Consider the following 57671-nt stretch of genomic DNA (forward strand, 5'->3'; position numbering starts at 1 on the left):
CGCGCGGGCCTCGGGGTCGGTCAGCAGTATGTGCCTCACCGGCGGGATGTCGCGCCGGACGAAGAAAGCGAGTCGGTCGTCGAACTCATTGACGGCCAGCAGGGCCGGCACGTCGACGCGCAGCTGGCGGTCTTTAGAGGCGAAGACCTGGAAGCAGTCGCCACCGGCCAACCGCTTCATGGTCTGCGCCAACCCCTTCGGCGCGTGCGTCACCTTGACGGTGAGCGCCTTCGGCTGCGGCGGGGCGATGTCGAACTGGTCGCCCCGCAGCGGTATCGGGGTCGAGTTGTTCTGGCACAGCTCGCACACGCCGGGGTTGTCGTATGTAGTGCGCTCGGTCTTTAGTCCGGCCGGATTGAGGTCAGGGTCGCTCCGCAGGTCGACCGCGAAGTTCACACCGGGGGCGATCTTGCCGAGGTAAAGGGTGTGGACGATCCGCGATGCGTCGAGCCCGCGCGCCTCCACCCGCTTCGCGAGCGTGCCGCTGGACGATGCCGAAATGATCGCCGTGGCCGTGGCCACCCCGGTAAAGTCGTAGGTGTCGACCTCCTCGTAGGACCGGAAACTGTCGGCGACGAGCTGCGGTAGCTTGGGATCAAGCGCCAACCGGTGCTCATTCATGGTGCTGACGACGGCGAACAGTGACGGCGTGTCCACGTAGACGTAATGCGCATCCTTGGAGATCGAGCCGAGCATCGCCAGCGCAATGAACGAAATCTCGCTATGGCAGACCAGCAGATTCGACAGCCTGATGAACCGGCTGGTGTGGCGGCCGGACGGATTCAGGAAATGGAAGCTGGCGGTCGACTCGACGAAGCCACCCCGTTCGCGGAAGATCGCCGTGACCCCCCGCCGCACGATCTCGTCGAGCGCGATGCCGCTGCGGACGTCGCCCTTCGTGACCTCGACGCGCACCGTCTCCTTGCCGCGGACGTCGAAGCCGAGCACCGTGACCGCCGCGCGGGGGCCGACCCGCTCGCGCATCCGGCGGAAATCGCGCGACGTCGCGATCTCGGCGGCGAGCCGCTTCGCCTCCGGGGCGCGTGCGACGAAGATCAACTCGTCTGGGCTGAGCCTGGCCTCCACCTCGCGCTCCACGGGCTCGCCGATCGTGAACCCCTCCAGCCCGTCCATGCCGACGAACGCCACCAAGGCGTCGACCGGCACGTCGTCCACGACCTTCTCGAAGCGGTTGAGAAAAATCGGCTTCATGCTTCGGGAGCGAGCGGAAGCAGCAGCGTGACGAGCGTGCCCGCGACACGCGCCGGATCGCCCGCACCGGTGGTCCACGCGCGCAGGTCGGGAGGGTCGCCATAGGCGCGGTCACGCTCGCGCGAGAGGTCGGCGTAGAGCGAGCGCCGTCCGGTGCGCAGCCGCAGGAAGCCCCCCTTCGCGCGCAGCAGGTCGACCAGGTTGCACAGTCCCAGGCCGGCCGCCGACCGGGCCTTGCTGCTGCCGCGCTTCGAGAAGCAGTTCACGATCGCGTCGAGCTCTTCCGGCGGTTCGATGAGGTCGAGCGGGCGCCCGCTCCAGCGCGCGGCGAACCCAGGGCCGGAATCGAAAACGGAAAGCTCTAGCATCTGCGCGTCGCGCGAATCCGCGCGAGGCCGCGGCAGCCGTCGCGCCCACTCCGCCAGCGGCTCGAAGCTCCCGACGATATCAGCCAGCGTGGCCGGTTCGATCGCATGCCGCCGCGCGTGGATGCCCCTCAGCGACCTGCGCAGCTGGTTTCCCCGGTCGTCTAGCCGGGCGTGCTCCTCGGTGTTGCGGAACAGTTCGTAGAGCGCCGACGCCAGCGTGCTCCTGATGTCCCGCGGCAGCATCGCCTCCAGCGTGCCGGGCACGGTGGCCGCCATGATCTGGACCGCGAGATCGCGGAACGCCCGAGCGTCGCGCAGCCGGGCGACGCCATCGAGATCGAGCGCGTAGAGCAGGCTCGGCGCGGATAGCCCCAGATGGTCCGCGCACATCAGCTCGAACTGCGGGCCCCGCGAAGCAATGGAGGGTCGCGCACCCTGGACGATCCTCAGGCGGTCGATGGCCAGTTCGAACAACCGATCGCGGATCGGCTGGCCGTCGACGCCGCGAACCTCGTCGGCCACCAGCGCTACCGCAAGGCCGTGTAGCTGCCCCGCCAGATCGGCGACCTGCCGGTCGGCGGCGCCGCGCGCGAAGGTCGAGACGGTCGGCACGCGCTGCCGCTGCGCCCACGTCGCGAGGAATTGCACCATCGCGGACTCGCCGCCAGCGAGATGGTGCCGCCCATGGGTCGGAACCGTAAGGATCATGTCCGTCGCCTGACCCGCTAGGTCGGCGAGCAGTCGCTCGGTGGCGACGATGGTCATGGTTCCGGGGACGCGCATTGGGCCGATACTAGGGCCATCCGAGCGGGTGGCGCAACGGCGCTCGCCGCCGGCCTACAGCTTCAGCGTGTTCCTGAGGGTGGCGACCGCGTCGGTGGGCCGGCCGGTTAGGGACTCGCCGATGATCCCTGGGACCTGGCACGTGCGATTGAACCACGTCTTCTTGGAATTCCGGACATGAGGGTTGGCGCGCAGCGCCATACCGATCATCACGGTCTCCAGTTCGTCGATCTCGCGGCCGGACCGCTTCGAGGCCTTGCAGTAGTTGCCCCTCACCGGCTCGACCTTGGCGATGAGGTGGATCGCCGGGTAGCCGCGCTTGCGCTCGCTGGCGCTGACGTAGTGGTTGAGCTTGTGGTCCTGGAAAATCTCGCCGCGGAACCCCGTCTTGGCGTTGGTCTTGCCGACATACCACGGCGTGAACGTCTCGCCGTGGCACGTCGAGAAAACGTAGATCCCGATGGCGCGCGGGAGGCCGGGCACCATCTCCTGTATCTTGTCCCAGAACGCGCGGAGCGCGTCGCCGTCGGCCTCGGTCTGCGCCCGCGGCGACCAGAACGGTCCGTGCACCTCGTATTGCATCGCCTAAATCCCCCAAATACCCGATTCAGCTCCGCCAACCTCGTCGGACCCGACACCTCACACCCGCTGCGTCTCCTCGTGGAGGATCGAATTTTCGAGTTCCCGGATACCCAACAACGCCACGATGGCGTCGCGCAGCTTGCCGTCGGCGTGGCTGGTAAGGCGGTCGCCTGCCGCCGCCTCCGATATCGTCTCCGCCTTAATTTCCGCCGCCAGGCCATCGGCCAAGCCCATGATGTCGCGGGCAAGTCCAACCTCGACGCCGGCCACCAGCGACGCGAGCGAGCCAGCAGCGGTGTTCACCCTCTCGGGCGTCCAGGTATCGTCCACCGGCACGATTGCGCCCTCGACCACCTTCAGCTGCTCGACGCCGACGAGCGCGTTCGGGCTGACATTCTTCGCCGGAAGGTCGAGTATGCGCGCCGCCACCTCGGAACATGTGCGGCCGTCCGGATTCGGCTCGGCACCTTGCCAGGCAAGCAGCTTGACGAGCTGGTCCCGCGCGCGGGGGACGAGGTCGGGTAGGTCGAGAGCCCTGTGCAGATCGTATGCGCGGCCCGCCTCCCACAGGGCCCTCCCGTCGAGCGTGCCGAGGTCGAGCCGCTCCCGGCGCCTGAGCACCAGCGCGTCGGCACTCTCCAACGGCAGGCCTACCACGCGCTCGCCGTTGCGGTTGTAGGCGGCCAAGTCGAACGGCGCGATGACGACGCCGTCGTCCTTACCGGCCTCGATCCTGACGAGCTTGCCGAGCGCCATCGACGCGTGGCCGTAGATGCCGCCGGTCGCCTTCGCCACCCTATCGATCCCCGGCTCGAGGATGACGTCGCCGGGTTCGAGCGTGTTGAGTTTCAGTATCCACATCATCGCGGCACTTGGCGCGGATAGCGTGGCAATTTCAACCCAAGGCTGCACGCGGCGTCATACTGTCCAAGGATCGAGCGTGTGACCGCTTTTTGAACTAGCGCTTCCCGCTAGGAACGTCCGGAATCGGGCGCACTGCTGTCCGGCGGCTCGTTGGCAGGCGAACGGCCGGTTGCGGCAGAAGCGGTCTTTCAGGCGCTGTCTGAAGAAGGGCCTGAGTTGGTCGAGAGCTGCCGCCAACTTCGCAGTGGCGCTGACCCATTAGCGGTCGTTGACTCAGCGCTCGCCACCGCCCGGAACCAGCAGCCCGTTCAGCTTCCAGATTTTGAACCACTGTACTGCCTTAGGCTCAGAGTGCTTCGGTCGCATCGTCGTCGTTTGCACTGCCTGAACGTCGGATCAAATTGACAGATCACTTGCAACCCGCCTACTACGCTATTGCGAGTTGATATCAACGTTCCGGCAATGCACCCTGATGACGAGTTCCTCGATCCGCGTATGGTATCTCGTGCACAAATGGACCAGCCTGATCTGCACGGTGTTCTTGCTGATGCTATGCCTGACGGGCGTGCCGCTCATCTTTAGTGACGAGATCGATCGCGCGAGTGGCAGCGCCCTGAAATTCGGAATGCCGGGGGTTGGATCCTCTACCAACGTTAGAGGACTACTACCTCTCGACACAATGATGACCAAGGCACTCGCCACACGCCCAGGTGAAGTGCCGTTGTTCATGGCTTTCGACAACGACCAGCCATCGATGACCATAACCACTGGACCGACACCCCACGCACTCGGGTCGGAAATGACCACTCAGGTCTTCGATCGGTCGACCGGCAAGTTGTTGAGTAAGGAGGATCGCGGCGGCATCATGCATGTCCTGCTGAAGCTCCATACGGACATGTTCCTGGGGCTGCAGGGCATGTTGTTCCTGGGTGCGATGGGCTTGCTGTTCACCGCCGCGCTCGTTTCCGGCGTGGCGCTCTACGCGCCTTTCATGCGCAAGCTCGCCTTCGGCACGCTGCGAACGTCCCGCAGCACGCGGCTCAAGTGGCTCGACTATCATAATCTGCTCGGCATCGTCGCACTGGCCTGGATGACGGTCGTGGGGTTCACCGGAGTAATCAACACGCTGGAAAAGCCGATCAACGCGCTCTGGCAGCGGAACGAGCTCGCCGCGATGACACGCGAATATGGCGGCAAGAACGCGCTGCCGCCTTCGCGCTACGGGTCGTTGGACAAGGCGATGACCGCGGCGCGCAAGGCACTTCCCGGCAACAGTCCACAGTTCATCGGATTTCCGGGCGGTAACTTCAGCTCGAAGCATCATTATGCCGTGTTTTTTCAGGGCGATACCCCGCTCACCGAACGTCTTCTCACACCTGCGTTAATCGATGCCGAAACCGGTACCTTCACCACCGCGCGGTCGATGCCGTGGTACAATAAGGCACTCTCGATATCCCGCCCGCTGCATTTCGGCGATTATGGTGGGTTGCCGCTCAAGGTCCTTTGGGCCGTGCTCGACCTCTTCACGATCATCGTGCTCGCGACTGGGCTATATCTATGGCTCGGTAAGCGACGCGCATCTCCTGCGGCGCACGTCCGCGAGGTCGAGACCGGCGGCATCGTCATGCCCGCAGCATGACGCAACGCCGACCATCGCGGCAAAGTGTTGCAACGATCTTCGCTGCTCCGATCGCAATAGCGGCGCTGAGCGTCATCGCGTTGATCGCGGCGCTGACCGGTGACGGTTGGCGCGACGCGCTTTCGTGGACCGGGCTCGCCGTGCCGATCCTGACCGTCGCCTGGGCCATGCATGCCCGCCGCATCTGACTGACATCTGCGTCTCGCAATGCGCGCAATCGAGGACATACCCTGTGATCAAGACCCACTCTCTTGTACGCCTAACGGTTGGCGCATCCGCCTTGGCCTTCGCGTGTCCCGTCTATGCACAGGATGCGGCGTCTGAAGATCGCACTGAGGAGATCGTCGTCACCGCGCAGAAGGCGAACCAGACCGGCGTGACGCACGGCGGGCGGATCGGCGTGCTCGGTGACAAACCGGCGGAGGACGTTCCCTTCGCGATCAAGAGCTATAATTCCGCACTGATCCTCAACCAGCAGCCGCAGACGCTTGGTCAGGTGCTCGACAACGACCCGTCGGTGCGGACGAGCTACGGCTTTGGCAACGCGGCCGAACAGTTCGTCATCCGCGGCTTCGCACTCGCGGGCGACGATATCGGCTTTGATGGGCTGTACGGCATCACGCCGCGCCAGTTGATCGCGCCCGAACTGTATGACGCAGTCCAGGTCCTGAACGGGTCGAGCGCATTCCTCAACGGTGCAGCACCCGGCGGCACTGCGATCGGCGGCAGCGTCAATCTTGTTCCCAAACGCGCCGGAAAGACGCCCCTGACCCGGCTGACGACGAACTACACGTCTAGCGGGCATGTCGGTGGAAGCTTCGACGTCAGCCGTCGCTTCGGCACCGGTGGCGAGTGGGGCGTGCGTATCAACGGCGCAGCCCGGCGCGGCGTCGTCGCGATCAACGACGAGTTCCGTAGCGCCTACCTGCTTGGCGGCGCGATCGACTATGACAACGGACCGCTGCGACTGTCGCTCGATCTCGCCTACCAGAAGGTACGCGTCAACCAGATCCGCCCCAAGCTGACGCTTCCGGCCGCGGTCACCGTCATCCCGAGGGTGCCCAAGGCCAACACCAATTATGGCCAGCCCTATTACTTCACCAACCTGCGCGACATCTACGGCCAGTTCCGCGCTGAATACGATCTGTCGGACAATGCAATGGTCTACGCCGCGTTCGGTGCGCGCGATGGCGCCGAAGACGGGTTCTACAGCACGCTTTCTCTGCTCAACGCGACGACGGGGGCAGCGTCAGTATCCGGCTCGCGCATCCCCCGCACCGACAACAACGAGGCGGCACAGGCCGGGGTACGCGTGAAGTTGGCAGCGGGCGGCGTGACCAACGAATTCAACGTTGGTGGCTCGATGAGCTGGCTGACCAACCGCAACGCGTTCGAGTTCTACGCGATCTCGTCGGGCACCACCAATATCTATGCACCCGTCGTTGTGCCCCAGCCCAGCCGCGTCACGTCGCGTGGCGGTAATCTGGACGATCCCTTTCCGATCTCGCGGACCCGCCTGACCAGCGCATTCGCCTCCGACACGATCGGTGTGTGGGACGACCGCATCCTGCTGACGGGCGGCCTGCGTCTGCAGCAGATCGCCGTTAAAGCCTATTCGAACGTAACCGCGCTGCAGACCGGCGAGTATCGCAAGGACGCGGTGACACCGGTGGTTGGCTTGGTCGTAAAGCCCGTCGAACATGTCTCGCTCTATGCCAATCGCATCGAGGCATTGGTTCAGGGCGCGACAGCCCCCGCAATCAGCGGCGGGCTTAACATCATCAACGTCGGGGAGGTGCTGCCGCCATTCCGGTCGACGCAGTACGAGGTCGGCGGCAAGCTCACCCTCGACGCGGTGAGTGCCAGTCTTTCACTCTTCACCACCGAACGGGCAACAGCAATTGCGACGGCCCTGCTGGCACCGCCCGCGAACGCAGCAAGGTTCGAAGCCTCCGGGCTTCAGCGCAACAAGGGTATCGAACTGAGCATCCAGGCGGAGCCGGTCGAGGGCCTGCGGCTCATCACCGGCGGGTCGGTGATCGATGCCAGGCTGCGGCGTCAAACGAACGGTTTGAACGAGGGCCGCAAGGTCGCCGGCGTGCCGGACTACCTGGTCAACGGAAACGTCGAATGGGATCTGCCGTTCATCCGGGCGCTCACGCTTACCGGTCGGGTCGTGCACACCGGCGAGCAACCCGCCAACGCCGCGAACACATTATCGCTGCCGAGCTGGACGCGCTTCGATCTCGGTGCCCGCTATGTTGCGGTAGTAAGCGATCGGGCGCTGACGCTGCGCTTCGCTGTCGATAACGTTGCGAACAAGCGATATTGGGCGACGGCCTTCGACAGCTCGCGCCCGGATCTGCTTCAAGGCGCCCCGCAAACCTTCAAGCTGTCCGCTTCGATCGACCTGTAATTTTCGGGCATCTGCCATGCCGTAGCGGAAGGCTTCAGGATAAGTTTAGCATGTCAGCCGACGACTGCGCCCCCCCCGAACACGACCCACTTTCAGCCGTTCGGGCCCGCCTTCCCTTTTCCCAACTTCAGACACTCATTCATACCCGTGAGCCTTCGAAGGTTGACGGCGACGTCCCCCAATCGAAGTGCCCCTTGTTCATGCTGATCATCAACTGCCCTCAATCTTGTCGAAGCACGCTTTCGATCACACGCGCATTGCCGTCACGAAGGCCTGGAAGGCGGCAGTCGGTTGACGTCGGCTGGGATAGTAGAGGTGGTTCGGGGCCAGCCTGGGTGCCCAGCCGGCCAGCACTTCGACAAGCGTCCCGGTGGCCAGTTGCAGCGCGGCATGTGGCAGCGGCAGGCAAGTAACCCCCAGCCCTGCCGCTGCAGCGTCGCGCATCACGTCGATATCGTTCGTGATGAAGTCACCGCGGACTGACCGTTCGACCGTCCGGCCATCCCGCTCGAATTCCCAGCGGTGGACGACGCCGGACGACGTGTACCGGTAACACAGGCACCGATGCGCGACGAGATCGTCGGGATCGACGGGAGCGGGATGATCGGCGAGGTAAGCCGGGGCGGCGACGAAGACGAGCGGCACTGGCGCGCTGATACGAACCGATATCATGTCGGCTTGCAGGGTTTGGGCATGCCGGATCCCGCAATCGAAGCGGTCCGCGACGATGTCGACGAACCCGTCGTCGACCACCAGTTCGACGGCGATGTCGGGATAGGCGCGCGCGAAGTCGGCCAGCCGCGGCAGGATGGCGTAGATCGCCGCGACCCGGTGCGCGCTGACCCGGATCCGCCCCGCCGGCCGTTCGCGGGCATTGTCGAGATCGGCCAGCGCGCCCGCGACCGAGGCGATCGCCGGCCTCAACCGCGCCAGCAGTTCCTCGCCTGCAGGCGTCGGCGCCAGCGACCGGGTGGTACGGTCGAGCAATCGAACGCCCAGTTTCGTCTCAAGCGACCGCATCGCATGGCTGAGCGCAGAGGCGGACAATCCAAGCCGCGTCGCCGCTCGTGCGAAGCTGCCGGCCTCGACGATCGTCTCGAACACCGCGAGGCCGGACCAGAGATCACGATCCATTCCTGAACATCCTTCAGCAACCCATGCGCCGCAGATGATCTAATCCTCGCGCCGTCCAGCGTCCATCTGGGGGTGACACACTGCAGGATGCCACCATGAACCTCGACACCTATCGCCCGCTCGGCCGCTCCGGCCTGCTCGTCAGCCCGCTGGCACTCGGCACGATGACCTTCGGCACACCGCGCTGGGGACTGGACGAAAGCGGCAGTCGCGCGGTGTTCGATCGCTACACCGATCTCGGCGGGAATTTCATCGACACCGCCGACGTCTATGCGGGCGGGCGATCGGAAGAGATGGTCGGCAGTTTCGTTGCCGCACAATCGTCACGCGACCGGATCGTCATCGCGACGAAATCGGGATTTGCGACCGGCCGCGGCTATCATGCAGGCGGCAATGGCGCGCGCCACATATTGGCGTCCGTCGAAGGCTCGCTCCGCCGTCTCCGGACGGACTTCATCGACCTGTACTGGGTGCACGTCTGGGACGGCGTCACCCCCGCCGAGGAACTGCTGCGGACGATGACCGCGCTCGTCGCAGCGGGCAAGATCCGCTACTGGGGCATATCCAACACCCCGGCTTGGTACGTCGCCGAACTCGCGACGCTGGCGCGGGTCCAGGGTGATCCGGCGCCGATCGGCCTGCAATATTTCTACTCGCTGGTCGAACGCGGGGTCGAGGCCGAGCAACTGCCGCTCGCCCGATCGGCAGGCATGGGCCTCGTGCCCTGGAGCCCCCTCGCCTATGGCCTGCTCACCGGCAAATACGACCGCGCGACCGTCGAGGCGGGTCCGAAGCGCGCGGGCGGCGTCCCCAACCAGGCCGGGCAGGACGACGCGGCGCGGCCCGCCAACGACAAGCGGCTCGATGGCGACAATCCGTTCGGCGACACGCTGTTCACCGAGCGCAACTGGCAAATCCTCAACGAACTGAAGCGCGTCGCAGCAGAGATTAACGAGACGCCGGCGCGCGTCGCGCTGTCCTGGGTGGTCGGGCAGCCCGGCGTCGCATCAACGCTGCTGGGCGTGAGCCGGGCGGAGCAGGTAACCGACAATGTCGCCGCGCTCAGCCTCAACCTTTCGGCGGAGCACCGTGCTGCGCTCGATGCGGTGAGCGGTGGCAACCTGCCGTTTCTCTACGGCCTGTTCGCCCCTGCCGTGCGCAACCAGGTTGTCTTCGGCGGCGGCGATGTCCGAAGCTGAAACGTCATCCTGGAGCCGCCCGCCCGAGACGAAATCTACGCGTGGTCGGCTCCAATCGACAAACTCCGCGTTTGAATCTGACCGGCCGGCAGCAAGTTCGTTTGCTGTACGCCGGCGCGGGGGTAGTCATGCGGATTGGAATCATCGGGGCGGGTTGGCTGACCAGACCCGTCGGCGATACCGGATTGTATTAGAAAGCGGACTCTTGACAGCCATCTTGATTGAGTCGGCATGGTTGATCTTAAGAAAACCTAAGATATCCTGCCGCAAACAGGGGGCAGCATGTCAGTTTTCGTTTGGATTATCATACTCGGCGGTTTGGGGTGGATGGTCACCGCAGGTATCAAGCTCAAGAAACAGCACGATGCCGAGGACAACACATTCGTAGGTGAGCACCTGGGATGGGACATCTACAAATCGGCCCATGATCGCGGTGTGTTAGCACTCGACCATGAGCACAAACGGATTGCCATTGGCACCATCACAAACCACGTCGAGCGTTCGTGGAGTGATATATCCGCCGTGGAAGTCGAGAAGAACGGCCAGTCAATCACGCAGACCAATCGAGGCTCACAGGTGATGGGCGCGGCCGTAGGTGCCGTGCTGCTCGGTCCTCTGGGTTTGCTCATGGGCGGAATGTCCGGCTCCAAGCGACAAAAAGAACGAGTGAACGAACTGAGTCTGAAGATACTGATCGATGACAGGACCGCTCCGGTTCATCGGATCACGTTTTTTAGAATGAAAGGCAACGGTACAGATGCTCAAAACCGCCTACTGAAAGGCCCAGCGAGTCAGATGGAGCATTTTCATGCTTTAGTCGCCAACACTATCCGTCAGGACAATCGCAGCTTTGCCCGGCAAGCCTCAGCGCCGGTTCTGGATAACAGGTCCAACACCGATCGGATCGCAAAACTGTGGGAGTTGAAACAAGCTGGGGCGCTCACGGCTGACGAGTTCGAGAGCGAGAAGCAAGCGGTACTGTCCGAGGCGGCCACAAAAGGCCGCCTCGACGCGATCAAAAGCCGTCATGGGGAAGACTGATGACAGTCATCCAGCCGCGAGCCAACGCTAAGCCTATTTCCGAACTGAATGCCCAGCAGCTTAAAGTGGCGATCAAAAACTATGAGGCGAAAGGCTTAACGGATGGCGGCCCTTACCCGCTCGGGGATTGTCGTGCGGAACTCCTGAGCCGCCGCCGCCATTCCCAAGTCGGGACGCCGCGCCCGACATCAAACAGTACTGGTTTCGCTCACGCCGTGCGTTCAGTACCAGATGAGCACATCGAAGTTCTGCGTAGCCACGCCAGCCGCATGGCAACGCGGATTCGTATTATGAACGTCACGCGGTGAACGATTGCGTGTCGGCGTGCCGCATGGGCACTGGAAAACCACCACGTTCGTCGCTGGCCTGAGCCGTACGGGCATGATCGCATCCTGGGTTCTCGACGGGCCGATGAACGGTGATGCCTTCACCACCTACGTGACCCGCGTGCTGGTGCCCGAACTCTCACCCGGCAACGTCGTCATCATGGACAACCTATCCAGCCACAAGGCGCCAGCCGTGCGCGCGGCCATCGAAGCCGCAGGTGCCCGGCTCCTGTTCCTTCCGCCCTACAGCCCGGACTTCAACCCTATCGAGATGGCCTTCTCAAAACTGAAGGCACACCTGCGAAAGGCGGCTGAGCGGACCATCCACGGCCTCTGGAATGCCATCGGCCGAATCGTCGACCTCTACTCGCCCCAGGAATGCTCGAACTACTTCGCAGCCGCTGGCTACGATGCAGACTGATCAGAAACCGCTCTAGATGTTCAGACGCTTTACACACGAGTAGATGAGCAGCGTTGTCCACATAGGGTTCAGTAGCCATTTCGCCTTTATATTGTAGCAGAGGGCCGAGCTGCGCGTCATCCGTCTAGTTGCAGCGCCTGGACGTAATGCATCAGATCCGTCTGAGGCGAGGGCCAGTTTTTCCTCTTTCTCTCTTTTTGATTAGGCAAGGCTTTGATCCACTGGATCAACTCACTCTCCACTGACACCCTGTTTGTGAAGTCGTAGTTATAAACCGACTTGAAAAAGTGTCTCACCGCTTTTGACGTATCATCCGTCGGAGACCGCCTGGAGATTACCGACACAGGTTTGGAAGGAAACCACTCACGATTTGCGAGAACAACTATCAACTCGGAAGCGGTTTCAGGGGGCGCTAGGCGACAGATATCCACTGCGACAAATTTGACCAGGATCGTATAAAGAAGGTGGTCAGGAAACGTTAGCTCGCCATAACGACCTGGTGGCTGGAACTTGTAGTTGGCCTTAAGGATATCGGTGTATTTGAGAACCTTACCATGCTCGGCGTAATTACGCGCCATGTCATCTGCAGGGTGAGCGGCAGAATTACGAATGAGACGGAAATATTCTATTAGGTCATACCGCTCGACGCCGATTCTCTTTCTGTTGAGCTCAAATCCGCCTTGGAGAGCCGAAAGCGTCCACTTCAGATCGGATACACCATCGGGCCGCTGCGGCCACCTTCGCCCCATTGCATATTGCTCTTTGCGAAAGCGCTCCAGGAAGTCCTCGAAGTGTTTGGAGGTCGCGACTATAAGCAAGCTTATTAGGTGGTCTAGCAGAAGGTCTAGGTCTGTGTTTCCCGTGTACGCAATATATTTTTTGTTGAGTCTTTTGGTTAGCGCTTGCGGATCCTTGCCCCTCTTCGAGATGTCGATGAAATGACTCGCCGCCAAAAAAAGGCCAGCGCCTAAAGCGTCTTTACTGCCAAGTACGCGCGCAAGGTTCCTATAGCTCTGATAGACAAACGGCATCTGAATGGTTGGGTTGGTGATCAACGGAAGACGATTGCTGTCTTGCATAATACTTACGTAAGCTCCCAACGTCTAAGCTGCCGGCGACGCCACCCGTGGCGTCATGGTGCCGATATACTGTGCCCCGTGAAACGAGCAGCCCCCACCGGGTGGTCCGGGTTGATAGTTAGTGCATTGTCGTCTCCGCCGCCATTGCCGGTCGGAGGTGGAGCGAAGCGTCAATCCCATGGATCGATGATGTCTGCGCTTCCGAATGTCTGCAAGTGGGCGAACACGCCCTGCCCTACGGCTTCCGGCCAGACCCAATTTCCGACGCTCAGAGCAGCCTGAGCTATCCCCAGAACTAGTCATCCGTCGTCTAATCGCGTTGGTTACAAGAGGTTTCTGAGATGTCGTTGCCGAGAGCATGGTCGTCTTCGCGGTCGACATATGCCGCCGCATGATGGGGCTTCGCGGGTAACCCTTCCAAGGTTCATCACGCACTTCATTGCCATGAAGGCATAAGGTGCAACGAATGTCGCGGAATGGATCAGCCTACGTCCCGGCAGGACGTCTCGTGGCGCCTTGCGACGCGGACGAGCTCGGGCATTTAAGCTGCGGCGGATTTCTCCCTGAACGGTTCACCGGTGATCAGCATGCTATGCATGATGACGGCAAGCTTGCGGGCAACTGCGACCGTGGCGCGTTTGAAGCCAAGCCTTTCTCGCAGCTGTAGCCCCCATTTGCGTAGATCGCATTCGGATCGGCTGCGCGTGAGGAGGACTGTTGCTGCCTCGTAAAGGAGTCCGCGCAGGTGGCTATCACCGCGCCTGGAGATGTGACCGTCATAGTCGATCTCGCCAGACTGATAGCGCCGCGTCGTCAGCCCGACGAACGCTCCCACCGATCTCGAATGCTTAAAGTTGGCGGGCTCCTCGATCGCGCTAACGAACGACGTGGCGGTCACAACACCGACACCGGGGATCGACATCAGCAGCTGGCAGGCGGCGTTGCGCCGCGCATCCGCGAGAAGCTTGCGTCCGAGCTCTGCGGAGCGGAGGCGAACTGCGTGCCAGGCTTCAAGCGGCGGACGGATGATCTGCCCCAGGTCTGTATTGTCGGCCAGCAGCGCATGAACATGATGCTCGAACTTGCTGCCCGTCACAGCGGGAACGACGAGACCGAACGTCTTCATCAGGCCCCGGATCTGGTTCGACAACTCGGTACCAATCCGCACGAGGCGAGTCCGTGCTGCTACCAGCGTGCGCGTGAGCATGCTGTCGAAGCTCTTGACCCGCACTTCCTTGTAGAACCCGACCTCAGCCAGATGCGCCAGTCCGTCGGCATCGTTGGCGTCGGTCTTGTTCGCTGCCATGTCGAGAGCAGCTTTGGCATGGCGTGCGTCGATACAGATCGCTGGCACCCCTTCGGCCGCCAGCGCGTGAAAGAACCAGACCGAGAGCGGGCCAGTCTCGAATACTACCCGCTTGGGTGCCGGCGCATGCTTGCGGATCAATGCCGCCAGAAGCTGTGGATCCGAGGGACACTTACCACGCCAAACACGCTTGCCGTCACGCCGAATGGATACGGCAGTCTCTTTCAAGGAAACGTCTAGCCCGATATACTCGTCCATGGCTGTTCTCCATCAGATGCTTGGGCCCGGCTTCGGATCGTGAGCCCGCACTTCCATCTTATCGGGAAACAGCCACTAGCTTCCATCGTGAACGCTAGGGCTTCGCTCCCGCGATTACCCCATTTTCATCAAGCCAGATAACCCCTTTTGTCAGCGCAGAAGGGGGCTTGGACGTTCGGGCATTGAAAACGGCCAGTCGGCTCGTTCGCTCCGGCTTGAGCTCCCGGCTGTTCATTTGGCCTGGCGACGGGGAAGCGGATGGGCGTGCGCCAAGCTGCAATACTTGGTAGACACCTCCTCACCTGCGCACGATAAAATGAAGGCAGTAATGGAAGAACGTGAAGTCCGCCAATTGCAGGCTGCTGGTCTAGTGATTGTTCGTGTTGATCGCGAGACGTGGGAAGCTTTAGCGGATACCCGACGGCACGGCGCACGGTTCACGCTTAATTTTCGGCATTCAGTGGCAAGACCGGCCAAGGCTCGCTCGCTTGCGCTGATTGCGGTCGGTAGGTCACGCCTGCGCGTGGGGATAGTTCGCTCGCGGCAGGCCATTTCATCGCTTGATACCCGTGTGGCGTTCGACTTCGTCGATGACCTCGAACCAAGCTCACTTGCCCGCCTGCTGCGCGACGTTGAGACCCCCGCTCTGCGACAGGCTGTCGCACGATTGCGTGCTGCTTCCGACGAGATAACGACGGTCTCGAGCCAAGTCGGCCAGTTGATAATCGCGACGTTAGCCGCCGATGACGCCAACGCACCTGTCCTGCGGCGCATCCTCGCTTGGATAGCCGGACGCGGGCGAGTCGAGAATGCGGTCGTCATGCAGCACGACGCTATCAAGCTCGCTGTCAACGCCTTTGGCGGTGATGGCGAAGCATATGAGCTGGCCGTTCTCGGCCCAAGCGCGATTGCCTCCGTCCGCGTGCTTGAGGACGCGGCGATTGAACATGACGCCCGGTGGTTGCCGGGCTGGACCATGGACGACAGCGATCTAACAGGACGAGCACGTTTTAGAAAACATGATGGCGAGCTCGAGATCTACACAGCTAATCGCCGACCGCTTGAGCAGCTTCTCGGGGTCGATCTTATCTACCTAAATGAACGACGCGGTGCGCTGGTGATGATCCAGTACAAGATGCTCGAGCGCGACCGCGATACGGGCGATGGATGGCAGGTCCGTGTCGACTGGCAGTTCGAGGATGAGCTCGACCGGATGCGGCAATTTGACCGCGATCTTGATCCGGAAGGGCCGTATCGTCTCCATCCCGGCGCCTTCTTTGTAAAAATGATGAAACGCCACTCGGCAGCGAGTGCGGCGGGCATCGTGATCAGTCTAGGCCATCTCGAGCATATGCTCGGCCGTGGCGGCCTACGCGGAAGCCGGGGCGGCCTTCGCATAGATCATGCCGAACTAGATGGTCACTATCTGCGGAGCGAGGCATTCGTCGAGTTGGTTCGATCAGGCTACGTCGGCACGCGCGGCGCAACCACGCAGCATCTTCAATCATTGATCGAGGCCACAATGATTGAAGGGCGTGCAGTCGTTGCCGCAATTCAACGCAGTTTTCGTTGACTTGCACTATGGACCCAATTTCTGCCGTTCACTTGTGCTGGGGCGCTCCGTGAGACCAGGCGCTTGTTCAGCTGAAGCCATTGCATTGTCCTTCGATAGAACAACGTGCGCCTACGGATTATCGTCGGTGAGCACGCCACCCTTTCAGAGCAGCCGCCTGAGGAGCTATGTATTCCGCGATCCCCATACAGGGGAGCGCGTGTTTCCGGAATCGTGATGGGAAAGCCGTCGACAGTGGTGTTCTGGGGAGCCGGTGCAACGGCCAATCTGGGCATGCGCATGACCGCGGAGCAGAGCGACTTTATCCTGACACTGGCGGGGGTGGCGGATCTTTCACCGGCCAGCCTAGCTAAGCGGGTGGAAGGTGCGCTCGGCCCAGGTGCTAACGCATTGCAACGCAAGCTCCTGGTCGATCTGCTCACCATTCTAGGTGACGGCGCCGCTTTTGCGGTCCTTCATGACCCGACGGGCAAGCAGCTTGCCGCGATGAAGAGGAACTGGCGGACGGCCGCGAACGACGACGAGTTGCGCGCGCGCGTGCGCGAACTACGGCTCGTCTACGACTGGCCGGCGCTGCAGGACGTGCTCCGGGTCTGCCCAGGTGCTGCAGCCGGCGTTCTGAAGATCAACGACCTTTTCAACATGCTCGACATGCATGTCCCGCTCGGTCACGGCTTCCGTACCGAGCAGGGCGCGTTCCTGGACACTCGTCGTCTCATGGGGGCGAAGGCCGCGCTGAGGATGCTCCTGCACGCGATGTTCTACATCGACTGGCAGAACTGCGTGCGCGACCGCGGTCGCCCGCTAGAGACCTACGAACAATTCGCCGAATGGCTGGGTCGGAGAATGTATCGATCGGAGCCGTCTTTCTCTGGGCGTCTTGACCGTCCCGAGTTCATCCGTAGCGACATCGCCTTCGTTAGCCTAAACTACGACCCCATCGGCCTCTGGACCCAATTTTTCGCAAACCGGAGATTGAATAAAGCCCCGGACGTCGAAAAAGTCGATGGTGCGTCACGATGTATCCAGCTTTATCACGACATGGGCCATTTTATCCCCTCGCGGCGGATCGAACCGGCAGGGCGGCCGGACCTTTGGTATCCGATGAACGAGGCGTCTGCGCAGCGGATCAATGAAATTGACGCCGCCGGGTCGGAGCGGATTAGGTTGAGCAAGTTTCTTTTCCCTCACGGGTGCCTCTGCTGGCGCGAGTGCCCGGACTGCGGCAAGCTGTCGGCATACCACGGAGACGAATGGACCCTGCGATCGCCGTCTCTCCTGCCGCCCCCGCCCCTTCGTCGCTTCGACCGGCGATCGGCTTACCCGGACTTGGCGGCTCTCGACCCTGCAGATCGTGACAAACGTGAGAAGGAGAGCAATCTCTGGAGCGAGGGGGTGGTCGACGCGAGGGCCTGCCTGCACTGCCACACCATTACGACCACGGAACACGCCCAGACCGTGATGCAGAGTTCCTTCAAGCAAACACCGCCGTCATTCATCGACGAGATCCAGCGTGACCTGCGTGCCATCGTCATGCAGGCGGACCACGTCATCCTAATGGGCTACTCCCTCCCGCCGGATGACGTTGCCTACCGCGCCTTCTTCGCCGCGCGCCGTCGTCGAACCGCCGGAGGAACGCCGGTGAGATGCACTGTCGTGGGCTTCGACCGCACGCTGCCGCCGCTCGCTGGCCCCGGTGGCATCGACCCGGACGTGCTTGCCCGGCAGCCCGCGGTCGCCAGTGCGCGCGAGATTTTCGGTGAGGATAACGTGCGTTTCTGCGGAGAGGGCGTGCCGGGATCCTTCTGCGACGCGTCAGGCGTGCTTTCTGGACCCAAGCTCGATGCACTCTTCGAATGGAAGCTGGTGTGATCGGACGCGTTTGGACGCATCCGTCGACAAGATTATCCACAATTCCGACCGGAAGCGTTGCCGTGTGCTCGACACCGTGTCCGTTTTAAGGGCCGACCATCTCGACCCACATCTGGATATGCAGGTCGTCTTCCTCGCTTCGCAACTTCCGACGTTCAATCATCGCGCTTGACCAACCACCGCGATGGCGGAAATCGAGGCTCAGCTGCCGTTCGTGAGGACGAACGCAAACGATGAATCTCGGCAACGCCCGACGTTAGCACCGCAGCGTCCTCCACCATGAATGTGCAAGTCTGGCGGTTAACTGCCCGGCAGTTCCCAATTGAACATTCAGAAGGACCGAACCTTCTCTCTGGCTTGCCGCAGCCTATGAGGCGTAGATAACGCCTAATACAAGGCGAGCATTGGTCATCACGGGTAGGTCTGGTGCCCCTTCCACCTGTTCGGTTGCCAGAACAACGGAAGCTCCAAGTCCGCCAATCGTTTCGAACTGCCGAAGATACGGCAGACTCCTCGACAGCGGTGCGCCGATTCGCTTCAGAATGCTGTCACCTTCTTCCAGCGTGACAGCGACCATCTCGCCTTCCATGCTTTCCAGCTGATCTGGAGTTAGAACCGCTCCCCCGAGGATGATCTGCCCCGGCATGACGCGGGGGACGGCGCTTTCCTCGCGGACGCGATATGCGACCTCCACACGCCCAAGAGCGGGATGTCCTTCGAGGAGAACTGCCTCTTCCCGCCCCGCCGGCGGAGGGACCTGAACGAACAGAGCGCCGACGACGCGATGCAAGTCGAGTTCATGATTCTCGAAAGCCAGCGTTGGGCGACCGCCGCGAGGGTCGATCGCTTCCGCTGCCAGAGAGTATCCCTCGCCGTTGCGCGGACGCAGCAGCCTGCGAGCAAATGCTTGCGTCCCGCGGCGGCCAATAACCAACTCATGATCGGCCGGCGAAGAAGGCGTGGCCTCAACGATCGCGATGGATCCGGCTGGGATTGTGAAGCCCATGGTGTCCCTACGGACGTAAAACAGCGACTTGTCATCAAACCACTCGCTGGAGAGCATCTCCAAGCTGCCATCCTGGCTGCCACCGCTCGGAACGTGCCGGCTAAACGCAGCAATGTCCTGAACGATTGGGACGTTGAACGCTGGTGCGGTAACGACAGTCAGAGGTACGACATTGTCCGGGAGAGCCTCCTGAAGCGGCTCACGCCAACGATAGCGCCGGAATTCCTCGTGGACGCGTTCAACTGCCGAACGCAATCGCTTGAGGTCCGCATCAACGTTTTGCACGTCGATGTAGCTCAAGGCGTTGGCGTCGCGGTGATGCGCTTGGTTGAGCACTCGTCGCGGCTCAGCGCCATCTGCCAAAGCAGGATCATCGCAGAAGCGCGAGAGTACCGGGCTTCTGAAGAGTTCGTTGCTACGAGCGGTGACCAATGAACGGAGGCGTCCCACCAGCGGCATCAATGTCGGCGCGTCAGTGGGAGCCGAAAATGCGGGATAAGCTGGATCGTCGAACAAGTCCCCGAGGCGCGCCTCCAAAAAGATGCGAGCCTGATTAGAATAATCTTGTGCGTGAGCTGCCGAGTCCGGGTTCGAGACGAACTCGTTCCGCTTCCGATCCAAGTCCTCAATAGCCAGAGAAGTTTCGAGGGTGCTACGAGACGCGTGCACCGGATGGACCGCACGATGCTCAACACGATTAGTACCCCGTGCCTCTGCAACGAGAATACGTCCGAAGCTACGGTCATAAGTGGTCGCCAAAACCTGGGCTCCATCAGCCGCCAGTTGGTTTAGGGCACGCGCTAGACGAGCGCGATTGTCGTAGTCGAGGAGATCTTGTGGATCATCCAAGATCATGAGTGACAGGCCGCCATCCGTGCGGAGGACATGTTCCCGGAACGCGAGGTAGAAGCCCATGAGTGACGCTCTCAGAGACGAAGCGTTCGATACATGTTGGGCAGGTGCATGAACGCCATCGCGTCCCACCTGGATTGCAATTGCTCCTTGGGGCGTCATGCCAGTTCGATGCGGTTTGGGCGATAGAGTGGTCGCGTTCTGGTAGATCGCGTTCCGCCAAAATTCCGCTCGATCACGCAAGCGGGCCTGCAAGCCTTCGACCTGCGCGGTGGCAAGATCGCCCACGGGAATGATTTCATCCAGTGCTGCTGCGGCCGTCCCGCAATCTTCGATCGCTTTGAGCTTGCGCTTATGGGCGGTCTGAGCAGTGTTCATTCGCTTCGATAGGTCGATGGCCGCACTAATGGGCGCAACGCCCTTCACGATGGCATCGAGGCGTAACAGCTGAGATCGAAGGCCAGTCGCTTGGCCGTCGCCGCCATCGGCTTTGCCGCGGACCTCCTCAAGCGCCGTAGCAAGTTCTGCGCGGTGGGCTGTCATCCAGTCGACAAACGCCAAAGCTCGGATAAGGCGGTTCAACGTCTTGCTCAGCTTAGCCGCGTGGGCGCCAATTCGGCTCGGCAGAACTCGCTGCGGCGGCTCTGTGAACGAAGGCAGGTCGGCCATCGCCTTGTCCGTTAGCGCTTCCACGTTGGAACGCAGCGAACGAAGGACGCCTGTAAAGCCTTCCGTGCTGAACAGGTCGTCCAACCACGCGGTTCGCAAGATTGCGCCGGGAGATTCGGGCAGGTCCTTCTGCAAATCGCGCCAAAGCGTGTCGGGCAGATCGCGGGCCAGTTTGCCGGTCCAGGCCTCGGCCCATTGCACGACCGTCTTGGAGAGGATTTCGCTGTCCTCAGCAACCTGGCGAAGATGATCGGCAACAAGCCCGCCAGTCTCTGCGTCGACGACGCCCAAAAGGGAATGATGGCAGACCGCACAATGATCATCATGGGGCTTCCCATGCTCGCGCATCCAATCTGTCACGCGTGCGTACAGCTGAGTCCGGCGCTCCAGCACTGGGTTCGCCGAGAGCTCTTCAAGCGTCGCCGCCTCCTTAAACATACGATCGATGAGGGCATCCACCTCTTGGCGAGCGTTGGCTTCTAACTTGAAGGCAACCAGCCTTTCCATCGACGGAAGCTGCGACAACCGGCGCACCTGCTCCAGCGCGGGGGCGATGCATTGCTCCAGGCTCTGCCGCTGCGTTTCCTCCAAGGCGTCAAAAGTATAACCAAGAACGTCTCGAGCATGGGCAAGACCGCTGGCCTTCAGATCCCCAAAATGTTGTCCTAGCGCAACGAACGTAGCCGGCTCATCCGTGATCCCCGGGAGAGCAGTGGCAGGCGCCATTTCCGAAAATTCCGAAATTCGCTGTTCGAGGTCGGTGCGATGCTGCCGATAGTCCGTCTCGATCCGTTCGAGCTCGGTTTGGCGCTCCTTGGTGATGTCACCTGCAATCTTCGTTCTCGCACGCCCAGCGTGCTTCGCCAGGGCCACAAGTTCGGAAAGGCCTGTCAGCTTGGCCACCGCCAGCCCCAACTCCGAGGGGTTCCCCACCTGAAGGTAGGGTAGCAGCCCTGGCATGGTGGTCCCGAGATTGAACGCGACTGGATCGAGGCCAAGATCCGCCGCATTGGGCCCGACCTCTTCCAGCTTGCCGTTCGTCTTTCGTGACTGCGTTCGCCGGATCGGCGGAAGGCGGGTCCCGTCCTGCAGTTCAAAGGTCAACTCAACCCATGTATCCGCTGGGACGGTTTTAGCGGATACCGCAGGCGTCCAGTGCTGAGCACTCGGCAGGGGGGTCACTGCACTGATCTTGTGTTGCGACGCCTCTTCAGTAGCCCCGCGATCAATCTCGCAGTCAAATTCGGCTTCGCCGCTCTCGGGCAAGCGCTGAGGCCGGAGCAGCTTGCCGGTGAGGCACCATATCACCGAATTCATCAAGCTTGTCTTGCCAGACCCGTTCCAGCCTTCGAATACCGTGATGGGACTGTTCGGTTCGAACACGAAATCCGTGCTCGGCTCGTCTGCGGACCCGTAGGCATGGAGCCCTGCGAACCTATGTGCAACGATCTTCGCCAGCCTAAGAACTCGGCGCTCCCGATCGGCGGAAGTGGAAGGTGGCGGCACTTGAGCTGGGGTAGCGTTGATGCTGGTTATGATCGATTCGCAGTCAGGCGTCATCACATTGCCGGCCCACTTGAGGCGCGCGCTGCGATACCAAGCCAGCACACCTCGAGCGGCGGCGCTACCGAGTACCAGCCGATGGCCCTCGTCTGTTGCGATCGGACGTCCGGAAACCAGCTCAGCAAGAAGCAGGTCGGTAGTGAGCAAGTGAAATGCGCGTACGGGCGTTACGCCCGACCAATCGGCTTCCGAATCAGTCAATTACGTTGCCCCCAATCCCTGAGTTAGTGTAACCTTCGACTAATTTCGCGTCATCTGCGAATTTGTTCGAACGTCGTTATAAGCCGTTGTTGCCTGCGATTATCGTCCACTTCCAGTGCTTCAGAGCACGGCGGTGTCGCGGCAGGACACGACAACCGACAAGATCGATGATGCGACCGACTAACGACAGCATCGGGGGCGTTGCCGCCCCGCCAGTTTGCGTGAAGCGAACGGCAGGTCCAGCAAATTCGACCGTTTATACCCTACGACTGAAGGGGGTGATATCGTCGGAAGCCGACCGATAGCTCTCGCCCACAAACGGTCATTCAAAGCGTTTTCGATACCTCCCGCTTTTTGACATTCGGTTAGGTGAACGGCCTGCCGCTGTTCGAAGACTAGCAGTGCTTCGCATTGCGCGCATTTGGTAGGCAGCGGACGTTCCAGTTGACGAGGTTTGAAACGAACAAGCTTGTTCAGCGCCTCCTCGCCAAGGGCGGCAAGACGCCGAGGCGTGCCATTCCTTCGAACTCCGCTCGGATGTCGAACAATTGGGACAAGTTGCAATTCGGGACAGATTCCAAGGGCGGGGCGAAGCAGGCCAGGTAGGTGCGGCCGCGGCGTGTTCAGCTGACGTGTCGCGGCCTACAGCGCAAAGTCTGCCTTCCTGAGCGCCACCGCCGCCTCCTCGCGATTGGCAAGCACGATGTGCTGGCTTCTCGCCGGCAGCTTCTCGGGCTCTCCAAGCAAGTTCAGACGCTTCAGGACGTAGAAGAGCATGGCGTAGCGAACCTTGAGAGTGCTCGACCCGTCCGTCATGCCGTAGTCACGAGCCACGATCGCCTTCTGGTCGCCGCTCAGATCGGGATGCGGGGCGATCCGGACCGCGAAGTGCTCTTGCCATAGATAATCGTCAGCGCCCGGCTTGCCTGCAGCGCCCATGTCTCGCGCACCGATGATCCGGGGAAGGAGGAAGTCCTTGAACCGCTCTGTCAGGTGACAAAAGGCCCTGGCGTGCCAGCGGAACCCGTCGTAGCCGAAAGCATGGATGGTGATGCGACGCCACAAGGGCTCGGGCCTATCCGCACTCATCGACTGGTAGAGGACCTCGATAGAGGCGCTCCGGCGGTAGGCCGAGAGGATGACGCGCAGGCACTCGTCGCTGACCTCGCGTGCCGGCGTAACGACGATGTCGACCTCTGGCTGCTGCCCTATCCACGATTCGGCTGGATCCGTGAGATGTTCTCCGAGCGACCTCAACCTGGTGAGATACTCGTCAGGTCCACCCTTGAGGAATACGGGCCTGAACGCCTCCCCAGCCACGTACCGCTTGAGGTTCTTGTCGTAAACCGCGTTGCCCGGAGCCCTCTCTTGGTAGAGCGTGAGGTCCTTGGACGCCTGCGGCTCGGAGACCTGGAAGGTCGACTTGATGTCCGAACGGCGCACACCCCCGTCCCACGAGAGCCGGAACTCGATGAATTCGAGGCGCCGCTCGACCGACCAGTTGATCTTTGCCTCGTCGCCGCTCATCACATTTCCCCAGATGCTAATTAAAAGTGTATGGACATATAAAATGTACCCTACTATTTAGTAGATCCATCAGCGAGTCGTGTCAAACGCTTCGACGTTCCGGAAGACCTCGCTCCCGGAGACGGAGGAGTGTGTCGGCAACACCCGCCTCAGGGATGCGAAAGGAGGTCCACGATGCCGCTCAGCAACACACAGCTGCGCTACTACGACAGCAACATCCTCCGCCTGCCGGCGGATAAGCGGAAGGAATACCACGCACAGGTCGATCGACTAATCGAGAACCTTTGCCGGAACGTCCGAGACAAGACGAAGATCAAGATCACGAAGGTCGTGAAGGCCGGCTCCTTCGCCAAGTTCACCATTCTGCGCAAGACGGCCGACAGCCCCGTGGACGTCGACGTGGTGTTCTACATCTCTGGTAAGGAAGCGAGCGCCGAGACCCTGGATGATCTAAGCACGCTCATCTACGACCTGCTGATAGAGCAGTATCCAAACAAGTCGGTCGAGGACTTCCAGATCCAGCGGAAGGCCGCCACCGTTACCTTCGTCGGCTCGGGTCTCAGTGTCGACATCGTGCCCGTCATCGAGGATGCAAACCGGCCGGGATACGGCTGGCAGTACGACATCCACGACGGCTCGAAGGTCCAAACCTGCGCGCCCTGCCAGATCAAGTTCGTGCGCGACCGCAAGAACGTGGACGGCGACTTCCGGACTCTCGTTCGGCTCGCCAAGAAATGGCGCAACTACGCCGAGGTCAAGCCACTTAAGTCCTTCGCCATCGAGCTGATCATGGCGTATCTGCTCGACACGCGCAGCAAGGACGGCAGTATCGAGCAGCGCTTCCGCGACTTCCTCCTTTACATCGCGCAGTCCGGCCTCAAGGAGGTCATCACCTTCCCCGAGAACGTTGGGCCGATCCCAACCTTCCGCCATCCGGTCGTGATCATCGACCCGGTTTCGAACGCCAACAACGTGGCCAGCCGCATCTCCGAGGTGGAGCGCAAGGAGATCGTCGCAGCGGCGAACGATGCCTGGGAGGCGGCCAACTTCGCCTCCGCCGAGGACGACCACGCGGTCTGGAAGGAGCTTTTTGGCTCGCAATTCAAGACGGAGGAAGGGTGATGAGCATTGGCACCGCCACCCGCACGGCGACCTACACGACGGTTGATGTTGAGAACGTCGTGCGCCGCGTCCGGGCCGATCTCGCCATGATTGCGGACAGCACCGGCGCATGGACGCCGCAGAAGGCGGCCGACTACGCTCACGACATAGAGCTGCTCGCGAAGAAGGGTTACCTCGCCTGGGTCGATGTGACGCTTCTCAGTGGCGGCACGGAGATCAAGGCGGTCCGCTTCGACGTTGACACCGACGCGGGTTCCATGACGACCTCGCGACCGGGAGGCGTCCTGTGGCCGAAGGTCGCGTTCGCGCACCTGCGGATCGTGATCAGCCACACCAGCGCCTACAACGCCGACGCGGAGCGCGAGATGACGGGCAAGTTACGCGTCGGGTGGACGACGACCTTCGACGACACGAGCCACTCCTCGCTGTCGGGAGGGAGCGGGCGCAACTACACCAGCAACGCCTACGGCATGAAGCGCAAGGACTGGACCAACTAATGTCCCAGAACACCATCTTCGACGCCGAGATCGTCGTTCCCGATGCCGAGATCTCCGCCCGCGCCAAGACGCTCGTCGGCTTTGAAGCCCGCTATGCGCGGGTGCACGACCAGCTTCGTCTCCTGCTCAACGTGGACGCGGTGGCCGATTGGAACCGCCGTCAGCACCGCGGAGAATTGGCCATCGCCGGCCACATCGCGGACCAGTACCCGCTCGTCATCTTCCACGGCGACGTCGGAACCGGGAAGACGGCGATGGCCGAAGCCATTGCAAACCAGCTAATGAGCGAGGCCAAGACGGAGGACTCGATGCTCTTCCGCCTCTCGAACCGCGTGCGCGGCTCCGGTCTGGTCGGTGAGATGGGATCGCTCCTGTCCGAGGCGTTCGCGCGCGTCATCGCGGCGGTCGGCAAGAACCGCCGGGCGGTCCTGATCATCGACGAGGGCGACAGCATCGCCGCATCCCGGGCGCAGGACCACAGCCACCACGAGGACAAGGTTGCGGTCAACACCCTGATCCAGCACATCGACGACCTGCGTCGCTTCAAGGGCCGGGTCGCGGTGATCCTGTGCACCAACCGCCTCAGCGTCGTCGACGCCGCGCTGCTCCGACGCGCCGCCGTGATCGACGAATTCCGGCGGCCCACGGACGAGGAGCGCCTCCAGCTGCTGAACAAGGACCTCGCAGGGCTCGACCTCAGCGCGGCGCAGATCGCCGACCTGGTCAAGGTCACCGGACCGCTCCACGGACGCTTGGGCTGGACCTTCTCCGATTTCCGCACGCGCTTCTACCCCGCAGCCGTCGCCAAGGCGTTTCCCGACCGGCCGCTCACCTACCGCCACCTGCTCGAGACAGCTCAGCAGATGGGCGGTTCGCGCGTGATGGAGGATCGCTGATGCCCCGCTCCCCCCTCTTCGGACGACGAATCCACATCTCCGGGAGCATCGCCGACGATCCGGCCATCGCCACACCCGAGTCCGTCGCCGTCGCCCGACAGCTCGTAAGCGGGCTGGTCAGGTCGCTGATGAAGCTCGGCGCGAACTTCGTCGTGCCCGTTGACGCCGAGCCGAAACGCGATGACGGCCTCGAGCGGTGCTTTGACTGGCTCGTCTGGCAGACGATCAAAGACTCCCTGGCGCTGCGGCCCGCTAACGCGCCCGGCCCCCTCGCGGTCGCGGTGCAGCACCACAAGAGCGAGGACCAGATCCCGGCAGAGCACGTCGCCCTCTGGGACGAGATGCGGGCGTCGCCGCTCGTCCGGATCGAGAACGCGGCGCAATGGAACATGAACAGCAAGCGGATGGAGGCGCAGGCGCGCTACGGAGACGTCCTCGTCACCCTCGGCGGGACGGAAGGCGTCCTCTACCTCGCCAACCTCTACCACGCGGCGGGCAAGCCGGTGGTCCCGCTCGACCTCCCGATTACCGGGGAGCACGACGGTAGCCGCAAGCTCTATGCGTTTGGGATGGCGAGCGGCAACACCCGGCGGCTGTTTCAGATCGCGGATGGCGGGAACGCCCACGCGTGGATCAACCGTATCCGCTTCCCCGCAAGGCGGACGGTCGATGAGCGCGTCTCCACTATCGTCGACCTGCTGGAGGCACTGGAGCGGCCCGCGGCGTTCGCCGTCCGGCTGCTGGCGGAGGACCATGACGAGTTCGCAGCGGTCCAGACGTTCTTCGACACCGTGGTCCAGCCCGTCATGGAGAACGAGTTCGGGTACCGGCTCAACGTGATCGACGGTCGGCAGGCATACGACCATGCCCGCATCGATCAGGAAATCTTTGCCAAGCTCCACCGTTCGACCGTCGTCGTCGCCGACATCACCGGATCGCGTCCAAATTGCTTCCTCGAACTCGGCTACGCGCTCGGCCGGTGTCTCCCGACGATCGTGACTGCACGGGCCGAGTCCTCGACGCCGTTCGACATTACCACGGTTGCAGGTTTGCACTGGAAGACCGACGGCACGGCGGAGGACAGGCGCCGGGCGTTCCGAGAACACTGGAACGCCGTCCGGAACCGGCCGCCCCTCGTGAATGTGGAAGGACTAATCCCGTGACGAACGACAAGCGCGAGGTCTTCATCTCGGTGGACGTGGAGACCGCCGGTCCTATCCCAGGCGAGTTCAGCATGCTCAGCATCGGCGCCTGCCTTGTGGAGGATCCGGCCGTTACCTTCGAGTGCCAGCTCAAGCCGATAAACGACAACGCTGACCAAGCCGCTCTCGAGGTGACTGGGCTGTCGCTGGAGCGACTAAGTGAGACGGGGCTGGAGCCCCGAGCCGCGATGACCAGCTTTGGCGCGTGGGTCCGAGAAGCCGTGGACGGGGCGACGCCCGTGTTCGTCGGCTTCAACGCGCCTTTCGACTGGTCGTTCATAAACTACTATTTCCACCGGTTCACAGGCCACAATCCGTTCGGCTTCACGGCGCTTGACATCAAGGCTCTCTGGATGGGCGTTTCAGGCGGCAGCTGGGCGGACACTCGTTCGAGCCGCATCGCGGAGGAGGTCAAACCCAAGCTCCAGGGCGACCACGACGCCCTTCACGATGCGAAATATCAGGCCGAATTATTCCGGCTAACGCTGGCAATGCGTGGGCGTCATCATGAAGTCGGCTAGCCGACCTAATCTCAACGATCGGCTTCGCCGTGGCACACCAGCGGTGGCCGCATTTTTGCTGTTCCACATCTCCTAACCGTGTCACATGCCTTGAACCAAATCGCTTCCTCGTTAGCAACGGCATCGGTATCCCGAAGCCGGAGCCGTGTGCGCGGCGAGAACGATGAGGAGCGCATTGAGCACATGGCCGCAGGACACGGCAACTTCTCAGCGCTGAGCGAGCGCTGGCCTGCACTGGCTGCCGCTGGCGCATTCGCCGATTGGCACGCGATCTCGCAGCCTATCGTTGCGGCCGTTCAGCTGCGCCTGTTCGTCGAACATCTCGTCAAACAACTCTATCGTGAGTGGCAGCTTCCGCTGCCGGGGACAGGATCGACACTTTTCGATTTGATGAAAGCCGATCTGTTTGCCCGGGCGCTTCCGGAGCCGGCGATCGCCCGACTTCACGCTTTGCGCCGACTCGGCAACGACGCAGCACATGGTGGCGAGCCGACGCCCGAACAGGTTCATCGGGCAGTACAGCAAGCGCATGACATCGCGCGGCTGGTGCTGGTGCTCGTCGACCATGTGCCTGCAGACAGGATTCCCGCCTATGATCCGGCGCTGGCACAATCAACCAAGCCTGCATCAGCGACTGTTCCCACATCGCCTGCGATGCACTCCTCGCCTCCGGCAGCTGACGCTGTGGCGCGTGCAGCACAATCCGTTGATCTCGATGAGGCCGCTACGCGCAGGGAGTTGGTCGACGCGTTGCTGTTGGAAGCCGGTTGGAAAGGCGCCAGTATCGGCCGCGAAGTCCACACCGGCCATGAGCGTGCTGACTATGTGCTGTGGGATGAAGATGCCCGTCCGCTTGCTGTAATCGAGGCCAAGCGTACTGCGCGCGATCCACTGGCGGGGGCCGAGCAGGCACGGCGGTATGCTGATGCATTGGAGGAAACACACGGACAAAGGCCCGTCATCTTCCTCACGAACGGGTACGAGCTCTGGATCTGGAACGATGCGCGCAATGCGGCGGGCCAGTCCGAAGCGATGCGCCAGGTCTGGGGCTTCTATGCCCGCGGCAGCCTGCGTTCCTTGATCGCACGGCGGACCGAAGCGCGACGGATCACCACGCAGCCGATGCCCGCCTCCGTGCATGCGCGCGCGTATCAGCAGGAGGCGGTGGCGCGCGTGTCCGAACGGTTCGACGCAGGGCACCGCCGCGCGCTGGTCGTCCAGGCGACTGGCACGGGCAAGACGCGGGTCGCGGTGGCGCTCACCGAGCGGATGCTCGCCGCAGGCCAGGCCAAGCGCGTGCTGTTCCTGTGCGACCGGCGCGAGCTGCGCAGACAGGCGCGCGATGCGTTTGCCTCGCTGTTGCCGGCCGAGCCTTTGCGAGTGGTCGATGCACGCCTGCCGGCCAACCCGCCCGAACGGGTGTTCTTCGCCACCTATCAGGGCATGTACGACCTTTATCGTGCCTATGATCCGGGCTTCTTCGACCTGATCATCGCCGACGAGTCGCATCGCAGCCTCTACAACGTCTATCGCGAGCTGATCGACTGGTTCGACGCGCGCACCGTGGGACTGACTGCGACGCCACTCGCCGCGCTGGCGCGCAACACCTTCGAGATGTTCGGCTGCGAGAACGGACGCCCGACCTTCAGCTATCCGCTCGACGAGGCGATCAATGCCCGGTGGCTGGTTCCCTACGAGATTTGGGAAGCCTCGACCCGCTTCTCGCGCGAGGGGCTGCGCGAGGACATCCTCACTGCCGAGCAGGTGCGCCGGCTTGAGGAGCAGGGCGTCGACGTTCAGAGCCTCGATTACAGCTCGGACGAGCTCGACCGGGCGGTGTTCAACAAGGACACGAACCGCCAGGTGCTGCGCACCCTAGCCGAGCACGGCATCCGGGACGCCGAGGGCGCACAGCTCGGCAAGACCATTGTCTTCGCCCGGTCGCAGCGCCATGCCGAGCTGCTGCTGCGGCTTTGGCTGGAGATGTTTCCGCAATATGGCGACGCCGCGCGTGTCATCACCAGCAGCACCGAGCGCACCGACGAGCTGCTCGATCAGTTCAAGGATCCTGCCGGTCCGCTGCGCGTCGCGATCTCGGTCGACATGCTCGATACCGGGGTCGACGTGCCCGAGATAGTCAACCTCGTCTTCGCGAGGCCGGTGCGCTCGTTCGTCAAGTTCCACCAGATGATCGGGCGTGGCACCCGCCTCGCGCCCGGGCTGTTCGGGCCGGGCAAGGACAAGACGCATTTCCGCATTTTCGATCACTGGGCCAATTTCGAGCGGTTCGACCAGGCCGCGCCGGCCGCCATCCCGGATCCGTCGATCCCGCTCCTCACCCGGCTGTTCCTGGCTCGAGTCGAGCTCCTCCAGGCCGCGTGCGCCGCGAACGACGCGGGCGCACAGCGCATCGCCCGCGCGCTGATCGCCGCAGACATTGCCGATCTCGACGAGCGTAGCCTGCCCGTCCGCGCCCGGTTGCGCGCCAAGCATCAGGCGCAGGACCCCGCGCTGTTCGACCGGTTGTCGCGCGAGGACGTGGCGCTGCTGCGCGAGGACGTGGCGCCGCTGATGCAATGGCGCGCGTTGCCCGATCCCGCTGCGGCGCGGTTCGACCTTCAGATCGCCGCCACCCAGCGCACGCGCCTCGCCGGCGGATCGGGCGCAGCCGACCTCGAGACCGCGGTCCGGGAGCGGCTGGGCGAGTTGCCCGGCAACCTCGCCCAGGTGCAGGCGCAGGCGCCGCTGATCGCCGAGGCCGCGACAATCGGTTGGTGGCAGGCGGCCGATGCAGACGCGATCGAGACGCTGCGCCGGTCGGTGCGCGGGCTGATGCATCTCGCCCGGCCGTCGACCCCCGGCCCCGGCCCCCGCGTCTACGATGTGGCCGAGGACGCGGCGGGGCTGCGCCTCGCCCGCCGCGCGTCCGGTGTGAGCGCAGTGGACATGCGCCGCTACGAGGCGGAGGTGAACGAGGAGCTGCGCCACCTGTTCGAGACCGATCCCGCGCTGAAGCGCCTGCGCGCGGGCGAGCCGGTGGACGCCGCCGACATCGACCGACTGGTCAAGCTTGCGCTGCTCGGCCGCCCCGACATTGAGATGGCCGTGCTGACCGAATTCTACGGCGAGGCGGACGGCCTGCGCGCGTTCCTGCGCCAGGCGGTCGGCGTTGATCCGGAGGCGCTGCGCGGGCGCTTTGCCGCCTTTGCCGCGGCGCACCCACCGTTGACGGGGACGCAGCGCCGCTTCCTGCAACTGCTCGAAGGGCAGATCGTGCGCCACGGCGTGATCGGCGTGCCGGCGCTCTACGAGCCTCCGTTCACTACCATCGACCAGGGCGGGCTGGATGCGATCTTCCCCGACGAGACCGCGGATGCGATCATCGCGCTGATCCGGCCCTTCGCCCCCTTCACCCCCTTCACCCAGGACAACCTGCAATGACCCCTGCGCTGCGCAGCAACATCGACCGGCTGTGGACCGATTTCTGGACGGGGGGCATCACCAACCCCCTGACGGTGATCGAGCAGATCACCTATCTCATCTTCCTGCGGCTGATGGATGCGGCCGAGACGCGCGACGAGGCGATCGAGCGGCGCACCGGGCGTGGTTTCACCCCGCGTTTCGGCCTCGACGCCCAGGCGATCCGCTGGCGCACGCTACGCGAGCTGGGGTCGAGCGAGGAGCTGGTGCGCCGCCTGCGCGACGAGGCGTTTCCCCACCTGCGCACGCTCGGCCGATCGATGGCCGACGCGCAGTTTATGATCCCCAAGCCCAGCCTCGCCAAGACCGCGGTCGAACTGATCGACGCCCTTCCCCTGACCGGCGGCGACGACAAGGGCGACATCTACGAATATCTGCTCGGCAAGCTGGCGACCGCGGGGATCAACGGCCAGTTCCGTACCCCGCGCCACATCATCCGCTTCATGGCGGACGTGCTCGACATCGGTCCCGACGACCGAGTGGCCGACCCCGCGTGCGGCACCGGCGGCTTCCTAGTCGCCGCCCTCGAGCGGGTGCTTGCCACGCACAGCAGCGTGGGCAGTGATTACCCGACCGGCGACCTCCTGAGCCCCGAGCAATGGGCACACCTGTCGGGCGATTTCGCCACCGGCTTCGATTTCGACGTCACCATGCTGCGCATCGCGGAGATGAACCTGCGTCTCCACGGGCTGGAGCGCCCCCGCATCCGCTATCAGGATGCACTGTCGGCGGGGTTCGTGCGCGGCGACAATGCCGCGCTGGCGTCCGACGCGTTCACCGCGATCCTCGCCAACCCGCCGTTCAAGGGCAGCCTCGACGCCGCCGACGTCTCGCCGGACCTCAACCGCACGGTGAAGACGCGCAAAACCGAGCTGCTGTTCGTCGCGCTGATCCTGCGCATGCTGCGCGCCGGCGGGCGATCGGCGACGATCGTGCCCGACGGGGTGCTGTTTGGTTCGTCGGGGGCGCACCGCGCCTTGCGCGAACATCTGGTCGAGCGGCACCAACTCGACGGGGTGATCTCGCTGCCGGCAGGTGTGTTCAAGCCCTATGCCGGCGTATCCACCGCGATCCTGCTCTTCACCAAGGGCGGGGAAACGCGCGACGTGTTCTTCTACGACGTCACGCGCGATGGCTTCAGCCTCGACGACAAGCGCACCCGGCTGGCGGACGACCAGAACGACCTGCCCGCCGCGCTCGCGGCATGGTGCGCGCGCGGCAGCACCGACCTGTCGGACCGCACCGCACCCGCTTTCACCGTGCCCGCGGCCGAACTGCGCACCGCCGGCTACGACCTCTCGGTCGGTCGTTGGCGCGAGCGTACCCATGAGGAGGCGGTGCACGAGGCCCCCGCCGCGATCCTCGCACGCATGAAGGACCGCCTGCGCGCCGACCTGGCGGAAATGGACGCGCTGGCGGAGATGCTAGCGTGAGCGTAACGACCGCGAAAATCGGGGAGGTCGCGCGGCAGGTCCGCGGCGTGACTTATGCGGGTGGTGAAGCCATCCAGGAGCCGCGGGACGGCTACCTTCCACTCATGCGCGCGAACAACATTACCGAGCATGGTCTGTCCACTGCGAACGTCGTCTTTGTTCCTAAGATCCGAGTTTCACCCGCGCAAATGCTGAGATCCGGCGACATTCTGGTTGCGACGTCCAGCGGCAGCTTGAGCGTCGTCGGAAAGGCAGCGCGAGTCAAAGCCGACGAGCAGGCGACCTTTGGTGCTTTTTGTAAGGTCGTGCGTCCAGGTGAGCGGGTCGACCCCGGTTATCTCTCCCACTTCTTTCAAACGGATCACTATCGCCGCCGCGTGTCAGCGCTCGCAGCTGGAGCGAACATTAATAATCTTCGCAATGAGCACATTGATGACCTCGAGCTAGCGCTATTGCCCCTGGCGGACCAGCGCCGGATTGCGGCGATCCTGGACAAGGCGGACGCGATCCGCGCCCGGCGTCGCGTCGGGCTAGCTGACGCCGACGCGCTCGCCCGCGCGACGTTCCTTAACTTGTTCGGCGATCCCGTAAGCAACCCCATGGCATGGCCCGAGATGCGTCTCGACGAGATTGCGGACGTGCGATCGGGCATAACCAAAGGTCGCAAGCCGAGCAGCGCGCCGGCGCGTCCCGTCCCGTATATGCGAGTGGCGAATGTGCAAGACAGTCATCTCGATCTGTCCGAAATCAAGACCATCGATGCTACGGAGGCCGAAATTGCGCGGTTCGCTTTGCAAGCAGGCGACATTCTGCTTACTGAAGGCGGCGATCCCGATAAGTTGGGACGGGGCGCAGTCTGGGCTGGTGAGCTCGCCGAATGCATTCATCAGAACCATATATTCATGGTGCGGGTGCGGGATGCGGCCGCGATGCCGCCAGCGTTTCTCAGCGCACTTATCGGCAGTGCTCGCGGCAAACGTTACTTCCTGAAGAACGCGAAACAGACGACCGGGATCGCCTCGATCAATCGGACGCAACTCGCCGCTTTCCCGGCGCTTGTGCCTGATCCCGACGTGCTGACTCGCTGGGCGGTCGCAAATCGCGGTGTTGAACGGGCGCGATCCGGGTTGATCACCGCCCTCGCCGATGCCGACGCGCTGTACGCGTCGCTCGCGACGCGCGCGTTTCGGGGGGAGCTGTAGATGGCCAGGCTGACCGGAATCTCCTTGCGCAACTTCAAGGCGGTGGGCGACGCGCCCGTGCGGCTCGATCTCGCGCCCGTCACGCTGCTCTACGGCCCCAACGGCGCGGGCAAGTCGAGCATCATCCACGCGCTCCATTATGCGCGCGAGGTGCTGGAGCGCGGAAATCTCGACCCCGATCGCACGCTGACGGGTGGCGCGCTCGACCTCGGCGGCTGGCGAGCGCTGATCCACCAGCGCGACCTGTCGCGCGACATGGTTCTGGGCTTCGAGCTCGACGTCAGCGACCTTGGTACCGAATTCGAGGTCGCTTACGACGACATGGGTCCTGCGGTAGACCCCGATCGCCTTCAAGCCACAGAGTTCGCCGATCGCGCAGCGGTCGAGCTGACCATCCGGTGGAGCCAGACGCGAAGAGCGCCCTATGTCGCGCGTCTGGCGGTTGCAGCCGCGCAGCAGCCCTTCGCCGCCTTGGAAGCGACCCCGGACGGACGAAGCGTTGAACTGGTCGACGTCAATCTTGATCACTCGCTCTTCAACGATCCCGACTGGACGATCGAGTCCGAGCGGAAGGTCCTGTCTGAAGGGCCATGGGACGAACCCGGCCCCTGGAACGGGTTCGCGGAGAAGAGCGCTCCTGACGGCAGGATCGACTCGGTCTTGTTCACGGTCCGCACGGAAGAGGGTGTAGTCGAACGACTGGGTGTGCTCGGCACCGTCGACGCTCTGCCGTCTCGCGAAGGCTTCAGCCTCGATTGGAACGATCACCCGGTATCGCCGCCCGACAGTTTCCCGCGCGAGATGCCGCGCAAGTACCGCGGCGAAATGGCGGATGGCAATTCGCGATATGTCTACAGCGAGGAGATGGGGCGGGGCGAGCAACAAGCGGTTGGCGTTTACCTCAACGCCGTGATCGCTGGCAGCGTCAATGCACTGCGCGATGCGCTGGCCGACATGGTCCCGATCGGGCCGCTGCGGGAATTGCCTCCGCGCGGCTTCGTCGCCCAGCGGACCCCGGATCCGGCGCGGTGGGCGAGCGGGCTCGCCGCGTGGGACCGGCTGGCGACGCTCGACGACGAGACGATCGCGGATGTGGACGCCTGGATGGCGGGCCCCGACCGGCTCGATTCGGGGTTCGGGGTGCGGGTCGAGCGGTTCCGCCGGGTCGTCGCGGCAAGCGACTTTGCCGAGCTGATGGCGCGCGGCCTGTCGCCGCTCGACCTCGCCGACCTCGCGCGCCTGTGGGAGGAGATCCCCGAGGACCGGCGGGTCACGCTACGCGATGTCGCGCGGCGGATCGACGTCGAGCCCGCGGAGGTCGGAATCGGCGTCTCGCAGCTGCTGCCGGTGGTAGTTGCCGCGCTCGATCACCGGGCACGGCTGGTGGTGGTCGAACAGCCCGAACTGCACGTCCACCCCCGCCTCCAGACCGGGCTCGGCGATCTCTTCGCCGCAGGCGCGGCGCCGCTTGGGGAACAGCCCGCTCTTTTCGACGACATGCCCTCGCTCGCCATCCCCAACGACCGCACCTTTCTGATCGAGACGCATAGCGAGCATCTCGCGCTGAGGCTCCTGCGCCGCATCCGCGAGGCCAACGAGGGTGCGGCTCGGCCCGACGATCCCGTCGTCACGCCCGCGATGCTGAGCATCAACTACGCAATGCCGGGCAAGGATGGACTCAGGCTGCTCCGTCTACGAGTCGACGAAACCGGTGAATTCCTGGATCGTTGGCCCGAAGGCTTCTTCGCCGAGCGACGGGCAGAATTGTTTTGATGATGTGGGGAGAGTTTGCGGTAGAGCCGGACGCAATTGCGAGCAGCTTTGAGCGCTTTGCTGGACTGATTGACCGCTTCGGTGTGGATCAGGGGAGGCTCATCTCAGATTTCGCTACGGGCAGTTGGTCGAGAGCGGTACTCGAGGCGGCGGACGCTTCAGATTTTGGCGAGCTTGGAATGGCTTCCGCTCTCGAGAGACTGCGTGAACTCCGGGATGCAAGGGGTATCGTGAAAGCTGGACGCGTATACCAGGATCTGCCGGGTGGCTGGTTGGCTAACGCAGCGGCCGAAGATGCCCGGCAGCCCTTTCATGCGGTGATATCAGAAGCGGGCGGATCCGGCTGCGTTGGCGATTGTGCTGCCATCAACGCCCGTAGCGACCGTGCCCCATTTAAAGTTGATGGCTTCGCCGACGTGCCCCGTCTGGCACCCGATATTGCACGGGCCGCGGCACCGCTTCTGCGCTTCGCGCGGGTCGTTCATTTGGTGGACCCGCATGTCAGCTTTACGCAAGGGCCGATGCGAACTGGAGATTGGGTCCGACCGCTAGCTGCGCTGATCAGGGGTTGTCAGCCTAATAGTGCGGTCACTATTCATTTGCTCCAGCGACCGGACAAACCTGATACCGGCACATTCATCGCGGCAGCCCGTCAGCATCTGAGGCCGTCTTTGACACAGGGCGCTACGGTTCATTTGAAACGTTGGGAAGAGCGCGTAGCCGGCCAACAGTTCCACGATCGCGCGGTGTTGACCGACATGGGCGGCATGACTTTTGGCAACGGTCTCGATGAAGGTCCGCAAGGCTCGACGGTCCACATCCAACGGCTTGATGCAACTGGTTGGGCGAGGCTGTTGACGAAGTTCAATCCCGCGACCTCGCCGTATCAACTGGCTGACGATCTTGTCCTATAGCTTCTCTAATCTTGAGCCCATGCTCGAGACTTGTCGGGCTGCAGAAACGTCGACGGTTCATCGAGGCTGGTTTGAAAGCTTAATGAACGGCTGGAGGAGCGGCGCCAGCGCTTCAAAGCGGCCGTTCCCCTTCCCAACACCGGGCTTCCGCTTTTCGTTCTCACTGCGCCCCAATCAGGTTGATCCGATTGCCAAGATGACGGAACGCGCGGTCACGGCAGGTCAGTAGAATAACCTGCATTCGTGTTGCGGCGTCGGTCAGGATCTCGGTCATCAGATCTAAGCGGGTATCGTCCGAATAGACGAGCGGGTCGTCTAGGATCAGCGACACCGGCACACCTTGCTCGAGTAGCATGTCAGCGAAAGCTAGCCGAGTGAGCACCGCCAGCTGCTCCTGCGTTCCTCGCGAGAGATCGCCGCAAATCTCGCCCAGACCACCGCGCGTAATCGACGTCAGGCCCAGATCATCACCAAAACTCGGATCGCAGCCTGGCAGGAGCCGTTCGATATGCCGACGTGCGCGCCGCGCAACCGGCCCGACGAACGTCCGTGAAGTCTCTGCTCGCGCACCTTCCAAGGTGTCGCGAAGCAGCTTCAGCGTTTCCGCCTCCTGCGCCACGCGCGCCAGGTTGGCGGCCGCAGCATCCGCTTCTTCTCGCGCAGTCGCGGCGCGGTCTGCCAGTCCCTTGCCGCCTTCCACCTCAATCCGCGCCTCGAGCCCTGCGACTACCTTCTCCAGATCGATCCGCTGCGTACGGGCGACCTCGACACGTTTGTCCAACACACCGATCTGGCGCTCGATTGCCGCCACATCATGCGCCGTCGCAGCACGTTCGGCGTCCTGCAGACTAATTAGCGCTGCCGCTTCCCGCTGACGCGCCTCCAGCAGAGCCTCATCCAGGCGATCTACCTCAGGCTTAGCCTGCAGAGCAGCGAGCTGCGCTACGGCGTTGGCAGCATCACGCTCGACGCCAGCCACCTGGACCATCAGCGGCGCATTGCGCGCTTCCAACTCGCGCAGTTGCGCTGACGCCGCTTCATCGACACCCTCCGCCCTTGCAAGCACCGAGTCCGCCTCTACCGCGATTACGGTCAATGCGTTGACGTCCGGTACCTCCTCGCTGCCCTCCCCTTCCGTGCTATCCAGCAATTCGGCCCTGAAGGCCTTCAGGGCCGAAGCACCGGCGTCGAGACCAAGCAACGGCACGGCCGGCGTGATCCCTATGATCCGCGCTTCGAGCGTGCGAACGTTGGCGACAGCATCACGCGCGACCTCGTTACGTGACCGCGCGTCGGCCACACTCGTAACCCCGTGGTCAGCCAAGGCGGCGTTCAGATCATCGCGGGCGTTGGCGAGCGCCGTTTCCGCACTTTGCAGCTCTGCTGGCGGTCGGATGATTAACTCAGCCGCGCCGAACCGGATACGCGTCTCACGCGATAGCGTCCGATCACCGAGCTCGGCCGGTACCCCGTCGATCCGAACGCCGCTGACATCGCCCGCGAACTCGACCCGGGTCGCACTAGCCTCGACTGCCGCGCGCGCTTTGTCGACGGCACGTTCGCGTTCCTCCAACGCCTTGATGACGCTGGGCGGGATCACGGTCGTACCAAGCTTGCGCGCTGCCTCCAGTTCGCGCTCGAGGGGAAGCAGTTCGGCGTGCCTTTGGCGTACCCGGACGATCTCGACGTGACGTGCTCGTGCGGCAACCAACTTGGTGGCACCCTCGAGCGCCGCGTGCGCCTTGCGCCGGTTGTCGCGGGCGGTGGCTAACCGATCACGCGCCGTGCCCGCTTGCTCACGCGTGCTCGTCAATTCCTCTTCCAGGCCGGACCGTTTCTCACGCGCCTTGCCAAGCGCTGCGGCTGTGTCACTGACAGCCTTCTGAGCATCGGCGAGACGCGCGGTGAGATCCTCCAGTCCCCTTACCTGATCAGCAAGGCGGCCTTGCTCGGCCAGCCTAGTATCGCGCAACTGCGCAGCGGACCGCGCCACGTCGATCTGACCAACCAGAACCTTTCGCCGATCTGCGTCCGTCGTATCAGCAAGATCGCGGTCCAACACCTTCAGCCTGGCCCGAGCTGCCTCGAGATCGGAGAAGCCCTGTTCAAGGGTGGCAAGCCGGGTGGCCGCCTCGGTCGCGGCGCTCTCGGCAGCGTCATGCTCGGTACGTGCTGTCGTCTGACGACCGCTAGGCCGGCCGGTGGTGGTCCAATAGTCTGCGAACTGGCTGTCAATCCGGGGCCGGACACGCTGGTAGGCTGCGCCGCCCATGATCGTGCCAACCTCCGCCTCCAGCGTCGCGCGCACGCTGTCGCGGACGATGTCACCCGGAGCCGTGACTTCGAGCGCCTGGGCCTGCCCTACCCAAAGCAGCCCCAGCGCGCCGTGTGCGGCCGCGTCGCCGGCCTGGCTCGTGTCACGCCGCGCGCCGAGCAATGCCTGCAGCTGGGCTTCGGCATCTTCGCCTTGTGCCCGGCCGTTCGGGCCCCGCACCTCGACCGACGCACCTTTCAGGAAGCGCTTGTTGACCTGCCACTCCTCGCCTCTCGCCTCGAAGCCGATTCCAATCTGCGGGGCGACCGCCTCGCCGTGCGGCGCATAGCTCCGCGCCAGGCGGTTGGCTGTGTTGTGCCGAATGAAGAAGGCTGCTCGCATGGCCTCAAGCAGCGTCGACTTGCCGGTCTCGTTCGGCTCGATAATGACGTTCAGTCCGTCGGTCAGCCCGTCAAGAACGAACGGGTCACGGAACTTGCGGAAATTGGACAGCGCGATGCGCCGGATCTTGAGGCTCATGCTGCGTCCTGTCCGCGCTGATATTCCACGAACAGGCGCTCGAGCGCACGCTTGGCCGTAACGCCCTCGTTACCCCCGACCTCGATCATGCTCATCAGTTTTGCTGCAGCGGTTCCGATCATACCCTCCACCTGAAGATCTGCCAGATCCTGCTCGCTCGGCCGACCGACCAGATCATCTGCCGCAACCGCCAGATGACGCAGACGATGACGCAGGTCATTGTCGAGCCTGCCAAGGATCGCAATCCGGTCGGAGAGGCTGACGATCCCGGCCAGCGACAGCTGCAGGAGCGTCGCCGACGGTTCGATCGGGCCAAGCAGCCGATCGCACTCGGCTACGAAGCCGTCCGCGTCCGGGATCGTCCACTCCCGCATCAGCCATTGGAACCTGCCCGTCCGGATCGGCAACACGACGGGCTCCGCGCCTGGCTCAAGCGCCACGAGCAGGACATATCCAGGTTCGTCTCGCTGGAAGCGGTCTGTTTCCGGGGTACCCGAGTACCAGGTACGCGCGTCGACCCGCAGCGCTCCATGCCAGTCGCCGAGCGCCAGATAGTCCAGGTTGGAACGCTGGGCCCGATCGGGAGCAATCTGGTTTTGCGCCTCGCCACGCGACGAGAAATCACGGATCGAACCATGGGCCAAGCCAATGCGAAGCGTCGCGCCCGGCGTCTCCATCGTGTCGAACAAGGCCGTCGGGTCATCCAAATTGTGCCGGTGGGTCAGCGGTGCTGGCAGAAGCCATTGTCCAGGTTCAAGTTCGCATTGTCCGGGCTCGGTGACGATGCGGATGTTCGTCGCCCCCTTTGCGCGGACGCGGTCCCAAAGGCCGCTGTTGCGCGCAAAGTCGTGATTACCAGGGAGCAGCCACCATGTGCAGGCATATCGCTGCATCCGGGACACCGCCTGCACGATGACACGATCTTCTGGACCCTCGGTATCGAACACGTCGCCGGCGACCAGGACATGCGCAGCGTCATGCTCGGCCGCGGCCCTGCCGATCGCGTCGATCGCATCGAAGCGCGCCTCGCTGAGCGCCGCACGGACATCACTGTCGAATCGGCCGTACGGCTTACCTAGCTGCCAGTCTGCGGTGTGGATTAAGCGTAGCATAGAGCCTTCTTGGTAACGTCTGGCCCACGTGTCGAACGCTGCCGCCACTCTGCCGTTCTGCTGGCAGGCATCATTTTGATCACGTTCTTGTTCAGGACGCTAAGCCCGCTGCACCAACTGCTCGATGGTGTCTGGTTCGGCTTTGATCAGCGACAACAGGACTCGCGCCGGCGCATCTGGCTGGCTGCGGCTTTGCTCCCAGTCCCGCACTGTACCCAGTGGGAGATGGTAGGCGCGGGCAAACTGATCCTGTGTCTTGCCCGTACGTTTGCGGATCGCAGCCACGTCGATGGGCGCTGCTACTCTTGCGTGACCCGTTTCCCCGTTGGCATGGGCAATAGCATCACTGAGGCCGGCTGCGATCTTGTCGAAGGCACTCTTCATTTTTTCCTCCTAAGGCTGTCGGTCAGCGTCTTGGTGAAAGCGGCAAGGGCATTTCCCTCACCCTTGGTGAGGTTGGCCTTTTCGTTTTTTTCCGAAGACGGTCAGCAGGAACGTCGGCACATCGATGCCCGCATAATAGGTGATGACCCGGTATCCACCGGATTTGCCACCACCCGGCCGCGCCACCCGTAACTTACGGGCCCCGCCACACCCCGGCATGATCTCACCGGCTTCCGGATTGGCAGCGATCAGGTCGACCACCATCTGCTGCTCCTCGGCACTCATGCCAACGTCCTTCGCCGCCGTAAGGTAGGCATTGGTTTCGATGACCGACTGCATGCCGATACATGTACGGGTTACCCGTAGTTAGTCAAGCGCATACCGTTTGACTGAGAAGCACCAGAAGCGGCTGGTTGGTCCCCTACCCCACAGCCTTAACGAACGTCCGCTTACGCCGATCGCTGCCCGAAAACGGACGGGCCGCTTTCCACCAGTTTTACCGTAAATGCGGACGGTCCGCATGCACCGTGATGGCGCCGTTCACTCTTTGAAGTTGGGCGCTCCTGCCGCTTTGAGATCCGCTGCCAGAACGCGGTGCGGTTCTCCATTAGAGAAGCTTCTTCCGCCTGCAGATAGCGGGCATTTTGGCCGAATGACTTCCGCCAACCGGTCGTAAATGCCCCTGCCGCCCCCTCGACAGTTATGATAGAAAGCCACATGCTCAAGACAAGAATGAAGCGGGTCGCCGATCGCGGCGATCACGCCGTGCGGCGCCTTGCCCAGATCGAAGCCTCGATCGCGGACCTTTCCAACGAGGATCTGCTCGATTTAGCCGATATTTTCAAAGCCGAGCCCCGCTCACCAATTGGGGATATGGCATTCGTAGAAATGGCGCGGAGGGATCTCAGCCTTTAGAGGCAGGTCGGGAACGAATTAGCAGGATCATGGGGCTACCAAGCAGCATCGGCTGCCCCAAAGATCTCCCGCAATTTTTGCATGATCATCAACGGAGCGACGACATAGCGATGGTAGCGATTGGTACCCGGATCAATGAGATAGGCACTCTGGTCCGCGATGGCGGAGCCTTCTATCTTCGCCGCGATGTCGGTGGCCGCTACGAGCTGGAATTGAATCGAACCCCCGTAGATATGGTAGAGAAGCGCGTCCGGCTTATCGGCACATTGGTTGGCCCGGATCTGGTGAACGCTGACGGCGTTGCGCCAGCTTAGGTGGCCGGACATTTATCCCGTTCAGTCGTCAGCTACTGGCCGCGTTTCTGATTCAACCTGACTCATTGGCGTTGCGCACAAACCACGAACGGGCATCATCCATGCCATGGAACAGCGGATCATTCATGCCTGCGGTCACGAGCAGGCTCACTATCTTTCCGGCTTTGACAGCCAGCAGGAGCGAAAGGCCAAGTGGCTCAAGACGACTACCTGTCGAGACTGCTTCGTTGCGGAGAAGCGGGCTGAAGAGGTCGCCGCGGCAGCGTTAAGCAGCGCAGCTGTCTCACACCTTGCTCTTCCACCTCTAACCGGCACCGATCGGCAAATCGGCTGGGCGTTGACGATCAGGACCAAGCGGCTCGCAGCGCTGACCAACTCAAACAGCGACGCCGACTGTAACGCATGCCTTCGGATCACTGACGCCAAATGGTGGATCGATTGCCGCGATCTGACTGACGTCGATCTGAGGGCAGCCGCGAACGGAGCGTCAAACATGCAATGCGTGCCGACGCTTATGGCATCGACCACGAATCCCACGATTGCCCTCTAAAGGCATAGGCCGACCCCGCGATCCACGCCGGTAAGCCAGACGCCTATTTGTGCAAGCAGGATCTAGACCCCCTGAATACGGTGTTCAATTTCGCTGCTACCGACCCTGTTTGAACGGGATTTGTGTTCAAACCACATGCTCACTCAGGGTATACCCAGACTGACATAGAGGCCTGATAGGTTCGGCCTGATGTCAGAGCTCGTATTGTGTCGCATCTTTCAAAGTGGCACATGCTCCTTAGAAGCATTGAGTAGGAGCACCACGATGGCTACGCAGTCCATAGACGTTAAGGTTGCCAGTAACGGTCGTATGATTCTGCCGGCATCGGTTCGCAAGGCGATGGGGCTCCACGGAGATGCGAAGGTCATTTTGACGGTTGAGGACGATCAGGTCCGTCTGTCACCGATTGGTCACGGGGTTTCTCGCGCTCAGGCGCTTTATCGAGAGCATGCCAAGCAGGTCCGAACAATCGACGACTTCCTATCTGATCGCAAGGCAGAGGCCGTCACCGAGGCAGGCGAGTCTCCGCATTCGGACCGGCAGGGAGATCCGGTATGACATCTGTTGTAATGGATGCATCTGCGGTGCTGGCGCTGGTTCGGGATGAACCAGGCGCCGACAAGGTCACACCTCACGTCGGACGAGCAGCGATTTCCGCCATCAACCTGCAGGAGGTTATCAAGGAACTCCTGCTTGGTGGTTTGGGCACAGCCACCATCCGCGAGATCCTAGACGAGCTTCGTCTCGATGTACGTCCTCACGACGTGGAGGCCGCGTATGCGGCCGCTGAGCTGCACACTCAAACGAAGGAGTTTGGGCGCGGCCTTGGTGATCGCTCCTGTCTAGCGCTTGCGATCCTACTTGGCGTTCCCGCCCTCACTGCAGATCGCGAGTGGAAGAAGGTAAAGGCCAAAGGGCTCAAGATGGAGCATATCCGCTAGCAGCCGTCGCCAAAAGCGGTCAGCTAAGGATTCCCGTTTTCCCGTGTCGTTTAGGCTTTTTCGAGAAAATCGATTTGGGAACAGATTTCGAGAAAACGGCACCCAACACCAGTGCTTTTCAGGCGTTGAGCTGGGTATTCCCCACTCGACCTTCCTTTTTGGGAAAGCCCTGGTTTTCCCGACCGGCGTTCCTTTAGCGAGGTTGGTTAGCGGCGAGGCGCTATGCGGAAGGAGCAAGTGCTTCGATAATCCGACAGTCGGCGACGGTGTTGCGGCTACAGGAATCTATCAACGCGTCGAGTTCACCAGCAAGCGCGGTAAGGTCCGCGATCTTCCGTCTAATCGCGTCGCGGTGTTGGTTAGCAACGACATCGACGGCGATGCAGGACTGATCGCGGTGATCGGCAAGCCCCATCAACTCGCGCACCTGGTCGATTGAAAAGCCAAGATCGCGCGCACGCCGAATGAAGGACAGGCGGCGCAGATGCGCGCCCTCATAGGTCCGATAGTTCCCCGCCGATCGCGCAGGTGCCGGCAGCAAGCCAATCTGCTCATAGTAGCGGATCGTTTCGACCTTCGTACCGGTCGCACCGGCCAGTTTTCCGATCGTCAGTTTCTCAGACATAGCGCTTGACCCTCTAGCGACTAGAGGGTGCATATAGGCTGTCAGATCGATTCTATCGAGGTGGCGAACATGGCCTGCACAAGCTGCGCGTCCGACAAGGCGGGTACTCTCAACGATCCAAAGTGGCGCCGGGCGCTATGGATCGCGCTCGCCATCAATGGCGGCATGTTCGTTATCGAGATCATAGCCGGCATCACGGGCGGATCAAAGGCGCTGCAAGCCGACGCACTCGACTTTTTTGGCGATACTGCGAACTACGCAATCAGTCTTGGTGTTGCCGGAATGGCGATAGCCTGGCGCGCACGCGCTGCGATGTTGAAGGGGGCGACGCTTGCTTTGCTAGGCGTCTATGTCCTGTTCGCGGCGGGATGGGGTGCGCTCCACGACGCGACGCCCCATGCCGAGATTATGGGCGTGGTTGGCATCGCCGCGTTGATCGCGAACCTTGTCGTCGCGGTCATGCTGTACCGCTTCCGAAGCGGTGACGCGAACATGAGGTCGGTATGGATTTGCTCGCGCAATGACGCGATCGGCAACATCGCCGTCGTGCTAGCCGCAGGCGGGGTGTTCGGTCTCAACAGCGCGTGGCCTGATCTTGCCGTCGCCGCCTTGATGGCTGTGTTGGGAATATCGGGCGGTGTTCAGATCATGCGGCAGGCACGCGCCGAAATGCGTAGCGAGCCCTCACCCGTCCCCGCTACTTACCAGCAGTCGTTACATGGCAGTCGGTAAGCTGCTAAGGCGCGGCCCGATGCACCGCCTTTCCGCCCTGTTCCTCAGTTTCATGCTCGTGCTTATGCTCGGGCTTGGATCAGTCGCGCATGCGACCGAAGGAGTGACGTGCATTGATACCGCAGCGGTCAGCTCCCTCGATCATTGCGACGGCGACGCTGACCAAGTGCCGGCAGACGCCGACAAGGCGTATCCTTACCATCATGGCGGTTGCCACGGCCATCATGTGGGTGTGCCGATCGCGTCCGGTTCAACCGGACCAGCCAGCAGCGTTTGTGTGACTGCATCGGTGTGGCGCAATGCGCCCAAGGCCCCGGTAGCGTCGGACCCAGCCCTACGTCCTCCCCAAGCCTGATCGACGCCTAATTCCGCCGGAAAGCCCGTGCGGACGCCCAAGGTTCGTCAGGAGTCCATTACCCATGCACCGTTTTATTGCGGCCTTATTGGTCGCGGCGTCGTGCGCGTCGATCGCACAGGCGCAGTCAGCCGATCCAACATCGACCAGTCCCCCGCTCACCCTTGAGCAGGCGCTTTCGCTTGCCGGAGCGACCGCCCCCAGCCTTGAGGCTGCCACAGCAGGCGTCCGGGCAGCAGAGGCAGGCCGCACGGTTGCCGGCTACCGCCCGAACCCGTCGATTGTCGCCGAGACCGAGAACATTGCCGGCAGCGGTCAATATCGCGGTCTTCGTAGCGCGGAGACAACGGCAGGTCTGGCACTACCGATCGAGTTGGGTGGCAAACGATCGGCACGGATCGCCGTCGCGGACGCGATTGGTAATCGAGCGCGGCTAGGTACGGCGCTGGCCGAGGCTGATCTACGGCTTGCCATCACGCAGCTCTACATCGAGGCGACAGCAGCGGAGCGTCGGCTTGTGACCGCGCGCGAGCAGGCCGGCATCGCCCGCGAGGCATCGCGCGCAGCCGGCGTCCGCGTTCAGGCGGGGCGAGCATCGCCGCTCGAACAGCAGCGCGCCGATGTATTGCGGATCAATGCGGAGACAGCCGTGGAGCGCTCGGAGCGGCTTGCGGAGGTCGCGCGGAGCAATCTTGCCCGACGGATCGGACAACCTCTCACAGGACCGTTGGACTTGGCGTGGTTCGGCCGTGTCGAGGGCTTTGGTCCAATGCGGCCGATCGAGACCGCAGGGACACTGGCATTGGCGGCGACACGCGCGGACGTGACAACGGCAGAGGCACAGGTGCGGCTTGCCAGGTCGCAGCGCATTCCCGACGTGACACTCAGCGCCAGCGCACGACGGCTTGAGGCTACGAACGACGTGGCAGCAGTGTTCGGGCTGTCGATCCCGTTTCCCTTGTTCAACAACGGCAAGGCGGCAGTGGCGCAGGCGCGGGCGCAGACCGATCAGGCCCAGGCGTTACGTCGCGCGGCCGAGCTGGATACCGCGCAGGACATCGCAAGCGCACAGGCGAACGTCGCGAATGCCGCGACGACCGCCCGTAACGCCAGCGGGCCGGCATTGGCATCGGCACGTGAAGCCGCTCGTATTGCCCGGATCGGCTACCGGGAGGGCAAGTTCGGTCAGCTCGATTTGCTCGATGCAGAACGTACCCTGTCCGAAACACGAACCGCCGCGATCGATGCGCTCGCCACCTATCACGACGCCAAGGCACGCCTCGAACGGCTCGTTGCCGCAGCGCCCTCGCCCGAGGAAACCAATCAATGACGAAGATCATCATACGGGCGCTCGCGCCTGTGACCCTGGCTATCCTCCTTGCCGGGTGCGGCGGGGGTGGCACCAGCGAGGCCGGTGAGAAGGCCGGGGCCGAGAAGACGGAAGGTGCCGAGGCGGGCGAAACCAAGGGGGGGCCAAAGGATACCGTCACCCTGTCCGCGCAGCAGATCGCGGATGCCGGGATAGAGGTCACGCGTCCGACAGTAGGCGGCGTGGCCGGAGCGATCGAGCTATCGGCGACGATCGAGGGCGATCCTCAGGGTGTGCAGGTTGTGTCCACCTCCGTAGGCGGTCGGCTGGTTTCCCTCACCCGCAATCTCGGGCAGTCAGTCGGCCGGGGCGACCCGCTGGCTATCATCGAGAGCCGGGAAGCGGCATCGCTGAAAGCGGAAGTGGAGGCCGCGCGTGCGCGGTCCGCACTCGCCCAATCCAACCTTCGCCGCGAACAGCGCCTATTTGCCGAACGTGTTTCGCCAGAGCAGGATCTGGTCGCAGCACGGACGGCCGCGACGGAGGCCAGCATTGCCCTTCGCCTGGCACAGCAGCAGTTGTCAGCGACGGGTAGCGGGGGCGGTGCGCTTAACCGCATCGCGGTTCGCTCGCCGATCGCTGGTCAGGTCATCGCGCGATCGGCCACCCTCGGGCAGGCAGTCGCGGCCGATGCAGAGCTGTTCCGTGTCGCCAACCTGTCGAAGGTCACTGTCACCACATCACTTGTCCCCAGCGATGCCGGTCGGGTGAAACCCGGCGTGCGTGTCGAAGTGACGGCGCCGGGGCGCCGTCAGGAGGGGCGTGTCACGTTCGTGTCCCCCATTCTGGACGAGACGACCCGATTGGTGCCGGTGATCGCTACCCTCGACAACGCCGGCAGCACATGGCGCGTCGGCGAAACGGTCAACGTATCGATCCTCGTTCCTGCGACCGGGGACCGCACCGTCGCTGTGCCATCGGCCGCAGTGCAGATGATCGAGGACAAGTCGTTTGTCTTTGTCCGGACTGCGACAGGTTTCCGGGCAATCCCGGTGACGCTTGGCCGCACCAATGGCGGACAGGTCACCGTAACGGCAGGCCTTACCGGATCGGAGCGCATCGCTTCCACCAACAGCTTCACGCTCAAAGCCGAACTCGGCAAGGGTGCGGGCGGGGATGAGGACTGAGCCATGATCGGTCGCATCGTCACCCTCTCCGTCGAGAAGCGGTGGCTCGTCCTGCTTCTCACCATCGCGGCTGCATTGTTCGGGATTGGCGCGCTGCGTCAGCTTCCGATCGACGCCGTACCCGACATCACCAACAACCAGGTGCAGATCAACGTCGTTGCTCCTGCCCTCTCCCCCGATCAAATTGAGAAGCAGGTTGCGTTCACGGTCGAAACCGCGCTCGCGGGCATTCCGGGCCTTGAATATACCCGCTCGCTAAGCCGCAATGGCTTTGCCCAGATCACAGCAGTTTTCGGTGAAAAGACCGATATCTACTTTGCGCGTGCGCAGGTCGCGGAACGCCTGCGAACTGCCGAGGAAGACCTTCCCGAAGGCGTGAACCCCGAGATGGGGCCGATCGCCACAGGGCTTGGCGATATCTTCATGTGGACCGTCGAATACCGCGAGCTGGATCAGGTCCATCATCGCAACGGCGAACCCGGCCTGCAACGCGATGCTAGCTATATCACCCCTGAGGGGGATCACCTCGTCAGCGACGCCGACAAGGCGACCTACTTGCGCACAGTGCAGGATTGGATCGTCACGCCGCAGCTAAAAAGCACGGACGGGCTTGCTGGCGTCGACTCCCTTGGTGGCTACACCAAGGAATATCTCGTTATTCCAGACATACAGCGCATGGCGGCAATGCGGCTGACGCTTCAGGATCTCACCACCGCCCTTCAACGCAGCAATACCAGCGCGGGCGCTGGCGTGGTCAACCGCAACGGCGAAGGGTTGGCGGTTCGATCGGATGGGCGTGTCCGCAACGCCGACGAGCTGGCCCGTACCGTCGTTGCCACCCGCGAGAGCGTTCCGATTCTGCTCAACCAGATCGCGACCGTTCGCACCGGGCAGGCGCTACGCATGGGATCGGCGTCGGAAAACGGCCATGAGGTTGTCGTCGGCACCGCGGTTATGCGGATCGGGGAGAATAGCCGCACGGTGTCGACGGGCGTTGCCGAACGGCTGACGCAGATCGGCCGCTCATTGCCGGTCGATGTTGTCGTGAAGCCGGTCATGAACCGGACCGAGCTGGTGAACTCCACGATCGCCACGGTTGCCCGCAACCTTGCCGAGGGTGCGGTGCTGGTGATCGTCGTTCTGTTTGCGCTGCTTGGCAATTTCCGCGCGGCGCTGATCGCGGCCTGCGTCATTCCGATCACGATGCTGCTGACCAGCATCGGCATGTTGGAGGCGGGCGTTTCGGCCAATCTGATGAGCCTTGGTGCGCTCGATTTTGGTCTGATCGTTGATGGCGCGGTCATTATCGTGGAGAACGCATTACGGCGTTTGGGAGAGGCGCAGCATGGTCGTGATGACGTGCTGACTATCGAGCAACGTCTTGGGATTGTCGCGGCATCGGCGCGCGAGATGATCCGGCCATCGGTGTACGGGCAGGCTATCATCATCCTGGTCTATGCGCCGTTGCTCACCTTCACGGGTGTCGAGGGCAAGATGTTCGAGCCGATGGCGCTGACGGTCATCATCGCCCTGGTGTTCGCCTTCATCTTGTCGCTGACCTTCATACCGGCAGCGATTGCGGTCTGGCTCAGCAAGCGGGTCGAGGAGAAGGAAAGCCGCGTCGTCACGTTCCTCCGGCAGCGCTATGAGCCGGGACTCGATGCGGCAATGCGCCAGCCCACCCTCACCATCGGCGTCGCGATCGGCGCGCTGGCGCTTGCCGGTGCCGCTTTTACGACATTGGGGCAGGAGTTCTTGCCGCAGCTCGATGAGGGCAACATCCTCGTGCAGGCGGTCCGCATCCCCGGCACATCGGTCGATCAGAGCCAGGCGATGCAATTCCAGGTGGAAAAGGCACTCGCCAAGGCCCCTGAGGTCCGCTTCGCCTTCTCGCGCACCGGTACGTCCGAAATCGCATCGGACCCAATGCCGCCTAACGCGACTGACACCTTCGTCATCCTGAAGCTGAAGAAGGAGTGGCCTGACCCCGGCCTGTCCAAGGAAGAGCTGGTCGAGCGGCTGGAAAAGCGCCTCTCCACTCTGCCCGGCAATGCCTATGAGATCACTCAGCCGATCCAGATGCGCTTCAACGAGCTGATTGCAGGCGTGCGCGGCGATATCGCGATCAAGGTCTTTGGCGATGACTTTGGCGAGATGAACGCGACCGCAGATCGGATCGCCGGCATCCTTCGAAAGACGCGGGGTGCAGCAGACGTGCGGGTTGAACAAACCGAAGGTTTGCCGATGCTCGATATCCGGCCGAACCGTACCGCCATGTCCCGCGTCGGGGTAACGGCCGGTGACGTGCAGGACACGGTTGCTGCAGCCATTGGCGGCCGACAGGCTGGCGTGATTTTTGAAGGCGATCGTCGCTTCCCGGTCGTGATCCGGATGGCGGAAAGCTCGCGCTCTGATCTGACGGCGGTTGCTCAGGTGCCGGTGCCGACCGGCAGTGGCGGCTTCGTACCGCTATCGACAGTGGCGGATATCGCCGTGGTCGATGGTCCCAACCAGATCAGTCGCGAGAACGGCAAGCGGCGTGTCGTGGTGCAGGCCAACGTGCGTGATCGGGACGTTGCCGGTGTCGTGGCTGATGCCCGGTCAGCCATCGACGCTCAGGTGAAATTGCCGCCCGGCACGTATCTCGAATGGGGCGGTCAGTTCGAGAACCTGGCATCCGCCCGCGATCGGCTCAGCGTCGTGGTGCCGATATGCTTCGTGGTCATCATGTTCCTGCTCTACGGCGCGCTAGGCTCCGTCAGGGATGCGTTGATCGTGTTTACCGGCGTTCCGCTGGCGTTGGTCGGAGGCATCCTTGCGCTGGTGCTAAGAGGCATGCCGTTCTCTATTTCAGCGGCAGTCGGCTTCATCGCGCTATCAGGGGTCGCGGTCCTCAACGGGCTGGTCATGGTGTCGTCCATCCATGATCTGATGCGGCAAGGCATGGATCGTGCGGTAGCGGCGCATCAGGGCGCTCTGGCACGGCTCCGGCCGGTTGCGATGACGGCCCTCGTCGCGTCACTAGGCTTCGTGCCGATGGCGCTTGGGCATGGGGCTGGAGCCGAGGTGCAAAAGCCGCTGGCGACCGTCGTGATTGGCGGCCTGATATCCGCAACCCTGCTCACCTTGTTCGTGCTGCCGACCCTCTATGCTCGTTTCGGACAGCGCGAGCTGCCAGCTCCATCAGGGGGGCACATTGAACTGCCGCCTTTGGCTCATGACAGCGTGGGAGCTTAAGCTATGCAAGCCGTTGCCTTCACGCTCATTCCCGTCGCCGCCGTACTGATCGGTTCGCTTTTTGCGGTATCGAAACGGCCAAGTGATGCCCTCGTAAGCGCCATGCAGCATTTGGCGGCAGGCGTCGTGTTCGCCGCAGCGGCAGCCGAGATTCTGCCCCAGGTGATGCACGAAGGTTCTCCGATCGCGACATTCACTGGCGGCGCGTTGGGCATAGTCGTGATGCTGTCGCTCAAAGCCCTTGAGGGTCGCGCCAGTGGGCCGATCGCTATGCTGGGTGCAGTCGCAGTCGACATCCTGATCGACGGGCTTGTTCTCGGGTTGGCATTCGTCGCTGGCGGGAAGGCTGGCGTGTTGCTGACGATCGCGTTGACGCTGGAGGTGCTGTTGCTCGGACTGACCGTGACAACCGAGTTGGGCGAGACGATCAAGTCCAAAGCGCGTATCATCGGGATTACGATGGGGATCGCGTTGTTGCTGCCGATCGGTGCGGCGATAGCGACGCCAGTTGCGACGTTTCCGCCCGTCGTCATCGCCGGGTTTCTCAGTTTCGGTCTGATGGCGCTGCTCTACCTCGTGACGGAAGAGCTGTTGGTCGAAGCGCATGAGAAGCGAGACACCCCGCTCATCAGCGCGATGTTCTTCATCGGGTTCCTGGGATTGCTCCTGATCGAGGAGGTATTGGGCTGACCGCTCGACGTGGAACGTCCTGGACCGATGATGATGACGCCGAGCTTCGTTGGCGTATCGAGGCCAGGCAGACGCTGGCGGTAATCGCGCGCGAGATGGGACGAACGATGGATGCGGTTCGGGGAAGAGCCTCAACCCTGAGGGTAACTCTCCGCTCGACGCAGCGACCGTGGCGGGACGGCGTGCCGCGCCGAGTAGACGTAGACTAGAAAATAGGGGCGGTTGCCCGCCCCTATCCATCCTTTAGCCGTGCTTCATGCCGCCCTTGGCATGATCGCAGCAGTCAGCAGCCTTGGCTTTTGCGCCATCCTTGCAGCAGTCCGCACCGTCCTTGCAGCACGCCATGTCGGCGCAGCAATTGGCGACAGCGGCGAATGCGCCAGTCGACAGGGTGAGGGCGAAGGCAGCGCTGATGAGCTTGAACTTGGTCATGATATTCTCCGAAATTTACGTGTGATGGTGTTCGACGTCACACGGTTTGCGGAGGGGGTGTGGCCGGAGCGTATGCCATGCCCAAAAGGCCGGTCTGTGGAGCCGGCCAAGGCGATAGACGGGAGGACGGAACCAGCTCGATATGCTCGACCGTTTCGCCGGCAACAGCAACGCACGGTATGGCGCAGGCCGACGCAGGGGCCTTTTTGATGGGAGCGCCTGCTGACTTGCTGGCACAGTCCATCATCGCGGACGCAGCCGGAGGCGCGGCCATCGCCATCGTCTCGCAGAGCGGGCCAAGCCGGACCAGCAACATCACCGCCAGGACGAAAAACGCCATGGAATGCAATATCTTGGAGATAGGGCGAACCCGGCGTTTCATTGGATGCATCTAGAAGTAGGTAATCCGATGCACAATGACGCAGTTGGTAGCTTATCGGGTCAGCCGGGTTTTTGCCTTCCGTCTTAGATTCCCAATTTACCATCGATTCCGAGAACGCCGATGCCCCCTCGCCAGCCGTTCGTTTATGGGAAAGGCGCGTGCCGCATTAGGCCGTGAGGTGCTAACGCAATCACATTATCAAGATTTGGCTTCGTTCCGACGCATCCCACGAGCAACATCGCAAGCGGTCTGGCGAAGTCTGTTAGTGTAATACAGGATAGCGAAGTCTCTCGCCTTCGGGACTTGCGCGGCTGGGATAGGGCCATCGTCTAATCGGCCAGACCAAAGACCTACACCATAGCGGAACTGCCACAATCTCACCTGCAATGGCGAAAGGTTCTCGCTTGCCGCAGTCAGAAGGTCACCTTGGTAAATACGTTCTGCTGCCCAGCGAAGCGGGCTGACGATTTCTGCGATCTTTGGCTCCAAGGCCACTGTGTCTACAGGAACTCCGCATTGATAGTCTGAGGCGAGCAACGATACGACGCTCGTTGATGAGGGCCAAGGCAAGTCATTTTCTGCCGCAATACGCGCCAGGATGCTCTGACTATCGTCCCTTACCGACAATAAGTTTGCTGTGGGCCGCACAAGAGCTTGTAGCGCCACCAGAGCAGTTAACAGGATAAGCCACACACGCCCAAATCGCATCTAACAGCCCCAGTAATCTATCGACTGTCCGCATTTTCACCGTACCCGTGGCGGATTTGCAAGCTACCCGATCAGCAACGCTGTCACGAAACGGCAGACCCGACACTTCCCAAAATACCATCCTATCGGGAAAAGCGAGCAGCGGTCAGTTGCGGTCAGGCGAGGATCGTTTCATCCTGTTGTTGCCCCCTAAAGGCCTGACAGAGCCTCGCAGGTTTGCGCGATGAACTCGCGGGGTGATCGATAGCGCAAAGCGCGGTGCGGATGCACCTCGTTATAATGGTCGAACTAGCCGGGCAGTTGGTCGATCACGCTCTGCGCATTCGGCCTGGGGTTCACACGGACATAATCGCGCTTGAGGGTGCGAACGAACGCTTCAGCCATGCCATTCGATTGAGGACTACTTACCGGGGTCGTGCGCGGGATCAGCCCAATGCCCCGGGCGAAGGCACGCGTGGTGCGAGCGGTGTAGCAGCTGCCGTTATCGGTGAGCCACTCGATCGGCTCGGGCACGCGGTTCACCTGGCCGTAGCGATGCTCGACCGTGGCGACCATCAAGTCCTGGACGTCCTCTGCGGTGATGCCGCCCGTCGTCGCCACGTGTCCCATCGCCTCGCGGTCGCAGCAGTCGAGCGCGAATGCGACACGTACTTTCTCACCATTGTCGCAGGTGATCTCCAACCCGTCGGAGCACCAGCGGGTGTTGCGCAGGTCGACGGCAACCCGGCCGTCGTGACGTCGTTCCTCGCGGCGTTCGCCGTCTCGCTGTAGCAGCAGACCGTGCACCTTCATGACGCGGTAGACACGTTTCGGATTGGGCGCTTCGCGCCCGGTCTTTTCGGCCTGCCGACGGAGCAGAGCATGAACGCGGCGATAGCCATAGGTCGGTAAATCGGCGACGAGCACGCGGATGTCTTCGACCAACTGGGCATCCGGCAGCGGTGGTCGTCCGCGTGGTCGGGACGCTGGACGATGGCGCATTGCGGACAGGTGTGGGCGAGCGATGCCGACTGCCTCTGCGACGGCGCTCACCGTCCATCCCGTGGCAACGAGGTCGAGCGCAACAGCAGTTTTTTTGGGCCTGCGGCCCGGGACACGGCCTCGCGGAGCAGCTCGTTCTCCATGGCCTTCTTGCCGAGCAGCCGGTGTAGTTCACGCACCTGCGCCTCGAGCGCACGGTATTCGGACGCCGGCACCACCTCCTCGCCAGCTGCTGCTGCGGTCAGTGCACCCTGCGCCATCAGGCGCCTCCAGGTGAAAATCTGATTGCCACCGATGCCGTGCCGGCGGGCGACGAGCGACACGCTCATACCGGGCAGATACGTCTCCTCGACGATCCGCACCTTTTCCTCCGGTGTCCACCGCCTCCGGCGCTGAACACCGGAGAGAACCTCGCCTTCGTTGTAACGCCTGGTCGTACCGTCAGTCATATACCTCACTCTTATCTAAGAGCGGGGCCCTGTCAGGTCATTTAGGGGGCCACCTCACATCCCCACCGTCAGAGCGCAAAATAGTCGTGGGCCAACAGTGCATGGAAACCCGCGCAGCGTCGACCGGGGATGCCGGGGGGAAGGGTCGGGTACTCCGGGAAACTAAAGAACACACCGGACGGCAACGCTATAACGACGCGGCGTTTGTCATAGAGTGCTACATCGCCGCCCCGACAAGCATACGCTGCACCGTTGCCGTCGATCCCGCAGGAGGCATCGTCGGATTTCAATCATTGAAGAATGGTCGTCCGGATCGTTAAGCTAAGCGTCTTCTAAATAGCGGCGCAGAGGGTCACACTGATGATATTAGCTTTCGTCCTCATGTTACAAACTGCGCCGCCCCCGCCGCCAGCATTCGGTGGACACCTATTCCCCGCTCCAATCATCGAAAAGACGGCGGTCGGACAATGCGGCAAAGCGGACGCCACAGTGCGCATCGTTCAACAAACTGCCACCCCTGAACGAGCTTGGAGTCAGTCGGTTGCGGTCGCTATCGGCAGATTGGGGATCTCCGGACCAGACTCAATCCGGCTCAACGAGGCGGTAGCCAAATTCGGAGCGATCTCCTCAATGCACATAAATTGCGCTGCTGGTGAACCAGCCCAGCTGCGGTTCAACGGACCAGTAAGCGAGATTGTGGCAGGAAATGAGATGGCGGCGAGAAAAGTGCTTTTGGTGGACATCCAGGATACCCGGATTACGGCCATCAGATAGTCATTCCGCTTTCGGGCAGTCTTTGGTGGTTAAGTTGTATCACTTCGTTCTGATGCAAAACCTTTTAAGTTTTGCATCAAGCATGGCCGGTTGCGAGCCAACTCGGCTATTCCCCGAAATAGCATCCAAACCGGGACGGTCGGGGCGCTACGCGTACGATTCCGAACATCCTCTAGCCGCCCATCTAATCGGTAGCCGGCGTCACCCACACGAACGGTTCCGACCTAGGCTCCAGCAAATTGCACATGCTCTCTGTTCCAGTCACGGCCCGTCTCACGCCAGAGCGCGTGAGCAGGAGCGGACCGCCTCAAGCCGTCACGGCCGGCCCGGCAACCAGCCACATGGTCATCGCGGCGCGGTCGCGCTCGGTGCACGGCCCGTGGGAGAACTGCCCGCACAACCCGCTCGTCCGCACGCTCGACGCCAGCGAGAAATGGTGGTCGCGCGGCCACGCCTCGCTCGTCGACGGTCCGGATGGTCGGACCTGGGCCGTGTATCACGGGTTCGAGGCGGGCTTCTGGACGCTGGGGCGGCAGACGTTGCTCGATCCCGTCGAATGGGGCGCGGATGACTGGCCGCGCATGACGGGGGGCGACCTGTCGCGCCCGATCCTCAAATCTGCCGGCGGCCAGCGCGTCCCGCACGGCCTTGCGCTGTCCGACGACTTCCGGACGCTGAGGCTCGGATCGACCTGGAACTTTTTCAAGCCGTCGCCGACCGAACGATCGCGCGTATCGGTGCGCGACAGCGCGCTGATGCTGAAGGCGGCGGGGACGACGCCGAGCGACTCCCGCCCGCTGCTGCTGATTCCCGGCGACACCGGCTATGAATTCGAGTGCGAGGTCGAGATCGACCCGGGGGTGAATGCCGGCCTGCTGCTCTTCTACGACGAGAAGCTCTATTGCGGCCTTGCCTTCGACCAGAAGACGTTGCTGGCGCCGCAATATGGCAAGATGCGCGGTCGCCCGGAACCGTCACCGGGTCGGCGGTTGCGGATCCGCACGACGAACGACCGCCACACCGTCACCCATCACACGAGCGTCGACGGCGGGCGAACCTGGAAGCGCTTCGAACGCAGCATGGACGTCTCGGGCTATCATCATAACGTCCGATGGGGCTTTCTCAGCCTCAAGCCAGGCCTCTATGCGGCGGGCAAGGGCGAGGCGCGGTTTCGGGATTTCCAGTACCGCGCCCTGTAGCGCAGTCGGTCGCGCTAGGGCCGGACGGTCACGATCACTCGGCGGTAACGGGTCAGCGGCGGTGTGCCGCGAACGGTGGCCGCCAGCACGAAATGCGCTTCGCAGGGCTGCGTGACCGCAGGCGTGCAAAAGCTGTGCTCATAAAGTTTCTCGGTACTCAACAGCGCGATCTCCGCGGTGCATAATACGGCGCGGGCAGGCGACCCTCGCATCCATCCCGTTGCCCTGCTTTTGGCTGACGAGGCCGGCAATCATGTCGGCGGCCTAGGGGGCGAATACGCCTACGATTGGCTCTTCGTGGAACTTCTCGCCGTCCCAGGAAGATATCGGGGCAGAAACTATGGCAAGACTCTTATGGAACGGGCTGAGGAGATTGCCCGCGCAAAATTCGATGTATTCGGAACCTTAGACGACTATCCCGTGGGTCAGAAGACATTATTCCTTCGTAAGCGCTTCCCAGCGGCGTCAGGCGGCGTCCGCTAACGCCACCTGACTTCCCGAAAGCTACCGGTCCGCTTTCCTCTCCAACTCGGACTTTCCCGCAATCCGATCGGTTGCCGGGAAAACCGGACCCTCGACAACTTCTGGTTGCGTCGTCACATAAGCTATCGCGAAATAGTAAAGAGGGAGCTGAGGATGCGTAAGAATGCCCGAGAGCGATATTTACCGG

Annotated in this window: 46 protein-coding genes and 4 pseudogenes (1 of these 50 only partly in view); 32 read left to right on the forward strand and 18 right to left on the reverse strand. The window is 62.6% G+C overall.

Going from position 1 to position 57671, the window contains the following annotated elements:
- The 4 genes from IFS44_RS16265 to IFS44_RS16280 all read right to left on the reverse strand — a co-directional run.
- Positions 1 to 1212, reverse strand: the 5' portion of a protein-coding gene (locus IFS44_RS16265; RefSeq protein WP_192099234.1) for a hypothetical protein. The gene continues 966 nt to the left of window position 1, outside the view; only the first 1212 of its 2178 coding nucleotides appear in the window; its start codon is at positions 1210 to 1212; its stop codon lies beyond the left edge, outside the window.
- Positions 1209 to 2345, reverse strand: a complete 1137-nt coding sequence (locus IFS44_RS16270) for a hypothetical protein (protein ID WP_206757854.1) — start codon at positions 2343 to 2345, stop codon at positions 1209 to 1211. The genes IFS44_RS16265 and IFS44_RS16270 overlap by 4 nt, the downstream gene beginning before the upstream one ends.
- A gap of 72 nt (positions 2346 to 2417) precedes the next feature.
- Complete coding sequence (locus tag IFS44_RS16275; RefSeq protein WP_192099236.1) at positions 2418 to 2945, reverse strand: hypothetical protein; 528 nt, start codon at positions 2943 to 2945, stop codon at positions 2418 to 2420.
- A gap of 57 nt (positions 2946 to 3002) precedes the next feature.
- The gene (locus IFS44_RS16280) at positions 3003 to 3809 is read right to left on the reverse strand and encodes a hypothetical protein (RefSeq protein WP_192099237.1); all 807 of its coding nucleotides are present in this window, start codon (positions 3807 to 3809) and stop codon (positions 3003 to 3005) included.
- A 472-nt stretch (positions 3810 to 4281) separates the two neighbouring features.
- On the opposite strand from IFS44_RS16280, the gene IFS44_RS16285 reads away from it, so the two are divergent.
- The 3 genes from IFS44_RS16285 to IFS44_RS16295 are packed head-to-tail and all read left to right on the forward strand — an operon-like array spanning position 4282 to position 7864.
- Positions 4282 to 5448, forward strand: coding sequence for a PepSY-associated TM helix domain-containing protein (locus tag IFS44_RS16285; RefSeq protein ID WP_192099238.1), 1167 nt, complete (start codon positions 4282 to 4284; stop codon positions 5446 to 5448).
- A complete protein-coding gene (locus IFS44_RS16290) occupies positions 5445 to 5636 on the forward strand; it encodes a hypothetical protein (RefSeq protein WP_192099239.1) in 192 nt (63 codons plus the stop codon). Before IFS44_RS16285 ends, IFS44_RS16290 begins: the two co-directional genes overlap by 4 nt.
- A 44-nt stretch (positions 5637 to 5680) precedes the next feature.
- The gene (locus tag IFS44_RS16295; protein ID WP_342366454.1) at positions 5681 to 7864 is read left to right on the forward strand and encodes a TonB-dependent receptor; all 2184 of its coding nucleotides are present in this window, start codon (positions 5681 to 5683) and stop codon (positions 7862 to 7864) included.
- Between the two features lie 246 nt (positions 7865 to 8110).
- Here IFS44_RS16295 and IFS44_RS16300 read toward each other — a convergent pair whose 3' ends face one another.
- A complete protein-coding gene (locus IFS44_RS16300) occupies positions 8111 to 8998 on the reverse strand; it encodes a LysR family transcriptional regulator (protein WP_192099240.1) in 888 nt (295 codons plus the stop codon).
- Positions 8999 to 9093: 95 nt separating this feature from the next.
- Between IFS44_RS16300 and IFS44_RS16305 the strand changes: the two genes are divergently transcribed.
- From IFS44_RS16305 to IFS44_RS16320, 4 genes and pseudogenes are all read left to right on the forward strand, one after another.
- Positions 9094 to 10197, forward strand: coding sequence for an aldo/keto reductase (locus tag IFS44_RS16305; protein WP_192099241.1), 1104 nt, complete (start codon positions 9094 to 9096; stop codon positions 10195 to 10197).
- A 282-nt stretch (positions 10198 to 10479) separates the two neighbouring features.
- Positions 10480 to 11238 carry a hypothetical protein gene (locus IFS44_RS16310; RefSeq protein ID WP_192099242.1) on the forward strand — a complete coding sequence of 253 codons (759 nt, stop codon included), beginning with the start codon at positions 10480 to 10482 and terminating at the stop codon, positions 11236 to 11238.
- On the forward strand, positions 11238 to 11546 hold the full coding sequence (locus tag IFS44_RS16315) for a hypothetical protein (protein ID WP_192099243.1): 309 nt from the start codon (positions 11238 to 11240) through the stop codon (positions 11544 to 11546). The genes IFS44_RS16310 and IFS44_RS16315 overlap by 1 nt, the downstream gene beginning before the upstream one ends.
- Positions 11539 to 11985 (forward strand): annotated as a pseudogene (locus IFS44_RS16320) (IS630 family transposase); the annotation flags it as partial. The gene IFS44_RS16315 and the pseudogene IFS44_RS16320, both read left to right, overlap by 8 nt.
- Positions 11986 to 12101: 116 nt before the next feature.
- Here IFS44_RS16320 and IFS44_RS16325 read toward each other — a convergent pair.
- The gene (locus IFS44_RS16325; RefSeq protein WP_192099244.1) at positions 12102 to 13064 is read right to left on the reverse strand and encodes a hypothetical protein; all 963 of its coding nucleotides are present in this window, start codon (positions 13062 to 13064) and stop codon (positions 12102 to 12104) included.
- A 541-nt stretch (positions 13065 to 13605) separates the two neighbouring features.
- A complete protein-coding gene (locus IFS44_RS16330; RefSeq protein WP_192099245.1) occupies positions 13606 to 14628 on the reverse strand; it encodes an IS110 family transposase in 1023 nt (340 codons plus the stop codon).
- A gap of 328 nt (positions 14629 to 14956) precedes the next feature.
- Here IFS44_RS16330 and IFS44_RS16335 point away from each other — a divergent pair, with 328 nt between their 5' ends.
- Positions 14957 to 16201 carry a hypothetical protein gene (locus tag IFS44_RS16335; RefSeq protein WP_192099246.1) on the forward strand — a complete coding sequence of 415 codons (1245 nt, stop codon included), beginning with the start codon at positions 14957 to 14959 and terminating at the stop codon, positions 16199 to 16201.
- A 216-nt stretch (positions 16202 to 16417) separates the two neighbouring features.
- Positions 16418 to 18073: a hypothetical protein gene (locus IFS44_RS16340; protein WP_192099247.1), complete on the forward strand. Its 1656-nt coding sequence runs from the start codon at positions 16418 to 16420 to the stop codon at positions 18071 to 18073.
- Positions 18074 to 18440: 367 nt separating this feature from the next.
- Here the strand turns inward: IFS44_RS16340 and IFS44_RS16345 are convergent, their stop codons facing one another.
- Positions 18441 to 22364 (reverse strand): ATP-binding protein, encoded by a 3924-nt coding sequence (locus IFS44_RS16345; RefSeq protein WP_192099248.1) that lies wholly within the window; start codon positions 22362 to 22364, stop codon positions 18441 to 18443.
- Between the two features lie 642 nt (positions 22365 to 23006).
- The gene (locus tag IFS44_RS16350) at positions 23007 to 23891 is read right to left on the reverse strand and encodes a WYL domain-containing protein (RefSeq protein WP_192099249.1); all 885 of its coding nucleotides are present in this window, start codon (positions 23889 to 23891) and stop codon (positions 23007 to 23009) included.
- Positions 23892 to 24065: 174 nt separating this feature from the next.
- Here IFS44_RS16350 and IFS44_RS16355 point away from each other — a divergent pair, with 174 nt between their 5' ends.
- The 11 genes and pseudogenes from IFS44_RS16355 (at position 24066) to IFS44_RS16400 (ending at position 36931) form a co-directional block, all read left to right on the forward strand.
- Positions 24066 to 25013, forward strand: a complete 948-nt coding sequence (locus IFS44_RS16355; protein ID WP_192099250.1) for a CBASS oligonucleotide cyclase — start codon at positions 24066 to 24068, stop codon at positions 25011 to 25013.
- A complete protein-coding gene (locus tag IFS44_RS16360; RefSeq protein WP_192099251.1) occupies positions 25013 to 25510 on the forward strand; it encodes an HORMA-1 domain-containing protein in 498 nt (165 codons plus the stop codon). Before IFS44_RS16355 ends, IFS44_RS16360 begins: the two co-directional genes overlap by 1 nt.
- Positions 25510 to 26406 (forward strand): ATP-binding protein, encoded by an 897-nt coding sequence (locus IFS44_RS16365; RefSeq protein ID WP_192099252.1) that lies wholly within the window; start codon positions 25510 to 25512, stop codon positions 26404 to 26406. The genes IFS44_RS16360 and IFS44_RS16365 overlap by 1 nt, the downstream gene beginning before the upstream one ends.
- Positions 26406 to 27569 carry a hypothetical protein gene (locus IFS44_RS16370; RefSeq protein ID WP_192099253.1) on the forward strand — a complete coding sequence of 388 codons (1164 nt, stop codon included), beginning with the start codon at positions 26406 to 26408 and terminating at the stop codon, positions 27567 to 27569. Before IFS44_RS16365 ends, IFS44_RS16370 begins: the two co-directional genes overlap by 1 nt.
- The gene (locus IFS44_RS16375) at positions 27566 to 28129 is read left to right on the forward strand and encodes an exonuclease domain-containing protein (protein ID WP_192099254.1); all 564 of its coding nucleotides are present in this window, start codon (positions 27566 to 27568) and stop codon (positions 28127 to 28129) included. The genes IFS44_RS16370 and IFS44_RS16375 overlap by 4 nt, the downstream gene beginning before the upstream one ends.
- A 183-nt stretch (positions 28130 to 28312) precedes the next feature.
- Positions 28313 to 28588, forward strand: a pseudogene (locus IFS44_RS22945) (hypothetical protein); the annotation flags it as partial.
- Positions 28589 to 28813: 225 nt separating this feature from the next.
- Positions 28814 to 31570 (forward strand): type I restriction endonuclease subunit R, encoded by a 2757-nt coding sequence (locus IFS44_RS16380; RefSeq protein WP_342366455.1) that lies wholly within the window; start codon positions 28814 to 28816, stop codon positions 31568 to 31570.
- The gene (locus IFS44_RS16385; protein ID WP_192099256.1) at positions 31567 to 33042 is read left to right on the forward strand and encodes a type I restriction-modification system subunit M; all 1476 of its coding nucleotides are present in this window, start codon (positions 31567 to 31569) and stop codon (positions 33040 to 33042) included. Before IFS44_RS16380 ends, IFS44_RS16385 begins: the two co-directional genes overlap by 4 nt.
- Complete coding sequence (locus IFS44_RS16390; RefSeq protein WP_192099257.1) at positions 33039 to 34244, forward strand: restriction endonuclease subunit S; 1206 nt, start codon at positions 33039 to 33041, stop codon at positions 34242 to 34244. Before IFS44_RS16385 ends, IFS44_RS16390 begins: the two co-directional genes overlap by 4 nt.
- Positions 34245 to 36017 carry an AAA family ATPase gene (locus IFS44_RS16395; protein WP_192099258.1) on the forward strand — a complete coding sequence of 591 codons (1773 nt, stop codon included), beginning with the start codon at positions 34245 to 34247 and terminating at the stop codon, positions 36015 to 36017.
- A complete protein-coding gene (locus IFS44_RS16400; protein WP_192099259.1) occupies positions 36017 to 36931 on the forward strand; it encodes a hypothetical protein in 915 nt (304 codons plus the stop codon). Before IFS44_RS16395 ends, IFS44_RS16400 begins: the two co-directional genes overlap by 1 nt.
- Positions 36932 to 37091: 160 nt before the next feature.
- Here the strand turns inward: IFS44_RS16400 and IFS44_RS16405 are convergent, their stop codons facing one another.
- The 4 genes from IFS44_RS16405 to IFS44_RS16420 form a co-directional block, all read right to left on the reverse strand.
- Positions 37092 to 39725: an AAA family ATPase gene (locus IFS44_RS16405; protein WP_192099260.1), complete on the reverse strand. Its 2634-nt coding sequence runs from the start codon at positions 39723 to 39725 to the stop codon at positions 37092 to 37094.
- Entirely contained in the window at positions 39722 to 40837 is a 1116-nt protein-coding gene (locus tag IFS44_RS16410; RefSeq protein ID WP_192099285.1) for a metallophosphoesterase family protein, read from the reverse strand. The genes IFS44_RS16405 and IFS44_RS16410 overlap by 4 nt, the downstream gene beginning before the upstream one ends.
- A gap of 99 nt (positions 40838 to 40936) precedes the next feature.
- Positions 40937 to 41221, reverse strand: a complete 285-nt coding sequence (locus tag IFS44_RS16415; RefSeq protein ID WP_056485555.1) for a helix-turn-helix domain-containing protein — start codon at positions 41219 to 41221, stop codon at positions 40937 to 40939.
- A 57-nt stretch (positions 41222 to 41278) separates the two neighbouring features.
- Positions 41279 to 41560 (reverse strand): type II toxin-antitoxin system RelE/ParE family toxin, encoded by a 282-nt coding sequence (locus tag IFS44_RS16420; RefSeq protein WP_244650374.1) that lies wholly within the window; start codon positions 41558 to 41560, stop codon positions 41279 to 41281.
- Positions 41561 to 41953: 393 nt separating this feature from the next.
- On the opposite strand from IFS44_RS16420, the gene IFS44_RS16425 reads away from it, so the two are divergent.
- The 5 genes from IFS44_RS16425 (at position 41954) to IFS44_RS16445 (ending at position 43941) form a co-directional block, all read left to right on the forward strand.
- Positions 41954 to 42136, forward strand: a complete 183-nt coding sequence (locus IFS44_RS16425) for a hypothetical protein (protein WP_244650375.1) — start codon at positions 41954 to 41956, stop codon at positions 42134 to 42136.
- A 110-nt stretch (positions 42137 to 42246) separates the two neighbouring features.
- Positions 42247 to 42450 carry a DUF5818 domain-containing protein gene (locus IFS44_RS22315; RefSeq protein ID WP_244650376.1) on the forward strand — a complete coding sequence of 68 codons (204 nt, stop codon included), beginning with the start codon at positions 42247 to 42249 and terminating at the stop codon, positions 42448 to 42450.
- A gap of 106 nt (positions 42451 to 42556) precedes the next feature.
- Positions 42557 to 43000 (forward strand): hypothetical protein, encoded by a 444-nt coding sequence (locus tag IFS44_RS16435; RefSeq protein ID WP_192099263.1) that lies wholly within the window; start codon positions 42557 to 42559, stop codon positions 42998 to 43000.
- A 264-nt stretch (positions 43001 to 43264) separates the two neighbouring features.
- Positions 43265 to 43558, forward strand: a complete 294-nt coding sequence (locus IFS44_RS16440) for an AbrB/MazE/SpoVT family DNA-binding domain-containing protein (RefSeq protein ID WP_192099264.1) — start codon at positions 43265 to 43267, stop codon at positions 43556 to 43558.
- Positions 43555 to 43941 (forward strand): type II toxin-antitoxin system VapC family toxin, encoded by a 387-nt coding sequence (locus tag IFS44_RS16445; RefSeq protein ID WP_192099265.1) that lies wholly within the window; start codon positions 43555 to 43557, stop codon positions 43939 to 43941. Before IFS44_RS16440 ends, IFS44_RS16445 begins: the two co-directional genes overlap by 4 nt.
- 220 nt (positions 43942 to 44161) lie before the next feature.
- Here IFS44_RS16445 and IFS44_RS16450 read toward each other — a convergent pair whose 3' ends face one another.
- Positions 44162 to 44566, reverse strand: coding sequence for a MerR family transcriptional regulator (locus IFS44_RS16450; RefSeq protein ID WP_192099266.1), 405 nt, complete (start codon positions 44564 to 44566; stop codon positions 44162 to 44164).
- Positions 44567 to 44635: 69 nt separating this feature from the next.
- Between IFS44_RS16450 and IFS44_RS16455 the strand changes: the two genes are divergently transcribed.
- The 5 genes from IFS44_RS16455 (at position 44636) to IFS44_RS16475 (ending at position 52076) form a co-directional block, all read left to right on the forward strand.
- Positions 44636 to 45298: a cation transporter gene (locus tag IFS44_RS16455; RefSeq protein ID WP_192099286.1), complete on the forward strand. Its 663-nt coding sequence runs from the start codon at positions 44636 to 44638 to the stop codon at positions 45296 to 45298.
- Between the two features lie 419 nt (positions 45299 to 45717).
- Positions 45718 to 46983 (forward strand): TolC family protein, encoded by a 1266-nt coding sequence (locus IFS44_RS16460; protein WP_192099267.1) that lies wholly within the window; start codon positions 45718 to 45720, stop codon positions 46981 to 46983.
- Positions 46980 to 48149 (forward strand): efflux RND transporter periplasmic adaptor subunit, encoded by a 1170-nt coding sequence (locus IFS44_RS16465; protein ID WP_192099268.1) that lies wholly within the window; start codon positions 46980 to 46982, stop codon positions 48147 to 48149. Before IFS44_RS16460 ends, IFS44_RS16465 begins: the two co-directional genes overlap by 4 nt.
- A 3-nt stretch (positions 48150 to 48152) precedes the next feature.
- Positions 48153 to 51386: an efflux RND transporter permease subunit gene (locus IFS44_RS16470; protein ID WP_192099269.1), complete on the forward strand. Its 3234-nt coding sequence runs from the start codon at positions 48153 to 48155 to the stop codon at positions 51384 to 51386.
- A 3-nt stretch (positions 51387 to 51389) separates the two neighbouring features.
- Positions 51390 to 52076, forward strand: coding sequence for a ZIP family metal transporter (locus IFS44_RS16475; RefSeq protein ID WP_192099270.1), 687 nt, complete (start codon positions 51390 to 51392; stop codon positions 52074 to 52076).
- Between the two features lie 243 nt (positions 52077 to 52319).
- Here the strand turns inward: IFS44_RS16475 and IFS44_RS16480 are convergent, their stop codons facing one another.
- The 3 genes and pseudogenes from IFS44_RS16480 to IFS44_RS16485 all read right to left on the reverse strand — a co-directional run bounded on the left by IFS44_RS16480 (position 52320) and on the right by IFS44_RS16485 (position 55028).
- On the reverse strand, positions 52320 to 52508 hold the full coding sequence (locus IFS44_RS16480) for a hypothetical protein (RefSeq protein WP_041394287.1): 189 nt from the start codon (positions 52506 to 52508) through the stop codon (positions 52320 to 52322).
- A gap of 37 nt (positions 52509 to 52545) precedes the next feature.
- Positions 52546 to 52848 carry a hypothetical protein gene (locus tag IFS44_RS21915; protein WP_206757855.1) on the reverse strand — a complete coding sequence of 101 codons (303 nt, stop codon included), beginning with the start codon at positions 52846 to 52848 and terminating at the stop codon, positions 52546 to 52548.
- A 939-nt stretch (positions 52849 to 53787) separates the two neighbouring features.
- A pseudogene (locus IFS44_RS16485) lies at positions 53788 to 55028 on the reverse strand (IS3 family transposase).
- A 1091-nt stretch (positions 55029 to 56119) separates the two neighbouring features.
- Here IFS44_RS16485 and IFS44_RS16490 point away from each other — a divergent pair.
- A pseudogene (locus IFS44_RS16490) lies at positions 56120 to 57001 on the forward strand (family 43 glycosylhydrolase); the annotation flags it as partial.
- Between the two features lie 14 nt (positions 57002 to 57015).
- Here IFS44_RS16490 and IFS44_RS21920 read toward each other — a convergent pair.
- Entirely contained in the window at positions 57016 to 57162 is a 147-nt protein-coding gene (locus IFS44_RS21920) for a hypothetical protein (protein ID WP_206757856.1), read from the reverse strand.
- A 16-nt stretch (positions 57163 to 57178) separates the two neighbouring features.
- On the opposite strand from IFS44_RS21920, the gene IFS44_RS16495 reads away from it, so the two are divergent.
- Positions 57179 to 57484, forward strand: a complete 306-nt coding sequence (locus IFS44_RS16495; RefSeq protein ID WP_342366456.1) for a GNAT family N-acetyltransferase — start codon at positions 57179 to 57181, stop codon at positions 57482 to 57484.
- Positions 57485 to 57671 lie beyond the last annotated feature (187 nt).

It is taken from the genome of Sphingomonas sp. CFBP 13706 (genome assembly GCF_014842355.1).
GTDB classification, from domain to species: Bacteria; Pseudomonadota; Alphaproteobacteria; order Sphingomonadales; family Sphingomonadaceae; genus Sphingomonas; species Sphingomonas aerolata.

What these genes read in the sequence shown, in the direction of transcription:
- IFS44_RS16270 (WP_206757854.1), bottom strand. Translation starts at nt 2,345, where the DNA reads ATGACCATCGTCGCCACCGAGCGACTGCTCGCCGACCTAGCGGGTCAG.
- IFS44_RS16275 (WP_192099236.1), bottom strand. Translation starts at nt 2,945, where the DNA reads ATGCAATACGAGGTGCACGGACCGTTCTGGTCGCCGCGGGCGCAGACC.
- IFS44_RS16280 (WP_192099237.1), bottom strand. Translation starts at nt 3,809, where the DNA reads ATGATGTGGATACTGAAACTCAACACGCTCGAACCCGGCGACGTCATC.
- IFS44_RS16285 (WP_192099238.1), top strand. Translation starts at nt 4,282, where the DNA reads ATGACGAGTTCCTCGATCCGCGTATGGTATCTCGTGCACAAATGGACC.
- IFS44_RS16290 (WP_192099239.1), top strand. Translation starts at nt 5,445, where the DNA reads ATGACGCAACGCCGACCATCGCGGCAAAGTGTTGCAACGATCTTCGCT.
- IFS44_RS16300 (WP_192099240.1), bottom strand. Translation starts at nt 8,998, where the DNA reads ATGGATCGTGATCTCTGGTCCGGCCTCGCGGTGTTCGAGACGATCGTC.
- IFS44_RS16305 (WP_192099241.1), top strand. Translation starts at nt 9,094, where the DNA reads ATGAACCTCGACACCTATCGCCCGCTCGGCCGCTCCGGCCTGCTCGTC.
- IFS44_RS16310 (WP_192099242.1), top strand. Translation starts at nt 10,480, where the DNA reads ATGTCAGTTTTCGTTTGGATTATCATACTCGGCGGTTTGGGGTGGATG.
- IFS44_RS16315 (WP_192099243.1), top strand. Translation starts at nt 11,238, where the DNA reads ATGACAGTCATCCAGCCGCGAGCCAACGCTAAGCCTATTTCCGAACTG.
- IFS44_RS16325 (WP_192099244.1), bottom strand. Translation starts at nt 13,064, where the DNA reads ATGCAAGACAGCAATCGTCTTCCGTTGATCACCAACCCAACCATTCAG.
- IFS44_RS16330 (WP_192099245.1), bottom strand. Translation starts at nt 14,628, where the DNA reads ATGGACGAGTATATCGGGCTAGACGTTTCCTTGAAAGAGACTGCCGTA.
- IFS44_RS16335 (WP_192099246.1), top strand. Translation starts at nt 14,957, where the DNA reads ATGGAAGAACGTGAAGTCCGCCAATTGCAGGCTGCTGGTCTAGTGATT.
- IFS44_RS16340 (WP_192099247.1), top strand. Translation starts at nt 16,418, where the DNA reads ATGGGAAAGCCGTCGACAGTGGTGTTCTGGGGAGCCGGTGCAACGGCC.
- IFS44_RS16350 (WP_192099249.1), bottom strand. Translation starts at nt 23,891, where the DNA reads ATGAGCGGCGACGAGGCAAAGATCAACTGGTCGGTCGAGCGGCGCCTC.
- IFS44_RS16355 (WP_192099250.1), top strand. Translation starts at nt 24,066, where the DNA reads ATGCCGCTCAGCAACACACAGCTGCGCTACTACGACAGCAACATCCTC.
- IFS44_RS16360 (WP_192099251.1), top strand. Translation starts at nt 25,013, where the DNA reads ATGAGCATTGGCACCGCCACCCGCACGGCGACCTACACGACGGTTGAT.
- IFS44_RS16365 (WP_192099252.1), top strand. Translation starts at nt 25,510, where the DNA reads ATGTCCCAGAACACCATCTTCGACGCCGAGATCGTCGTTCCCGATGCC.
- IFS44_RS16370 (WP_192099253.1), top strand. Translation starts at nt 26,406, where the DNA reads ATGCCCCGCTCCCCCCTCTTCGGACGACGAATCCACATCTCCGGGAGC.
- IFS44_RS16385 (WP_192099256.1), top strand. Translation starts at nt 31,567, where the DNA reads ATGACCCCTGCGCTGCGCAGCAACATCGACCGGCTGTGGACCGATTTC.
- IFS44_RS16395 (WP_192099258.1), top strand. Translation starts at nt 34,245, where the DNA reads ATGGCCAGGCTGACCGGAATCTCCTTGCGCAACTTCAAGGCGGTGGGC.
- IFS44_RS16400 (WP_192099259.1), top strand. Translation starts at nt 36,017, where the DNA reads ATGATGTGGGGAGAGTTTGCGGTAGAGCCGGACGCAATTGCGAGCAGC.
- IFS44_RS16405 (WP_192099260.1), bottom strand. Translation starts at nt 39,725, where the DNA reads ATGAGCCTCAAGATCCGGCGCATCGCGCTGTCCAATTTCCGCAAGTTC.
- IFS44_RS16410 (WP_192099285.1), bottom strand. Translation starts at nt 40,837, where the DNA reads ATGCTACGCTTAATCCACACCGCAGACTGGCAGCTAGGTAAGCCGTAC.
- IFS44_RS16415 (WP_056485555.1), bottom strand. Translation starts at nt 41,221, where the DNA reads ATGAAGAGTGCCTTCGACAAGATCGCAGCCGGCCTCAGTGATGCTATT.
- IFS44_RS16420 (WP_244650374.1), bottom strand. Translation starts at nt 41,560, where the DNA reads ATGCAGTCGGTCATCGAAACCAATGCCTACCTTACGGCGGCGAAGGAC.
- IFS44_RS16425 (WP_244650375.1), top strand. Translation starts at nt 41,954, where the DNA reads ATGAAGCGGGTCGCCGATCGCGGCGATCACGCCGTGCGGCGCCTTGCC.
- IFS44_RS22315 (WP_244650376.1), top strand. Translation starts at nt 42,247, where the DNA reads ATGGTAGCGATTGGTACCCGGATCAATGAGATAGGCACTCTGGTCCGC.
- IFS44_RS16435 (WP_192099263.1), top strand. Translation starts at nt 42,557, where the DNA reads ATGGAACAGCGGATCATTCATGCCTGCGGTCACGAGCAGGCTCACTAT.
- IFS44_RS16440 (WP_192099264.1), top strand. Translation starts at nt 43,265, where the DNA reads ATGGCTACGCAGTCCATAGACGTTAAGGTTGCCAGTAACGGTCGTATG.
- IFS44_RS16445 (WP_192099265.1), top strand. Translation starts at nt 43,555, where the DNA reads ATGACATCTGTTGTAATGGATGCATCTGCGGTGCTGGCGCTGGTTCGG.
- IFS44_RS16450 (WP_192099266.1), bottom strand. Translation starts at nt 44,566, where the DNA reads ATGTCTGAGAAACTGACGATCGGAAAACTGGCCGGTGCGACCGGTACG.
- IFS44_RS16455 (WP_192099286.1), top strand. Translation starts at nt 44,636, where the DNA reads ATGGCCTGCACAAGCTGCGCGTCCGACAAGGCGGGTACTCTCAACGAT.
- IFS44_RS16460 (WP_192099267.1), top strand. Translation starts at nt 45,718, where the DNA reads ATGCACCGTTTTATTGCGGCCTTATTGGTCGCGGCGTCGTGCGCGTCG.
- IFS44_RS16465 (WP_192099268.1), top strand. Translation starts at nt 46,980, where the DNA reads ATGACGAAGATCATCATACGGGCGCTCGCGCCTGTGACCCTGGCTATC.
- IFS44_RS16470 (WP_192099269.1), top strand. Translation starts at nt 48,153, where the DNA reads ATGATCGGTCGCATCGTCACCCTCTCCGTCGAGAAGCGGTGGCTCGTC.
- IFS44_RS16475 (WP_192099270.1), top strand. Translation starts at nt 51,390, where the DNA reads ATGCAAGCCGTTGCCTTCACGCTCATTCCCGTCGCCGCCGTACTGATC.
- IFS44_RS16480 (WP_041394287.1), bottom strand. Translation starts at nt 52,508, where the DNA reads ATGACCAAGTTCAAGCTCATCAGCGCTGCCTTCGCCCTCACCCTGTCG.
- IFS44_RS21915 (WP_206757855.1), bottom strand. Translation starts at nt 52,848, where the DNA reads ATGGCGTTTTTCGTCCTGGCGGTGATGTTGCTGGTCCGGCTTGGCCCG.